Raw genomic sequence first — 57,671 nt, forward strand, 5'->3', positions numbered from 1 at the left:
AATCAACCTAATGCTGGTGATTTTTTTACACATCCTCATCGCTTTACAAGTGAAATAAAAAGGTTGCTTGAAAACTATGAATTGGATCCAATGGACATTATTATAGGGATGCCAGATGATTTATCACATGCTGAACAAGAAAAAATCCTAAAGGCATTAGATAGACTTAATATTGAATCATTAGGTGATGAATTAGAATAATACTTTGAATATCTGGATCGAGGACAAACTATGCAAAGAAAAAATACTGAAACAAAATATGGAAAGATTAATTTTGCTTATCGAAAGGGGAATCCATTGATTGTATTTTTAAATGGATTTGGCAGTTTTGATACAGCTCAATCTTTTTCTAAAGTAATTGAATCCTTACCAAATGAATATGGAATATTCGCTCCAGATTATTTAAATAGTGGTTTTAGTGATGAAGTCTTAGATGCTTACACGATAACAGATGAGGCAAATGAACTAGTTAAAATTATTAATAGTTTAAAAGCAAAAGAGGTTATTATTTTAGCACATAGCATTGGCGGTGTTTACGCTATGCAGATGCAAAATAAAATCAATAATTTAAAGGCTTTTATTGGGATTGAACCAACTACTAGAGAAGTGATTCTAAATCCTCCTAAAGATCCAATTTATGTTGAAAAGAGCAAAAATGCTCAAAATTTAGAGGAGCAAATTAAGAAAGATCTGACTAAAATACTTACTTCAAAAGAGTATGAAGAATTTTGGAATACGACAGAGCAAAATGCACAAAAATTTGATGAGAAAGCTGATAGCAATGCTCAAGCATCCCTTGAAAATGACTCATACTGGAAAAGTAATATTAAATTAGTCGATACTATTCTAGCTGTGCTTATAACTGAAGAATATCGAAAGGCTGAATATAAACGGTCTGAATACTTTTCAAATAACGCTAATTCAAAAGTAATCTTACTTGGAGAATCACATTACATCCATTTTGAATATCCAAAAGAAATTGCGGATATTGTTAAGAAGACTATTGAAATATGTGAATAAAAAATTGCACCATTCTCCAATTTATGAAGAATGGTGCATTTTTTATTGTTTATTTATTCATGATCTTTATTCTCTTCGTTCATTTCTCGAGTTAAATTAAGAAATGCCTCTTCAGGCGTTGAGCCATAATCTTTAATTAACTGATCATAACTACCAGAAAAAATAAATTTATTTGATGATAGATACTTCAGAGTGCAATTAATATTTTTAAAAGGCGCAATTTCATGTGAGGTAATAATAACCGGTACTTTTTGCCCAAGTTCTTCTAACAACTTGATGATTTTAATTCTATTTTCTGGATCAACTCCAGAAAGCGGTTCGTCAAACAAATATAATGTTTTAAAAACCATCGCGGATGCATATGCAAATACTAGTTTTATTTCACCTCCAGATAAATCACCTAAGCGTTTATTTAATAATGGAGCAATATTTTCATCAAAGAATTCTTTGATTTTTGAGATTTTATATTCTTCAAAGCTGGTAGTCTTTCCAAAGCTTTTATACATATCTATCAATTGCTTGACTTTAATATCTGAAATAAATGGAGTCGATTGAAACATATACATTATCTTCTTAGTAGGTGGAATTCCATAAAGAGTGCCTGAATCAATTTTCTTCAATCCACTAATAATATCTAATAAAGTGCTTTTCCCAACACCGTTTTTTCCTATTAAAACAACTAGATTATTACAAGAAATTTTTCCTGAAAAATTGTCAAAGATCTTATTTTCAGAATAACTAGCTGTTACATTTTTTAATTCAACCATTATTTTTTGATACCTCTGTTTTGTAAATCTAAAAATTGAAATCCGACAAATCCAATCAAACTGAATATTATACAATCGAGTATTACATTAAAGCTTACGACGACACTAGGATGTAGTAGTTCACGTAAAATAAGATTTACAAATGCATAAGGATTAATCCCGAATATAATTTTTAAAAAATTAGGTATAGAAGAAAGATTAACAGTAAAGCTAAATAAATATAAAAGCCCTATTATCAAAGCTGTTGCTAAAATGGATAAATCTGATGATCTTATTTTAAATAAAAATAAAGCATTAAATCCTAGAGCAATAAACGGAAATGAAATTAAAGTCATTAACATAAAATTTAATAGCAAATTAACAGAAAAGAATCTATATAGTATCATTAACGACACTATAAAAATCAAGTTTTCTAAAAGAACTATAATTAGTTGAACGAATAAATTTGCTAAATAAATAGCCCATCTACTGCCGCTGGCATAATAATATGCTTTTATATATCCACTGTTTCTAGTTGAAATAATAGACATAGTTACTCCGTTTATGGCTGTAGATACAATGATATATGCAATCATCAGCATACTTGTCTGTATAAAGTCATCGGTATTAGTAATGGTAACTACTTTAAAATTAATTAATTGATAAATTGCTGGAAATAGAAGTGTAAAGATTAGACTGACTTTATTATCAAATGCTAATTCAATATAGAATCTTATAAAGGCTTTGATTTTTAACATAAAACTCATATTATTTATTAAAATAGTTGTTTAATCTGTAAGGCTAACAACTATTTTTCTCCCTTTTTTAAATTAAATTTATAATAAATCTGTCATATAAAATTGTAAAGTACTAAGAATAATTTAATTATTATTCTACAAATGTCAAAACAAGTTATTTTTAAAGCATATTAAAAAAACACCATTCTCCAATTTATGAAGAGTGGTGTATTTTTAGCTATTAGAAAAGTTTTATGTAATAAATACTACTTAGAAGTTAATTTAAACTTGGTCCATGGCTTGATAAAGTCGAGTAAGAATAATTCATCTTTTGCAATACTACCAATCTTATTCTTTCTAGCATCTTTATGTGGCTTCAATGCAATTTGAAGCTCATTCTTGTAAACGCCAAAATCATCATTGCCAATCAAGACATCCCCACGTTGGAACATTTCGTCATTATCATGAGGCTTGTTAGGCACATCCTTATAAGTTACTCGAGGCATAGTTGAACGAATAACGATTTCATTCATATCGCCGCGACGGAAGTGTTGTGGCTTTTCAACGATAGTCTTTTCGATGTCGTTAACATTCTTTACATAATCAACGTGTAGTTGCAATTGGTAGCGATTTACCTGTGATAGAGCCTTTAATTCATCTTCACTAGCATATGCATTACCAATAATTACATCATCAATAAGACCTGAAGAAAATAGGTGCATTGCTTGAACATCGATTGGCAAATTACGGTCTTGTTCAAGAGTAGGTAAACCATCTTCAACATTCCATGGTCCCATTTTACCTACTTGACTGGAAACAAAGGCAGCAGAGTGAATACCAAATTGTTTAAATCTCTTACTGCATTCTACAAAGAAGTCATATGGAAGGGCAGTACCGCGTTGAGGATAGAAGTTATGGCAACCGTAGATAAATGGAGTATTTGCTTGATAGGAGATAATGTTGTTTAAGTAGTCGACATTATTACTCATGTTTAACTCAATGATCAAACCATATGGGTTGTAGGAAAGCATTGCTTCTGTTGCACCATCGAATGATTCATCTAAACGAATACCAGCAGCTCCAGTTTCCGCAAAGAATTTCAAATCAGAGTAGTCAATTCCTAGTTTCTTAAAAAGTTGTGGTGATACATCTAAGAAGGTTTGGTAGCCCAGTTTATTGCCATATTCAATGATCTTTTTATATTTGGCTTGAGTTTCTTCAGGGCTGCCTTGAACTTCAAGCATACTCATGAAAATGCGGGAAAAACCATATTTGTGACCTAAGTCTAAGTATTTAGCGTTGTCTTCAAAATTACTGTGATCAGGGTAAATTGAAAGGCCTAAGGATCTCATTGTCATTTTAAGTACCTCATTTCGTCAATTAATATATGTCTATACCAATTATAGTTGATTATAAGGAAAAGGTCTAGCCCAATATTTTGGATAAAAGAAAAGGATGAATCGCTTGGATCCATCCTTAGAAATGATTTCAGTAATTTTTAGGCGTTAAATAATGCAGTTGAAAGGTAACGATCACCGCCATCTGGGACTACAGTAACAACTGTGTGACCCTTGCCAAGCTTCTTAGCAAGTTCGATAGCACCGTGAATGTTGGCACCTGCAGAAATACCAGGCAAGAAGCCTTCATTTTTAGCAGTTTCACGAGCAGTTGCCATAGCTTCATCAGTTGAAACTTCAACAACTCCGTCGTAAACATCTTTATCCAAGTTCTTAGGAACAAAGCCAGCAGCAATCCCTTGGATACCATGCTTACCAGTTTTACCATCCTTTAATAATGGTGATTCACTTGGCTCGAGTGCATAAACCTTAGTATTAGGATTTTCTTTCTTTAAAGCGCGGCCAATGCCTGAAAGGGTACCACCAGTACCGACACCAGCAACAAATGCGTCAATCGGCTTGCCAATGCCATTCATTGCAGCGATAATTTCAGGACCAGTTGTTAATTCATGAATATTAGGGTTTTCTGGATTATTAAATTGCATTGGCATGAAGTAGCCCTTTTCCTTAACTAATTCTTCAGCCTTAGCAATTGAGCCCTTCATCCCTTCGCTTCCTGGAGTCAGGATTAATTCAGCGCCATAGCCTTTCATAAGCTTGCGACGTTCAACACTCATAGTTTCTGGCATCACAATAATGATGTGATAACCTTTAGCTGCTGCAACCATAGCTAAGCCAATACCAGTGTTGCCTGAAGTTGGTTCAACGATTGTGCCGCCTTTCTTTAAATTGCCGTCTCGTTCAGCTTTTTCGATCATAGCTAAAGCAATACGATCCTTAATTGATCCTGCTGGATTTTCAAATTCTAACTTTACATAAACATCTGCTGCATCTTCTGGTACAACGCGGTTTAACTTTAATAATGGTGTGTTACCAACTAATTCCGTAACTGAATTAAAAACTGTACTCATTTTTTACCTCGATTAATTTAAAACTAATTTACTTTTTTTAACTTGTTTAAGCCAATTATCGAAAAATATTCTTTGAGTATCTTGCCATTGAAATAATGGGGCATTCATTGAATAATTTTCGGGCTTTTTATAGTGGCGATCAGGATGAGCCGATATTTCACGGTTATATTCATCTCTTAGTCCATCTCTGCCATATTCAATGTGTGAAAATATAAAATTGCGTTCAGGATTATCTTTAGCAGATACCATGAAAAGATGACCATTATCATCAACTGCATTAATGGTTAAACGGCTATCTTGCATAATTTGCTTTTTATCCATTTCTGCGTAACGAGCATGAGGAGCAATGAAGCCTTGGCTAAGTCCGTTTAATAAGGGATGCGACTCGGTTATTAAATGGGGAAAGATACCAAAGATTTTTTCTGCTAGAATTCTTTTTTGAATACCGTAAAAGTAATTCATAGCAGCCATGGCACCCCAGCAGAAGTATAATTGCTGAATTTTATGATCACTTAATGTTTGAAGCAAACATCGAATTTCATCTATGTATGTCACATTTTGAAAATCAATTTGATCGATTGGTGCACCTGTAATAATAAAGCCATCAAATTCACCAACGCGGTTAATGTCTAAGGGCTCTGAAGTCTCTGCAACTTCAGTTGGAACAGGTCGATTTAGGTAATGCATGCGGGGATAGAAAAACGTTAAATCTGCATCAGGCAATACTTTTAAAAAGCGTTTTTGCGTATCGAGTTTGTCATGCATTAGATTTAATACACCTATTTTAACTTTATTAGCCAAGTTTTATCCTCCTTACTTTTTAAAAGTTAATATAATTATATAACTTATCAAAAATAAGTAAAGCAAAAAGTGTTGTTCTAATAAAAAATAGTACTAAGCTTTTAATTCTTAGTACCATTTTGGTTATTTAGATTTTCTGATTAAAACTAATAAAATTACTGTGGCGATTGCCATAAAGATGAATGATAGCCAACCTAAGTTTGCTAGACCAGCGAGTTTTAACGTTTGTCCAGCAATTGGTGAACTTACTGCAACTCCGACGTTCCAGAAAATTGCGTTAAGTGTTGAAGCTAACATAATTGCTTGCGGGTATTTTTTTGTCGAAACATCGAGAAAGTAAACTTGAAGTGGCGTACCAAACAAGTACAAGCTAAATCCTAATAAACAAAGCATAGCAAAACCAGTCCATTTATTTTGCATCGATAAACTGAAAAAGGCTAGTAAAACTAAGTTAATCAAATAGATTGGTAATAAATTCTTCATTCCACCGCGAGAAGCAAGCCATCCTGAAAATTGGTTGGCAAAAATTGCACATACACCAAGAAGTAGAAGAATCCAGATTAATTGATTCAAACTGAAGCCTAAAGTTTGGTTAATTATTGGTCTGATATAAGTGTAATAACCATAAATTGCACCGGTAGAGAAGATATCGAGGATGATTCCTAGCCAAATGTTTCTGTCTTTGAATAGAACTAACTGATCATGGTAGTCGCCTTTACCGCCTTGTAAATTTTTCGGCAAAATAGTTAATGTAATAACTGTTGCCAAAACAGTGATAATTGCGACCATAATAAATGCATCTTGCCAGCGCCAGCGATCCGCGATGAAACTTCCTAGTGGTACACCGACAACAGAAGCAATACTAAAGCCGGTATAGATCCAGGCTACGGTCATTGAACGTTGCTTGGGGCTTGATGATAATTGATAAGCGATGACTGACAATAATGATTCAATTAGTCCGGCTACTGAAGCAGTGATTACTCTTGAAATTAATAACCAAGTAAAGGTGGGTGAAAAAGATGAGAGAATTGTCCCGCCTAAGAAGATTAATAGCAGAGTAATTAGTAGATAGTATTTATGAAAGTGATTGGTTACTAATGCCAAAATTGGTGTGGCTATTGCATAGGTCCAAGCAAAAACTGAAACTAACCAAGAAATTTGACTTAAAGATTCATTATAGGACTTCGCGATTAATGATAAGTTTCCGACAACCATAAACTCATTGCATCCCAGCATGAAGGCAATGAGGACAAACATTGCAGTTAAGATATGAAATTTGTGTTTACTTAATGCCATTTTTTTACTCCCCAAATTTTTTCTGATATTCACTAGGTGATATGCCAAATTTTTTCTTAAAAAATCTAAAGAAACTCTGATAACTTAAAAATCCGCAAGATAGTGCCACATATTCGACACTATTTTCACTATTTTTAAGTAATTCGCTTGCTTTATTAAGACGATAATTGATCAAGAACTCTTGCGGACTAGTGGAACTATGCTTTTTGAAAATTCTAAATAAATATGAGCGATCAATATTCAAATAATTGACTAGATCACTGACTGTTATTTGTTCTTCATAATTATTAATAATATAGCGTAATGCTTGATCATATAGATCACTAGTTTGTGGAACCGTATTGTAGTTCTTAGGAAAATGTAGTTCCAAATCATTTAAAATTGCGAACATTTTTGATTGATAGTAAAAATCTTTTGGACCATCATTTTTAGAATATTCGACGATGTTAATTACATTTTGATAAACGGATGGTAGTTCTTTCTCAGTCATAATTGGATTTTTATAAGTAAGGTTAATTCGTTTCATATATCTTGGAACAGAATTTCCGATAAATCTTACCCAATAAAAAGTCCATGGATCATTTTCGTCTGCTTCCATATATGTTGTTTTATGAGGCTCAATATAAAAAATATCACCTTTCTTTAAATGATAAACCTGATTGTTACTTTTAAAAATACCATGACCATCAACTACGCAGTGGATCATATAGCCAGACCGACCCATTGGACCATAGCTGTGCTTAGGTTTTGGCTTTTCAAAGCCGCCTGAAGAAACATAGAATTGACCATTGTATTCTTGATTGTTAAATCCCCAACGATAATATTTCATTTAAATCACCTATGCAACATTTTAACATATTGAAGCAACAATATAATATTGTGAAAGCGCTTATTTAGAATGTAATATATAGACAGTTAAGAAATGAAAAACACTATCATAAAAATGATAGGTAGGGGGAAAATGCAATGACAAAAGAAGAAAACGACTTTAAGCAAATAGCCGATGCAGTTGTTCCTGCTATTGGTGGTAAAGATAATGCTGTTGAAGCTTTCCACTGTGCAACTCGGTTACGCATCAATTTAAAAGATGTTTCAAAAGTAGATACAGATGGATTAGCTGATTTGCCTTTAGTCAAAGGTGTAAATCTTAATACTACTAGTAATCAACTTCAATTGATAATTGGACCAGGGATTGTAGATAGAGCAACAGCATATTTTGTTGAACATACTGGTATTCCTGCTCAATCAAATCAGGATGACACTGGTGATACTACTGAAAAAGATAATAAAAATACCAAGAAAAGAAATTGGTTCCAAGAATTTTTAGATGACTTGACCGGTGTATTTACTGAAGTTTTACCAGCAATCTTAGCAGGTGGTATTTTAATCGGTTTAAACAATGTATTAACTCAAAGAATTTTTGGACCTGAGCCTTTGACTAAGATGTTCCCAGGCATTTCTGGAATTAGTCAAATTATTGGAATAGGTGCCGGTGGAATCTTCGCAATGCTTCCATTGATTATTGCTTATTCTGCTACTAAACGTTATGGTGGTCGCCCAGTTTTAGGTTTAGCAATCGGTACTGTAATGATGTCTCAATCATTACCTTCAATGTCTGATGTTGCTACTCATGCTGCTAAGCCAATGATCGCTAATATCTTTGGTTGGCAAGTATCAATGACCAGCTTTGGCGGTCAAATTATTGTTGCCTTAATCATGGGTTGGCTTGTTGCTAAACTTGATAATTACTTCCAAAAACATTTACCAGGTGTAATTCAATTTGTTTTAGCACCAATGCTTACAATTTTGATTTCATCATTTGCTTTATTCTTAATTGTTGGACCAATTGGTGTAACTCTTTCAAACTGGATTACTAACGGTCTTCTTTGGATTGCAAACACTCTTGGTGTATTTGGTTACGCAGCCTTTTCAGGTGTACAACAATTAATCGTTATTACTGGTTTGCATAACATGTTTGGTGCAGTTGAAACTCAATTGCTTGCAACTACTGGACACGATTTCTTGAACCCACTAATGTCTGTAGCTTTAATGGGTCAAGGTGGTGGCGTTATTGCTTACTTCATTTTGAACCGCAAGAACAAGAAAGCTAAAGAAATTTCAATTTCTGCATTCTTCTCAATTTTATTTGGTATTTCAGAACCAGCTATTTTCGGTATTAACTTAGTTAAGAAGTATCCTTTGATCGGTGGCTGTATCGGTGGTGCAATTGCAGGTGCATATGTTTACATTACTAAATTAACTGCTGTAGCCTTCGGTACTACTGGTGTAACTGGTATTGCAATTGCTGCTCCAGAAAATAATGGATATGTAAATTACTTTATTGCTAATTTAATTGGATTAGTCTTTGGTTGTATCTTCTCATTAGTTATGGCTAAATTCATTAATCCTGATAAGAACAAGTAGGAAAAGAACATGACAAATCGTAGAGCAAATTTTATTAACATGGTTAAACATCTGTCTGATGTACCAGAATCAGTAACTAAAAAAGAAATTCTATTAACTAATCAAAGTCCATATAGACAGAAATATCATATTGAAAGTGAAAGTGGATCGCTTGGTGATCCAAATGGCTTCTCATATTTTAACAATCAATATCATTTGTTCTATCAATGGTCACCAGTTGCTTTTAGCCAAGACCCACATTATACCCAACATGGTTGGAAACACTTAGTATCTGATAATTTAGCAGAGTGGAAAGACTTAGGTGCTGGAATTGAAAATGATACTAACTTAGATAAATATGGAACTTATTCAGGTAGTGCTATGCCAGTAGATGATAAATTATTCATTATGTATACTGGCAATACTTGGACAAATACTGAAAGTGAAGATGACTGGCATCGCGTTCCGTATCAAGTCGGTGCAGTGATGGACAAGAACAATAAAATTAAGAAATGGTCCAAGCCACTTTTAATTGGTCCACTTCCAGGTTATACTGGTCACTTTCGTGATCCCAAGATCTTTAAAAAGGGCGATAGTTATTATGCAGTTCTTGGAATTCAACGGGATAATTTAACCGGCAGTGCTTTACTAGTAAAAAGTTCCGACTTACAAAATTGGCAAATTGTTGGTGAAGTTGATACTGGTCATAATGATTTTGGCTATATGTGGGAATGTCCTGATTACTATGAATTAGATGGTTACGGAGTTCTAGAATTTTGTCCGCAGGGATTAGAAGCAAAAGACAATCGTTTCAAAAATATTTACCAAAATGGCTACTTTATTGGTTCTAAGATGGATGTTACTACTGGAAAATTAGATTGTAGCGAATTTTATGAACTAGATAAGGGATTTGATTTCTATGCGATGCAGACGATGAAGGACCCTAAGGGTCGCCGAATTTTAATGGCTTGGATGGGTCTGCCAGAAATTAAGTATCCGACTGAAAATTATCATTATACTGGTTGCATGATTTTTCCAAGACAATTACAGGTAAAAAATGGTCAAGTGATTCAAAAGCCAGTGGATGAAATTAAAGACTTATACTATGAAGTCTTTGAAAATCAATTAGTAGTTGAAAACGAAACTGCAAAGTTAAAAGCAGGAAGCAATAATACTCGTGATATTCAATTAGAACTAGATTGCTCTAAAGCTAATAGTGCAATTCTTGATTTATTTGCTAGTGAAGACAATTCAGAGCATTTACGCTTGATTTTTAATCATAAAAAACAAGAATTTATTGTTAACCGTGGTCGATGTGGTTTGCCGATTGCTGAAGAATATGGAGTAGAGAGAAGCTGCCATTTAAATTTAAATCAAAAAATTAAAGTGAGAATTTTACAGGATATTTCATCAGCTGAGATTTTCCTCAACGATGGCCATGATGTTTTCTCAATGAGAGTATTTGCTAAAGATACAGATAATCAAATTTTCTTTACTAGTCATAATGGTAAGTCAGAAGTAAATGCTGAGATTAATCAAATTTGAAATAGAGAGTAGAACCAATGATTGATTGTGTTGACCAATACTTCCATCTTCATAATGGAAAAGTAAGTTATTTGTTTTATATCATGCCTAATGACCAGCTAGGTCATTTGTATTATGGTAAAGATTTAGGAAAATTAACTTTAACTGAATTAAATTATTTAGCTAATCATTCTAATCGTGGAGCTGAAATTACTGAATATGATCCGAAAATGAAAGACTTTTCTTTAGGAGATCGGATGCAAGAATATCCAGTTTTTGGGACTTCAGACTTTCGTGAAGGTGCTTTAGATATTAAGCTAGGTCAGGAACAAATCTATTCTGACTTTAAATTTGATCATTATGATGTCACCTCTGGTAAGAAGCGTGAAAATAATTTTCCAGTATCATATGGAAAGAACGCAGAAAATTTAATAATCTATTTAGTCGACAATGAACATGGACTTGAACTAACTTTGACTTATACGATTTTTGATGATGTTAGTGCAATTGTTAGAAAAGTTTCAATTAAAAATGTTAGTGAGCAAACTTACTATATTGAAAATATTCAAAGTGGAGTTCTAGATCTTCCTGAATCAAACTATGACTTCTTACAACTCTCAGGTGCTTGGATTAAAGAAAGACATATTAAATTGCGTCCACTTGATCAAGGTATTACTAAAGTGGAGTCTTTAAGAGGAGCAAGTAGCCATCAAGCTAATCCTTTTGTGGCTTTAGTTGATAAGAATGTTTCCAATAATCATGGCGAAATTTTTGCCAGCAACTTAATTTATTCCGGTAATTTTGTCAGTCAAGTTCAAGTTGATGAGTGGCAAACAAGTAGATTGATGTCAGGAATCAATCCTAAGTATTTCACTTGGCAATTAGATCCTGAAAAAAGCTTTACTGCACCAGAAGCGGTTTTGTTCTACACATCTGATGGCTACAATGGCTTAATGCATGAGACTCATAATTTTGCAAAGCGTCACGTGATTGCAGAAAAATGGCTACATAGTATTCGTCCGATTGTCATTAATAATTGGGAAGCGACATATTTCGACTTTAATGAAGAAAAGTTATTGAGTTTGGCTAAGCAGGCGAAAAATGTAGGTATTGAATGTTTCGTGCTTGATGATGGTTGGTTTGGCAATCGTGATAATGATGCTAATTCTTTAGGAAACTGGACAATTAATAAGAAAAAGTTTCCGCAAGGACTTAGTCACTTCAGTAAGCAAATTCATGATTTGGGTTTACAATTTGGCCTTTGGTTTGAACCTGAGATGGTTTCTCCCGATGCTCCAATTTATCAAAAACATCCTGATTGGGTAGTTCGTCATCCTTATAAGAGAGCATCTATTGGTAGAAATCAATATGTTTTAGATTTTGCTAATCCAGAAGTAGTTGACAATATTTTTGATCAAATGAGTAAAGTTATTGAAGAAAATAAAGTCGACTTTGTTAAATGGGATATGAACCGTCATATTACGGAAGCCTATTCTGCTTATTTGGCAAAAGAAAATAGACCACAGGGTGAATTTTATTATCGCTATATTCAAGGTGTTTATGATCTGTATCAACGTTTGCTTGATAAGTTCCCTGATTTATTGATTGAGGGATGCGCAAGTGGTGGTGGAAGATTTGATTTAGGAATCTTGTATTATAGTCCGCAAATATGGCCAAGTGATGATAGTGATGCAGGTGAGCGATTAGACATTATGTCAGGAACACTACTTGCTTATCCATTGTCTGCATTTAGTAATCACGTTTCAGCTGTTCCAAATCATCAGACTGGTCGCAAAACAAGCTTGAAATTTAGACAAGATTTGAATACTTTTGGACCGCTGGGTTATGAGCTTGATCTGAATACTTTATCTGAAAAAGAATTATCTGCAATTAAGAAACACATTGCTTGGTATAAAAAGTTGCGTGATTTATTAGTTAATGGTGAATTTAATCAATTGCTTCCAATTGGTGATGATAAAAATATTTATGCCTGGAGTGCAGGCAATAAAGCTGAGCAAGTAATTGGTTTTTATCGCAAATTAGCCAAGCCAAATGAAACACTAGATCATTATTTGAAATTGAATAATTTAGATTTGAAAGCAAAATATCACTTTAATGGTGAAGTACTTAGTGGAAAGCTTTTAACTGAAGTAGGTTTACGTTTGCCATATCAGTTAAATGGATGGAACCAAGCGATGGCACAGTTATCTGGAGATTTTCAATCTTTTGTTTATCATGTAAAACAGGAATAATAAATCAAAAAAATGCTGCTTTTAGGGAATAACCTTAAAAGCGGCATTTTTGATATTATTGCGTTAAAAGATAGGTGAAAGAAGTCTTGAGAAGTATTGCTTAAACTTTAGCCATGATGATTGTTTATCAAAGTATTCATTAGTCAAAAGAGTACATTGTTCAAGATCTTTTTCGAAAATCTCTTTAAGTTGTTTAGTTAAGACAGGATTGTAGTTAAAAGAGTTTACTTCAAAGTTCAAAGTGTAACTACGGAAATCTTGGTTAGCAGAACCGACAGAAGATATATTAGAACCACTTACCATAGTTTTAGCATGGATAAAGCCATCATTGTATTTATAAACTTTAACGCCATGTGCAACTAAATATTTAGCATAATATTCTGTAGCACGATAAACAAATGGGTGATCTGGCATACAAGGAATCATGATTCTTACATCGACACCACTGTTTGCGGCAATGATTAATGACTCCAAAATTGAATCTTCAGGAATTAGATATGGCGTTTGAATATAAACGTACTTTTTGGCACCAGCAATAATCCCTTCGTAGCCGCGACGAATACCGTAGCGTTGATTATCAGGACCCGAAGAAACGATTTGCATTGCGACATTGTCGTCTGAATTAAAGTCTTTACGGTCAACTGTGAAGCTTTTAAGTTCACTTAATTCAAATTTAGGTAAGTCAGTTCTTCTAGTTGAAGTATTCCAGTCCATTGCAAAACGAACTTCCATCAAGATTGGTGATTGCCCAACTACACGCAAATGCGTGTCTCTCCAGTGACCGAACTTCTTTGATTGGTTAACATATTGATCGCCAATATTGAAGCCACCGATGTAGCCAATTTTATGATCGATGACCACCAATTTACGGTGAAGGTGGTAGTTAAGGCGGGGTGTAGTGAACCAGTGCTTTTTAGAAGTTGAAATGAATGGTTGTGCTTCACCGCCTAATTCTCTTAAATGATCGAAAAATGAAGGCTTAGTGCCACGTGAGCCTGAAACATCGTATACTACACGAACTTTAGCACCATTTTTAGCAGCTTCTTCAAGAGCGGCTAAAACGCGGTGTCCTAAGTTATCAGCATAAAAAGTATAGAACTCTAAACTGACAGCTTCTTTAGCATTTTTAATGTCTTTAATCATTTGATCAAAAAGTTCAGGTCCATCAATATAGATCTTAACGTGATTGTCAAAAGTCAAAATGGCATCGTCATTATTTAAGTTGAGTTCTGATAGCATTCTGGCACGTGGAACCCGTTCTTTTTCAGGGAGGAGGTCATGCTCTTCTAATAACTTCTTTTGCTGATTTAGATAGTGAATGCGTGTCTTTTGTTGTTCTTCTTGAATGGCAAAAATTTCATCGTGTGATAGTTGTCGTCCAAAAAATAGATAAAGGATGAAACCAATACCTGGTAAAATTGTTAAAACAAGCATCCAGGCCCAAGTAGAAACTACACTTCGGCGACTTCTAAAGACCGTCCATACTGCAAAGATGACGTTAATTATCCATAGGACTTCTAGTGTTCGCCTAATAATATCCCAAGTTAAAATCATAAAAACTCTCCCTTATATTTCATTAATAGTCATTTTAGCAGATGTGAAGAAAAAAAGGACTCAAACTTTGCCAACATTTGCTAAAATAGAAGGGGAAAGAGTAACAGATAAATTTCTTAACGGGGGTAGAGACTATGTTGAAAAGAAAAATAATTTATCTTGCAGGCTTAGCCATGGTTGCAGCTGGTTTAGGAGTTGCTACCAACAATCAAGTAGCAAATGCTGCTGTTACCAATCCAATTAGACAAGGCAATAAGTTGAATTTAACTAGAAGCACTTATGTTTACGATAGAAATGGCATGAGAATTGGCCGTTTAAAGAAGGGAAACAAGTGCAAGATTCACGTAATTAAAGTAATTAATGGTAATACTTACGTTAAAATCGGTAAAAACAAATTTGTGAAGCAAGAAGCTTTTTTACCATATATTAAATCTGCTGTTAGAGTAGAAAATGTCATTAAGAAAACTTCATATCTTTATGATGAAAATGGTGAAAAGATTCCAGGCAAGTTCATTAAGCGTGGCACTAAAGTAGATTACTTGGGTCACAAGGAAATTAATGAAAAGCCATTTATCAAGATTGGTGATGGCGAATATGTTAAGGCGTTCAATGTTTTAACTATTATGATTACTGATTAAGACATATAGAAAGAGACGATGAAATTAATCATCGCCTTTTTTCATTGTCAAAAATGCTAAATAATGGTTATTTTCCCTTTCTGAGCTTAAAGTAGTAACAAGGAAGGTGACAAGATGGATATAAATCAATATTGCTATACTGAAAATAATTTTAAAATTTCGAAGGCACCAACTTTTGTTAAAGATTCTAGTAATGATTTAAAGAAGATTAAAAAGCAGGTCAAACATAATGTTAAGCATATTAGAAATGCACAAGAAAAGATGAATGCTCGTCATAAATATGGTGTTTTAATTGTGCTTCAAGGAATGGATGCAGCTGGTAAAGATAGTTTGGTCAAACATATTCTAGAGGGTGTAAATCCTAGTGGATTCAATGTGGCTAGTTTTAAGACGCCAACAGCTGAAGAACTAAATCATGATTTTCTTTGGAGAGTTAATCAAAAACTCCCGCGTCGTGGACAGATCGGTATTTTCAATCGTTCATACTATGAAGATGTTCTAATCTCACGTGTTCACCCATCGATTGTGTTGAATAATAATCTGCCAGATATCCATTCACTTAATGATGTAAATGATGAATTCTTTGAAAAACGTTATCAAGATATTCGAAACTATGAGCAATATTTGACCAATGCTGGATACTTAATTTTGAAGTTCTTCTTACATATTTCAAAAGATGAACAAAAACGTCGCTTCATGTCTCGAATTGAAACTCCTGAGAAAAATTGGAAGCTATCTGCTGCAGACATTAGAGAAAGACAATATTGGAATAAGTATCAGATGGTTTATGAAAAAGCAATCAATGCCACTGCTACGAAAGAAAATCCATGGTATGTTATTCCAGCTGATGATAAATGGTATTCGCGTTTGATTGTTTCAAATATTTTGACAGAGCAGTTAGAAAAACTTCCGCTTGCTTATCCAACAATGACAGAAAAGCAGGAAAAAGAATTACAGATTGCTAAACAACTTTTGCAAGATGAAGATAAGTACTAAAAATATGACATCAAAAAAGCCAGTAAATCTTAAGCATGATTTACTGGCTTCTTTAATTTAATAGAAATTATCTATTTTTCATTACTGGTTGGTAAACTAAGTCAATCAAGACAGCTGCAATTACTGCAACAACTACTGTGATTAACAAGTTTTGCCAGCTAATTTGTACCATTGCCAAACCACAAAGGGCTAAGATAAATGTTAATGCAACGTCAGCAATTTGAACGATACCAACAAGCTTTGATGGGTAATCTTGCCAGAAGTACTTGCGAGTTCTAGTAATTAATACGATTAACATAGCACTAAGAACTAAGTAAACGTAGACCATCGTTGAAATTGCACCATGACTCCAACCATGAGTGTTTAAGTACCAAACAAAGATGAAGCCGATAACGGTCCAGCCTGCAGCAAGTGAAAAGGCAATCTTAGCTAATTTAGCCATATTCCAATTTTCAGGCTTGTAAGTGATATGAGTTCTATCTGTACCGATCATCATGGTTACCATGTTGTTCATGATAGTGTAGATAACCATTGCGTTCAGTGCCATTGGAATGTAGTTAAAGAATAAGTAGCCAAAGGTTAAAAGCATTGTCAATTCAGCAGTTCTAGCAAGTTTAGTCAATGACCAAGTAGTCATTCTTTGGTAAACTCGGTGACCAGCATCCAAGATCTTAACAATTGATCCTAAGCCGTCATCTAAAAGTACCATCTTACCTGAACGCTTAGCAACGTCGGCAGCGTTTGAAACGGCAATACCAACTTCAGCTTGTTTCAAAGCAGGTGAGTCGTTAACACCATCACCAGTCATACCAACGATGTAGCCTTTTTCTTGGAAGAATTTAACCATGTTAAGCTTATCTTCTGGTAAAACATCTGCAATACCAGCTAAGTCGTCAACATTAGTATCCTTATTAAAGTCATGAATTGAGATAACTTTACCAGTTAAACCAACTTCTTCAGCAACAGCTTCAGCAGTCTTTTGGTTATCACCAGTTAACATAACAGGACGAATGCCACGCTTTTTAAGTTCTGCTAAGGCAGCTTTAGAGTCTTTTCTTACTTTATCTTGCAAGATGAAGACACCAGCTAATTGATCGTCGATTAAAACAGCAACTGAACGACCAGCCTTAAAGTTAATATCCTTAATCTTTTCATCCGCATTTTTATCAATTAAAGATAATTGCTTGAATGAACCTAACTTAACGTTGTGTCCATCAACATTTGACATTGAGTAACCAGTATCAGATGTAAATGGGACGAAGTTTTCTGATGTCATAACAGGAATATTGTTTTCTTTTAAGTATTCATCGATAGCTGTATCAATGATTCCTGCATTTCTCTTATCAGTTGCGCTACCTACTAAAGCTAATACGTCTTTGTCAGGTAAATCGCTTAAATCAGTCCAACTAGCAACAGCAGTCTTGTTTTCTGTAATTGTTCCAGTCTTATCAAGAAGCAATAAGTTCAAGTTAGCGGCATCTTGGATACCAGTTAAATCAGAAGTTAAAACTCCTTCTTTACTTAAGCGAGTTGCTTCAAATGAGTTGGATAAAGCAAATGTTGATGGCATCGCTACTGGAATAGAAGCAATGAACATCATAGCAAGGAATGGCAACATGTTAATAAATGTGTTGAAATTGCCACCCTTAAAGAATGAAGCAATGATGATAACTAAAGTAAGAACACCGTCAAGCAAGCAAAGGTAGTAGATGATCTTAGTCAACAATTGTTGCAAGTGACCTGGTGCAGCAGAATTGTTGATTAAGTTAATAGTCTTACCACTTCTTGAATTCTTACCAGTTGCAGTTACTACTGCTAAGCCATCGCCTTCAACAACAGTAGTACCAGCATAAGCAGTATCGTTAACGTGCTTTTTAACTGGCTTTGATTCACCAGTGATTGAACTTTCATCACATGCGATACTGCCGTCAACTAATTTAACATCGGCAGCAAGAACATCCCCACGTTGTAGAGAAATCAAGTCGCCTTTTACTAATTGCTTAGAATCAATTTTGATCCATTTTCCATCACGTTTAACAGCAACTGTAGGCGTTAATTTGTGTGAAATTGTATTTAAAACACGACGAGATTGCTTTTTCTTAGATGCTCCGTTAAATGCCGCAAATAAAAGCATTAATAAAACAAATAAAGATTGAATCCATTTGCCTAAAATACATTCAAGGATTAATGCACCTTCAAGAATCCAGGCAGAAAGGTTCCATAACTTAGATAGAAATTCCTTAAAGAAATTATATTCTGGTTCAGGAACTTCATTAAGACCATCTTTTTTAAGACGTTTTTCGGCTTCAGCTTGAGTTAAGCCTTCAAATTTCTCAGCCATTTTTTCTCCCTCCAAATCTTCCTTAATTAAATTAGCATATAAATTGCTTAGATTAAAATACTAAAATAAAATATATGGTATAAAATTTTTTAATATCACTGGATGCTAAATTAAAAAGGATAGATTGAATGAATATTAAACAGTTACGCTACTTTCTAGTGGTGGCAGAAGAAAAGCAAATTACTTCGGCGGCTAAAAGATTATATATTGCTCAGCCTCCACTTAGTTATCAGTTAAAACAATTAGAAAAAGAATTAGGTGCGCAATTATTCAAAAGAACTGCGCATGGAATGGAATTAACAGATGCGGGTCAAACTCTGCAAAGTTATGCGAGTGAAATTTTATCACTAGCGCAGAATGCGGAAAATCAAGTGCGTAAAACGATTTCTGGTGAATTAGGAACCATTGCAATTGGCATTGCTTCTTCTTCGACTGGACTTATTCCAATGGATTCGTTTAAGGAACTAACACGTTTTTATCCTGAAATCAGTTTTGATATTTATGAAGCTAATACTTTTGGCATTATTGATAAATTAGAAAAGAAAACGATTGATTTGGGGATAGTACGCACACCGTATAATCGTAATGGCTTGAATGCACGCAATTTGACTACAGAAAGAATGATGGCAGTAACTGTTGATCCAAAATTTAAAGGTAAAAAAGAATTGCGTATCAAGGATTTGGCTAATCAGCCGCTAATTATTTACCGCCGCTTCGAAGCCATTTTTAATCAGACCTTTGCTCATCATGGCATTAAACCTTTTTATGCAGTTAAATGTGATGATTCGCGAACTGCAATTACTTGGGCCAAAAGAAAGATGGGCTTAGCGCTTGTCCCAGAATCGATTGCCACTACTTATGCTAAAGATGAGATGATTCCAATTAACCATGCTAATTGGATAACGCACTTGCAGCTAGTTTGGCGCAAGGATAAGCAAGTTACGCCGTTGATGAAAAAGGTTATAATGAGTTGCGGTGATCAATAATGAATATTTTTAATGAAGGAAAAGAGCAAAATATTGCGCAAGTTTTAGATAGTAAAGATCGACGCGTAGCTTTGCAACAGAAGATTTTTGCTAAATATCCTGATCAAATTTTAGTTGACGTTAATCTGAATATTCCAGGTCCAATTAAAAATAACCATTATTTGGAAAAATTGTTTAATTATGGCATTAAAGGGCTGGAACAAAGCTGGACTGAATTAGGTTATTCCTATAAGTTAGTAGCTTATTTAGATGAAGATACGGGATGCGAAAACTTTTATATTTTAAATTTACCAATTAAAGTAGTTAAGCAAACAACAATTAAGTTTGAAGATCAAACTGAGCTTGGTAGATTATTTGATGCAGATGTTTTGGTTAAGGATAAAAATGCGGCAATCTCTCGGCGAGATTTAGGAGAAGAGCCACGTAAATGCTTTATTTGCAATAGACCGGCTAAAGAATGTGCTCGTTCTAGAAGACACTCTGTTTCAGAAATGCAAAATTATATTTCTAACTTATATACAAAATATGTAAAATGAGGTGGGAAATCCATCTCTTTTTTTACTTTTTAATACGATGAAAAATGATTTAAAATAAATGATGGATAAAATTATAGATATATATGTTTGATAGGGAAGATTAATGAAATTAGAAAAAAATCAAGAGAATTTAAAGCAAATAGCTTCATTAGTTAAATATGCTTTTATAAAGGATAACGATCTGCTTCATGATAATAATTTCATGTCTCGCTACAATCACAGTGATGGATATGGCTATTTTAATAATGATAAATTAACTAGCTATATTATGGTGAATAAATTTAAGAGTGAGATATTTGGTCACCATGTGCTAATGGCAGGAATTGGCTATGTGGTTTCATATCCAGAATATCGTGGACAAGGTCATATCTCTAAGTTGATTTCAGAGATATTGCATGATTTACACGAGCAAAATATTCCTTTTGCTAACTTGGCTCCATTTTCTGAGAGTTTTTATCGTCGCTATGGTTTTAGCAACAGTATTTATCAAAAAGAGTATCGTTTTTCTGGGGATGTTTTAAGATCATTCAAGATGCCACGTGTTGGTCATATTGTTCGTGGCAAGTGGGATGACTTGATGGTTCAAAATGGAGTAATTCAATTATATGAAAGACAGCTTCATACAGATGATGAGCGTAATACGATGATCCGTGAAGCTTGGTGGTGGAACAGACTTGACACATATTACCATAACCGTAATATTGCAGTTTACATTGATGGTGACAGTCGTCCAGTCAGCTATTTAATTTACCGTATTCATGGCGATGAATTTTTAGCTGATGAATTGTATTCCATTACAGCTAAAGGTCTGATCTATTTATTTGGCTTTATGGGTTCTCATGCTGGTGCAATCAAAAAATTTCGGATGATTTTGCCAGAAAATTCATTAAGTGGTGAGCTTTTCCCAGAACAGAATCAATTAAGAATAAGCCTACGTCCATATATGATGAGTCGCATTATTGATTTTGCTGAAATTGCTTCTAAGATGAAGCCACTTCAAGAAGGTACATTTAATATCGAAGTTAATGCGGATGATCAATGTCCATGGAATATTGGTATTTGGCAAATGACTAATAAAGATGGTCAAGTTTCCTGCAAGCAGATAGATGATGCATTGGTAGACTTTTCTGGTTCAATTACTGCTTGGACACAAGTGTTTTTAGGTAGACTAACCATGAAAGAAGCTGTTAAACTAGGTTTGATTATGGATTATCGAATTAAAAAGTTAGAATTCAGAAAAGGCGAAGTCTCGTTTTATGATTATTTCTAAATAAAGAAGGTATTTAAAATGAGTAGAGAAAAGAAAATAGACTTATTAAAGTTCTTAGGAATCATTGTTAGTGGTATTAATGTCGTAATTTCTTTAATGATTATGCTTAACAAGTATCAAATTAGAAGAGATAAAAAGCAATTAGCAGATGAAGGCCATGCACCATTAGGTGAGGATTAGTATGGAGCAATTAAAGGTTGCATATTTTAACCAGTTAGGTCGAAAAGAATTAGATCAGGCTAAAAGTGAATTTGAGCAAGATACCGGCGTTAACGTTAAATTAATTGGTGCAGGTTATGATGAAGCTTTTGAAAAATTGGCAGATCATGAAGTTGATTTAGTTATTGCTGATAAGCGTGATGAAGATCATGATTTTAAGCAAGAAGATCTTGTTCAAGTTGGCGTAATGGCAATTTTGCCTAAAGGCAGCTACCAAAGTGGCATTCAAATGGTTGATAAGTCAAACTTAACTGATTTAACTTGCTTTATTGTAGCTAAGCCAGAAGAAGAAGCGGCAGAGCTGCATTTATATAAGGATCTTTATCAAATTAAGAGTCCATTTATTGCGTCTAATTCTGTTGAAGAAGCAGCTTTACTTGTGGCATCTGGTTCAGGATACTTTTTGATAAATGAAATTGCGGCTAATTTAATTAAGAATGATTCATTGCAAAGATTGTTTTTAATGGATAATGATAAAATGATGCGTCAAACAATTAGCGCATTTTATAATGAAGATAATCCATTTATTGAAAAATTCATCGAAATTTTAAAAAAAGAATATTAATTTTAGCAAGTGGGGATGTACCACTTGTTTTTGTATAGATAAATACTGTAAAATTAATTATGAAAACGGATGCAAACTATTTCTGGAGATGATTTTTTATGCTTAGAAAAAATATATTACCTTTAACATCAATGGTACTTGTTTTAGGGTTGAGCGGATTAAGTACACAGGTTGAACCTGTTAAGGCTTCAACTTATGGTAATGGTGCTGTAGTTACTGTGCCTAAAAAGATGCAAGGAACATGGTATTCATATGACCGTGATGCTCATGATGGTCAAAAAATTACTTTTGGCGCTCACACTGTAAACGGCAAGCTCATTTATGTCCAAGATAAGAACGTAATCAGTGATTACTTCAACGGCAAAATTGAAAATCAAAAGAAGTTTGATCAAGTTACTAAAAATTGGATGTCTGGTAAGACTACCAAAATGAAGAATGACACTTTCTACGAGATTGATCCATGGATTACTTTTGAAAAGTGGAGTCTTTATAGAGTAACGCCACAGACTATTAATGGTAAAAAACATAATATCTTGATTTATACAAGTAGATATGATGGCGGCAATTACTATAGAAGCAAGAAGCTTGCCAAGCAAATGAAAGATTACAAATTTGAAAAGGTAAATTACACAATGTAATGAGCATCCCTGAAGAAGGGATGCTTATTTTTTGACTAAAATAAAATTTTTCTGTACTTTTTTAATAAATTAGTTCATTATGTTGAATAAAAAGACAAGTGAGAGAATGCAATGAGATTAAAACAAGCACCTATTTTACGCCTATATAAATTAGAAACTGATCCTAAAGATCATCAAAAGTATGTTCAAGCTGGTAAAGACAATATGATTACCTCAATTCAAGATGAGTCAGGCACATTGTTTATGCAAACAGGACATGAAGATGAAGGCACAAACTATGTGTTTGAATGCTACCAAGACTTGGATCAATATAATGTTCATGTAAATTCACCACAATACAAGGCTTTTGCTGAAACAGTGGCCAAAATTTTAACTAATCGAGTAAAGGTAGAATTGCAGCCAGAATTTATCGCAACTAGTTCAGAAAAAATTGCTACAGTTGAACCAGCAGATTATGTAGCTTATTTAACAGAAATCGGTGTTGGCTTTGACAAGGGCGACGAATTCGCTCACGGTGTATTAAAAGAAATGGAAGCCGCTGTTAAGCAAGAAGACGATATTTTAACAATGATTGCAGGTACAGTGAATGATCAACCAAACGAATGGTTATCACTAGAAGTATACAAGAGCGAAGAAGCTTACGAAAAGCATACTGAAACTAGCTACTTTAAGAACTACCTTAAAGAAACAAAATACTGTGTTGAAAGTAAAGCTTTGCACAAGATAAAACCAGATGTACTTGCAAGTCAAGGTGAAATTTTATATCGTCCTTAAAATAATGCTGGGCAAAGATGTCTATATCCTGTAAAATATAGGTAGAGTCAAGTCTAATGCATACCAAAAAAGAGTCACTTTTAAAAGTGGCTCTTTTTGTCTTAATCTGTAACTGTAGAATAACTTGCTCTTTTAATGAAATGAATAATTAATCCGATGATTAATCCGCCAAGACTGAAGCATAACCAGCTAAAGCCGATATCAAACATAGGCAAGTAATGTTGTGCGTATGAGAGAATATTTTGGATAACCGGCATTGAATGTAATGGGTCAGGTAAAGCATTAATCATATCAAATAATGCAGGAATTAAAGTTAAGGCAGTAGTTATTTTATAAACAATTGGATCGTTTTTAAATAAAGGTGAGAGAATACCTAAGATAACCAGTGAAATTGCTAATGGGTAAAGAAGCATTAAAACTGGAGTTGACCAGCTGATGATTGTGTCTAAGCCCATGTTGGCAATAATAAATGACAAGAGACAGTTAATTGCTAAAAATGTCTTGTATGAAATCTTAGGGAAACGTTTATGGAAGTCTTGAGCAAAGGCAACAACTAATCCCATAGCAGTGGTGATACAAGTAAGCGTAGTGATTGTAGCAATCAATGCATCCCCAGCAGTACCTAAATAGTGATGTGAAATTTGAGCTAAAGCAGTACCACCGTTTGAGCTTAATTTGAAATCATGCAAGCTTGTTGCACCAAGCCAAATCAAACCGATGTAGAGAATAGCAATGCCTAAGATGCCGAAAAGACCGCTTTTAACAGTAGTGATGGCAACGTCTTTTTCTCTCTTAAAGCCAAGAGCGCGAATAGAAGTAATAACAGTGATTCCGAAGGCTAAGGCTGCTAGACAGTCCATTGTGTTGTATCCTTCTAAGAATCCATTAGTAAATGCGTTATTAGCATATGCGGCAGTGAAGGCTGTATCTTTAGCTGCGCCCATAGGGTTTAAGAAGGCTAAGAAGAAGATTAAGAATAATAAAATTAGGAAAATAGGATTTAGAATTTTTCCAATTAAGTCAGTGATTTTGGCTTCTGTAGCTGAAAGGAAAAATACGATGCCAAAGAAAATAGCAGAAAAGATGAGCAAACCTATTTTGTCCATGTTGCTAGGTAGAAGTGGGGCGATACCGATAGTATAAGGAACGGTAGCCGTTCTAGGTGTAGCAAATAATGGGCCTAAGGTAGCATGAATTAAAATTAGAAAAATTAAGGCGTATTTTTTGCCAATTGGCTTAGCTAGTTCAAAAATTCCGTGTGAATGGGTAATACTGATGGCAATTATTGCCATTAATGGTAATAGGCTACTAGAGATTAAGAAGCCACTACTCGCTGAGAGCCAGTTTTTGCCGGCTAATTGTCCTAGGTGAACAGGGAAAATTAAGTTACCGGCTCCGAATAGCATTCCGAAAATTAGGGATGCAATAATTATAGTTTTACGAAAAGAATTAGATTTATTCATTTTGTTCATCCTCTCTGTGGTTATCACCATGAAAAAAGGCGCCCCTTAAGCAGATTGCTTAAAGGACGCCTTTTTGCGTGTTACCACCTTTTATTTACATTATTATCGCTAATAATGCCTTACGCGTACGTGAAAAAATCAGATACGTTGGTGCGGTAACGGGCACTCCCGTCTAAAACTTCCATTAGGTCGCTTTAGTCACTCATAGATTACTTTCAATTGTCTTGATTTATACCTGCTTTCACTGTCTCAGGCTCGCTGACTAAATTGATGACAATTTACTCTTCTATTCATAGTGTGTAAAAATTCTTGTTGTTAAGTAATATACAGGATAGTTTTGGTTTCGTCAATAAAAATTTTGATAGATTTAGGTCTGATGCTGATAGCTATAATCAAAATTATGTAAAGTAAGCGTAAAAATAAAAATACTTGATCATTTGATCAAGTATCGTCGAGGGAAAATATTAAATTAATTAATAATTGTTTGAACGATTGATATTTTCACGTTTTCTAACTTTAACTGGGGTGGGAGCTTTAATTAAAACAGAGCTGATAGCCATCAGGCCTAAAACAAACATAATAGATAGAAGTATTTTAATCATGAAACTTCATTCCCTTCAATTAATATACCGTAACTATATCAATCAAATGTTAAGAATTTATGTCCTAAACTTAAGGTATTGTTTAAGAAAAATATAAACGAAAAAAGCAGAGAAAACATCTCTACTTTTTTACATGCGCTAAATTATGTAAACTATCTATTCTCTATGAAGTTTTCGTAAATTGTCTTGATAACTGCTTCTTCGTCTTGGCGTTTTGTTCCAATCATAATAGAAATTTGTGAAGCACCCTGATTGATCATTTGAATTGAAATATTCTTTTTACCAAGAGGATAGAGAAGACTGGCACAAAGGGTAAGCTTATCTTTCATCCCTTCGCCCACCACCATAGTAATTGCGTAGTCATCAATCCACTGCATTTGGTCTGGCTCTAAGCTTGTCTGAATCTCGTTACAAATAACGTCAATTAGTTGATCACTAAGTGCATCCTTTTTGAAAATAATGGTTAAATCATCAATACCAGATGGCATGTGTTCATATGACACATGATGACGATCAAAGATCTCCATTAATTTCAAAGTAAATCCAGCACCTTTGTTTAACATGTATTTTCTAAGATAAAGAGCAGCAAAGTTTTTGCCACCAGCAATTCCTGTAATTGTATGCTTAGGAACAAAGCCGTCTTCAGGAACGATCAAAGTGCCAGGCTTTTCCGGATCATTAGTGTTTTTGACGTTAACAGGAATTTCACCCTGAATTGCAGGGATGAGCGCTTCATCATGAAAAACTGAAAATCCAGCATAAGATAATTCTCGCATTTCTCGATAGGTCATTCTTTTAATTGGCTTTGGATGATCTACAATATTAGGATTTGCGGAGAAGATAGCATCAACATCGGTGAAGTTCTCATATAAATCCGCATTTAAGCCTTTAGCTAAAATAGCACCTGTAATGTCGGACCCACCACGTGAAAAGGTGGCAATATGGCCTGAAGGAGTGATTCCGTAGAAACCAGGGAAGATGATTCTTTCATCATCGTTAATCTTTACTCGCTTTAAATTAACGTAAGTTTCAGGATTTACTTCAGCGTTGTTAGGAGTACCGGTAACGATTAAGCCAACGTCCTTTGGTTCAAGAAAACGTGTTTTGATTCCTTGATGTTGCAAAATTTTAGAAATTAAAATTGCATTTAATCGTTCGCCATGAGCCTTAAAGGTAGCCATACGGTAGTCTGCATTAGGATAATCTAATTGTGGCAAGGTTAAAAGCAGACGCTTAATTTCACTTAGTTCTGATTCAGGCAAATCAAAATATTGAGCAATTAGTTCATAACGTTTAAAAATTTTATTAGCAATATCTTGATAATTGTTGCTTCTCAAGCTGGTGTAGGCATAGGTGATTAATAAATCAGTAACTTTAATATCGTCATCAGTTCTTTTGCCAGGCGCAGATACTACGATGACTTTACGCTGAGAATCAGCCTTAATGATATTTAATGCCTTATCGACACTGTTTCCAGAGGCTAAAGAAGAGCCACCAAATTTAACAACTTTCATGTCTATCCCTCTCAAATTACTTTAAATCTAAAATTGAACTAATAGCTGCTTCCATATTGCTTGGATCAATTATTTTTTCCATATGTGGTTCATGATCAAAAAGAGCGCGTACGCCAATGGATAATTGACTGCCCAATTCATCGTGTAATTTCTTAATTGCAGCTACGCCAGTTTGAGGACAAACTCTGCCGGTAATAGCCTCATAAACAGTCTCAGGGAACTTGTATGGACTAGCAGTAGAAACAATAACCATTGGTGTTTGATCATTTGTCTTTTTCTTATATTGTCTTGCAACGTATGAACCAACTGCAGTGTGAGGATCAATTACGTAGCGATCATAATTATAAACGCGGTGAATTTCTTCTTTTACTTGATCTTCGGTAGCAAAGTCAGCCGCAAAAATATTTTGCAACTTATTGAATACATCCTTATCAATTTGATAATGACCTCGTTGGGTTAATTGATTCATCAAGCTGGCAATCTTTTGATTATCTTCACCATATAGATCAAATAATAATCTCTCTAGATTGCTGGAGACTAAAATGTCCATTGCTGGTGCGTTGGTTAAATGGAATTTACGACGCTTGTCGTATTCGCCATTGTCAAAGAAGTCAGTAAGAACGTTGTTTTCGTTTGAAGCACAGATTAGTTTATTGATTGGCAGGCCTAATTTTTCAGCGTAATAACCAGCTAAAATATCACCAAAATTACCTGTAGGTACAGCAAAGTTGACCTTGTCGCCTAATTTTATTTCTTGGCGGCGAACCAATTGACCGTATGTGTAAAGGTAATAAGAAATTTGAGGAACAAGGCGGCCGATATTCATTGAATTAGCTGATGAGAATTGGAAGCCGTTTTGATTTAATTTGTTTCTAAAGTGCTCATCGTTAAAGATCTTCTTGACTTCAGTTTGAGCATCATCAAAGTTACCTTTAATAGCAATGGCTTCTAAGTTGTCGCCGTGCTGACTAAGCATTTGCTTAAGTTGGACAGGACTGACGCCGCCTTCAGGATAGAAGACAATTACACGAGTACCTTTTTGATTTGCAAAGCCGCGCATAGAAGCTGTCCCAGTATCGCCAGAAGTAGCAGTTAAGATGATAATGTCGCGGTCAATCTTTTCAATTTTGACTGCACGAGTCATTAATTGAGGCAACATTTGCAAGGCGATATCTTTAAAGGCCAGAGTAGGACCATGAAAGAGTTCCATATAAAAATTATCGTTGTGTTTTTCAATCGGCACAATGCTGCGGTCATCCCATTGTTCACTGTAAGCATTGATTATCGCAGATTTGATCTGATCTTTAGAAAAATCATCAAAAAACAAGCTAATAATCATTGCAGCGATTTGCTTGTAAGATAATTTAGGCAAATCTTCTAGCTTAAAATTAGCTTTTGGAAAATCAACTGGTACATAAAGTCCACCGTCTTGAGCTAATCCTTGAATGATTGCTGCAGGTGAGTTTAAAGCATTGTCTTTAGCGCCTCGAGTACTACGATATTTCATAAAAATCTTCCTCTTTTTAGTAAGTATTAAATATTAATATATTTTACATTGTAACTTGTTTTACCCATGTGTTACAATCATAAAAATAAGAAAATCATTAAAAAAGAAGGCAAAGGACAATGGCAATCAAAATCGCGTTACTTGGGCTGGGAACTGTCGGTTCCGGTGTTTTGAAAATTATTAAAAATAATCAAAAGAAGATTAAGCAAACAAGTGGGGAAGAGATTGTTATTAAAAGAGCCCTTGTTCGCAATCTTCAAAAACATCAAAATATGGCTAAAGAAGTTGAGTTAACGACAAACTATGATGATATTTTAAATGATTCTGAAATTAAAATCGTAGTTGAATTAATGGGTGGTTTGCATCCTGCAAAAGAATACATTTCTAAAGCATTAGAAGCAGGAAAAAATGTGGTAACTGCCAATAAAGACTTGATGGCTACCTTTGGCTCTGAATTGATTGCTTTAGCTGCCAAAAACAAGTGCGATTTGATGTACGATGCCAGTGTTGCAGGTGGTATTCCTATTTTGCGTACAATTAGAAAATCATATGCTGGTGACATAATCTTAGAAATTCAAGGTATCATCAATGGTACAACAAACTATATTTTGTCCCAGATGAATGAGAATGGCTTAAGCTATGATGATGCCTTAAAGAAAGCACAAGAGTTAGGCTTTGCGGAAGCTGATCCTACCAATGATGTTACAGGCAAAGATGCAGCATATAAGATGGTCATTTTAAGCAAGTTTGCTTTTGGTACCAAAATTAGCATCAATGATTTTACTATTGAAGGAATTAACAACTTACAAGCCTTCGATATTGAGCAAGCTAAGAAAATGGGATACACCATTAAGTTGATTGGAATTGCTAAGAATATTAACGGCAAACTTTTTGTAGAAGTAGCGCCATGCTTATTACCAGAAAATAAGATTATGGCTCACATTAAAAATGAAATTAATGCATTGAAAATTAAGAGTCAAAGTCTGGGTACAGCAATTTTTACAGGCCCTGGTGCCGGTAGTTCGGCTACTGCAAGTTCTGTAATGAGTGACGTGATTGCGGAAACTAGCAACTATGTTAAAAAGACGAGTGGTCAGCCATTTAGTAATTTCTCTAGAATAATGAAGTTAACTAGTTCAAAAGATGTGAAGTACCCATATTATCTATCTTTTGAAGCAGAAGAGACTTTACTTGTCTTGAGTAAACGTCTATCTGATCTAGAAATTCCAATTAAAGAAATTAAACGTGTTGATAAGAAGACTGTAGTTGTAACTGAAGAAATTAGTCGTCAGCAATTGCAAGATTTAGCAATTCAAGATTCATATTTGAGAGCAAGCTACAAGATTTTATAGTTATCGTGAGGGGGAGTTAGATGATTATTAAAGTACCAGCTTCAACAGCAAATTTAGGCCCAGGATTTGACTCAATAGGGATGGCTGTTTCGCTTTATTTGGAAGTGGAAGTCTTAAGTGTTTCAGATCGCTTTCAAGTTGATCATGTGATGCCTAAGATTCCTCATGATGAGAATAATTTGATTGTGAAGACTGCATTGTCGGTTTATCCGGGGATGCCAGCACTGCATTTGCGTGTAAAAAGCGATATTCCGCTTGCTCATGGCTTAGGTAGTAGCTCTAGTGCAATAGCTGCCGGGATTGAATTAGCCGACCATTTTGGCAAATTGGGTTTGTCTGATAAAGAAAAAGTACAAATTGGTGCTCGAATTGAAGGACACCCTGACAATATTGCACCTACGATTTTAGGTGGTTTAGTTGTAGGAACTGAAGTAGATCATCATTTTGATGCAGTTAAGTTACCACTGCCACCATATAGCCTGGTTGCTTATGTACCAAACTATAATTTATCTACCAAAAAGGCACGTACTGTTCTACCTAAGAGCTTAGACTTTAAGACAGCCACTCACGGTTCTGCAATTGCCAACACATTGGTAGCTAGCTTGTTTGCCCAAAACTATCAGATAGCTGGGGAATTGATGGAAAAAGATGCTTTCCATGAACCTTATCGAGAAAAATTAGTGCCTGAACTTTTGAAAGTTAGAGAAGTAGCTCATCAAAAAGATGCAATAGCCACTTACCTTAGCGGTGCAGGATCAACCATTATGACGTGGATTGAAGATAAGCATGTGAAGGGCTTTTTATCAGGTCTTAGAAAAAATGACTTGAAAGATAAAACATTGATTTTGCATCCCGATGAGCACGGCGTTCAAATTATTGAATAATATTAAAGAGGTTAATTCTGATTGAATTAGCCTCTTTTTTGTGTGCAAATATGAAAGAAGTAGTGTGTTTTATTTATTCCGTAATTAAAATATGCATAGAAATTGTAGATAGAAAGGCAATATTATGAAGAAAAATAAATATATTAATTTAATTGCAGCAGCATTAATAGCAGTTGCTCCAGCTGTTGGTACTATAACTAGTAATTCAGTAGTTAGTGCAGCAACCAAAAAGCCTAAGACAGCTAAGAAAAATACCAAAAAATCTAAGAAGACTACTAAAAAGGCCACTAAGAAGAATAAGAAGTCACCTATAAGTAAGATTATTGCTTCCTATGATCCTAAAGATACTAGAGCTGCTAAGCTTTACCGTAAGGCTTACAAAAATAGATATAAAAAAGGTAAGAAGTGGTACGTAGATCTTCGTGCAAATAAGAGCAACATCCCTACTTATGATGATGATCATATTGCTACCAAAGAAACATTGAAGAATAAAGCAGGTGATGTTTATACTATCCCACTTGAAGACCTTGATCTTAGTTCAGAAAAACTTGATAATGGTAGCTACAAGGCATTCTTATATACATCTAATTTAGGTGACGATGGATCAGCAATGTATGATCCTAATGATTTTACATTTATTTCTAAATATAATGGTAAGAAAGTAAATCTCATGGACGTTACATTTAATGATTAATGTTGCAAAAATAGAATGAGATTTAAAAATTATTATACAAGTAAAAAAGTGTCACAGATTACGTGACACTTTTTGTTTACTATAAATTAATCATCAAAAGTTGCGGCGAAAGTATCACCGTCAACTAGCATTCTTTTGGCGTTTACCGCATACCAATAAGGGATGATTTCAACGCCGTTTTCTAACTCTGGTTCATAATCGGCCATTTCTAGTACACGATCAAGGTCTTGTTTCTTTACTTGAGGGTAAATGCTCAAAAATCCTTCCTTGGTTAGGCCATTTTCGGTAAAACCACTAGCTTGATAGTTTTCTGCAAATATATCTTTAAAATCGTTTAAATCATAACGTGGTTTGAAATCTTCATCAAAGTATTTAACTTCTACATTTTCAATTTCCATGAATGCACCTAATTGATTAGCCATGTATGGTAACTTGTTAGCTAATTGTTCTGCAGTTAAGCCATCTTGAGCTGGAGCACTTGATTGGTTGTGCTGCCTTAACCAAATTTTGCGTACATCATGTGCATCGCTGCGTTTAGTAATTATATCTTTTACTTTTTTGATTGTGGCATTGTAGTGATTAACTGCTTTTTGCCATTCTAGACGGTTAGGGTACATTTTACGGTAGCGCACAGGTAAGGGATGGTTGATTGTGTTAAAAATAAAATTAAGTTTGTCAGTTGAATAAGAATCAAGCTCGTCTTCGCGCCAGATTAATTCGTAATAAGAACTCATTAGATCCACCTTTCTTTTGTATTTATTATAATTGATAAAAGAAAAAAGTACGTCTTTTAACGTACTTTCTTAATTAAACAATTTCTTGTTCCTTGAAACGTCCATATACCTTTTCGACTTCACTTACACTCATAAATGCATATGGGTCAGCCTTAGCTACGATCTGACGAATATCGTACATATCATAGCGGTCGATAATAGTAATTAAAACAGTCTTTTCAATGTGACTGTAGGCACCTTCCGCATCATGCAAGATAGTAATACCACGGTGCATTCTGTTTTGAATACCGTCAATAATATGTTGGGGATGCTGAGTTACAATCATAACTTGCATCTTCTGGTGTTGAGTATAAACGGCATCAATTACACGACCATTGATAAAAATGGTTAATGCGGAGTAAAGGGCACGTGTCCATCCAAACATAAAACCAGCAGCGGCAATAATGATTAGGTTAACGAAGATGTTAAATTTTCCGTAACTAATTCCAGTTTTTTGCCGGATTACGATACCGATAATATCTAACCCACCGGTTGAAATACCATTTTTAAGGGCTAATCCCGTACCAATACCGTTAATAGAAGCACCAAAAATCGCACATACTAAAGGATCTAAATTCATTTTCCATGGTTGAACCCAGTGCATCATGACTGATCCCAGAACAACGGCAACAATTGTAAAGAATGTAAATTTATGTCCAATCTTAAACCAAGCTAGGATAAATAGCGGAACGTTTAAGGCAAAGTACATAAATGATGTAGACAGTGTAAACGGTAAGTAACGTTCACTGACAGTGTTCACTAACTGCGCAAAACCTGTGATTCCGGACGAGTACATGTGTCCTGGTGTCCAGAAGAAGTTCAACGCAATCGCTACGGCAATTGAGTAAAAGAAGGCTGCAGATAACTTAGAAATAAAGTTATAGCGCCTGTTAAATTTATCTAATTGATCCATATCATGTCAATCCTTAGTTCAAATAAAACTAACTATTTTAAGCAATACTAAGTTTAACAAAAATCCCAGCTGGGACCAACATAAAAACTACTTATTCCAATGCTTTTTAATAAAATCAGCACGACCACCTGCTTCTTCTAGTGCATATCTTTCAGGATCCTTTTTGTAAAAGTCTTGATGATATTCTTCTGCAGGATAGAAAGGCTGGGCTTTTTCGACTTGTGTAACGATTGGCTCATCAAATTTTCCACTATCAGCAAGTGCTTGTTTTGACTTTTCGGCTGCCTCTTTTTGGGCTTCAGAGTTGTAGAAAATTACAGGACGATAATTATCCCCGCGATCTTGAAATTGTCCCATCGCATCAGTAGGATCCGTCACTTGCCAATAGTAATCTAGCAATTTTTCATAGCTTATTTTGCTTGGGTCATATGTAATTTCAACTGCTTCTGTATGACCAGTTTTGCCGCTGCAAACTTCTTCATAGGTTGGATTAGCAACATGACCACCAGTGTAGCCTGAAACAACCTTCTCTACGCCTTCTACAGTGTCAAAAGGCTCAACCATGCACCAAAAGCAGCCGCCAGCAAAGATTGCTGTGTCTAAAGCTTTATTCATAACTATTCCTTTCCAATTTAAAAACTGCTTAATATTTTTAATTGTTTTTAATTATAAGGCAAAAAATAAAGAATCATCAAACTTTTTGACGATTCTTTTGAATAATTATTTTTGTTTAGCAAGGTACTTCTTAATAGTACTAATTGGGTTTAACCATGTACCATTGTTAACGTTCCAATTGTTACATGGGAAGCCTGCTTTATTGATGTAGTTCTTGGTAGTCTTAGTTAAACCTAAGTGAAGGTGAGAACCAGTTAATTTACCGATCTTTTGACCAGCTTTGATCTTTTGACCAGTCTTTACGTAAATGTCGCTCTTCTTAGTAAAACCTTCTTGGTAGACTTCTACGTACTTGTCTGGACTAATAACCCAGATGAACCAACCTAAGCCACTGCCATAAGCTACTTTCTTAACAGTACCTTCATGGATGGCATAAACTGGTGAATAACCAACTTCAGAGTGACCAAAGTCCCAACCATCATGGAAGTATGAAGGTGGGTTAATGGAACGCATGTAGTCAGTTATACCGAAAGTTTGTGACTTGTACATTGGACGTACTCCATACTTATCGCACGCTTTGAATGGGTAGGTCCATTTATATGTCTTTTTAGCTGGAGCTGGATCAGTAGTGGTAGTTGTGGTTGTTGTGTCAGCACTACTATCAACCGTGTCAGCTGAAACTACAGAAGTACTTAAACTTGAACCTATTAACACTGCGCCTAATAAAGTAATTAATTGCTTTTTAAATTTCATCTATATGTATATCAGGATAATACCTGAGTATCTCCTTTCTTTATGTGACCTAGATCATTGTAGCGCAGTAGTTTTACGTAACCATTACAAAAGTGTTTCTACTAATAAAAAGATAGAGAAAAAAGCAGGGCTGAATTAATCTCAGTCCTGCTTTTTGAAAAATTATTACTTAGCGTAGTCGTCAATACCCAAGTGTTCAAGAATTAAAGCAGCAGTTTCTTCAATAGAGCGGTGAGCTACATTGATTACGTAGCAGCCTAACTTCTTGTATAAAGCTTGAGCTGATTCAAGTTCCTTGTTGATTGAATCCATGTTTGAGTAGGTTGTATCTGGGTTTAAACCATATGCAATCATTCTTTGACGTCTGATTTCATTTAATACAGATGGATCATTGGTTAAACCGATAATCTTCTTAGGATCAATCTCATAAATTTCCTTTGGAATGTGAGTTTCTGGAACAAGTGGCAAGTTAGCAACCTTCAAATTCTTGTTAGCTAAGAACAATGAAAGTGGAGTCTTAGAAGTTCTAGAAACACCTAATAAGACTACGTCAGCTTCCAAGAAGCCCTTAGGATCCTTACCATCGTCATACATTACAGCGAATTCCATTGCGGAGATTCTGTCGAAATACTTTTGGTTTAAGCTGTGTTGAGCACCGATCTTTTGATCAGGAGTCATATGAGTAGTTTGTTGAATAGCTTCAACTACAGGTGAGAAGATGTCTACACATTGAATATTGTGTTCACGTGCAAATTTGATAACTGGCATTTGCATCTCATCTTTAACCAAACTATAGATAATTACAAGATTTGGATATTTCTCGATTTCTTGTAAAACTTCATCCAACTTCTTTTGGTTAGTAATGAATGGGTAACGACGATAATTGATTTTAGCTTTTGGAAATTCAGCAGCAGCCGCAGTAGCGTTGCTAAATGCGGTGTCACCAGCAGCGTCTGAAATAATGATAATGTTTAATTCATTTTGGTCTTTTGTATCTGCCATATTAGCACCTCTTTCTGTTCATAATTATACTATTAATGAAAGCGGATTAACAACCGAATTATTAGAGATAAACTTTTTCAAAAAATATTTAAATATTGTATTGACCCTTAAGATTAGTTTGGTATAATTTAAGTAAATGTATGGCGTAACGCCAAGAAATGGAAGGAGGGATCACACATGGCTAAGACAATCGTTCACGAAAACGAGTCTATTGATGATGCTCTTCGTCGTTTCAAGCGTTCCGTTTCAAGAAGTGGTACCTTACAAGAATACCGCAAGCGCGAATTCTACGAAAAACCAAGTGTTCGTAGAAAATTGAAGTCAGAAGCTGCACGCAAGCGTAGACATTATTAATATTTTGAAAAGCTCACCCGGGAATGGGTGGGTTTTTTGTTACTTCTTTTTATTTTATCATAATCAAAATTATGTTAAGTAAATAAACTATAGATTTATTTTCGTTGGTCTTATAGTTTGCTATAATATTATTGGGTTTTTAATAGAAAGAAGGAATTATAAATTGAGTTTGTCAGATAAGATCATGACTGATATGAAAACAGCCATGAAGAATCACGATAAGACTACTCTTAATACAGTTCGTATGATCAAATCTGCTTTGATGAATGAAAAAATCAAGTTGGGACATGATTTGAATCCAGACGAAGAATTAACTGTTCTTAATCGCGAAAAGAAACAAAGAGAAGAATCAATTGAAGAGTTTGCTAAAGCTAAACGTGATGATTTAGTGGAAGAAACTAAAAAAGAATTAGCAGTAGTTGAAAAGTACATGCCTAAGCAAATGAGCAAGGATGAATTGGAAACTGCTGTTAAGGAAACAATTGATGAAGTTGGTGCCAAAGGTAAGTCTGATTTTGGTAAAGTTATGAAAGCTTTAATGCCAAAGATTAAAGGCCGTGCCGATGGCAAGGCTGCATCTCAAGCAGTTCGTGATCAACTAAACTAAAGTTTAGTAGTAACAAGAAGGAGCGGGTTTTTTTGGCTCAAACAACTTTTATACCTCAAAAACAAGAGAATATTCAAAAATTAGTTGGAGTTAATGATGGAAATCTAAAGCTTCTTTCTGAAGGCTATGATTTGTCTGTCACTGATACTGGTAATGAAATTGTCATTTCAGGTGATGATGAGGCAAACGTAAAGAAAGCCGTCGCTGTTTTAAAGGCATTAGACAGTGTTGTGAATACCGGCGTTAACGTTGGCGCGCCCGATACGGTTAGTGCGATGAAAATGGCCGACAAAGGTACTACAGAGTACTTTGCGGACTTATATAAGAAGGTCTTGATTCGGGATGCTAAAGGTAGACCGATCAGAGTGAAAAATATGGGTCAAAAGCGTTATGTCGAAGCTATTAATAAATCCGATGTTGTCTTTGGAATAGGGCCAGCTGGGACTGGTAAGACTTTCTTGGCAGTTGTTTGTGCAATTGCTGCATTCAAAAAGGGCGAAGTTTCTAGAATAATTTTGACTAGACCAGCTGTTGAAGCTGGTGAATCACTTGGATTTTTGCCTGGCGATTTGAAGGAAAAAGTTGATCCATATTTGAGACCAATTTATGATTCTTTATACGCTATTCTTGGTACTAATACTACTGACCGCTTAATGGAACGTGGCGTAATCGAAGTGGCTCCACTTGCATATATGCGTGGACGTACACTTGATGACGCGTTTGTAATTCTTGATGAAGCCCAAAACACTACTGATGCACAAATGAAGATGTTTTTAACACGTCTTGGTTTTAACTCCAAGATGGTCGTAAACGGAGATATGACTCAAGTCGATTTGCCGGGTCGACAGCGTAGCGGTTTAATCGATGCAAGACGTATTCTGAAGGGAATTGACCAAATTAAATTCATCAACTTTTCTGCACAGGATGTTGTTCGTCACCCTGTAGTTGCCAAAATTATTACTGCTTATGAAAAAGAGGATGCTAAACACTAAAAATGAATCCAATTGATATTACTTATAATGATGAAGTTGGCTTTTTAGATGATGAAAAGCGCGACTGGCAAGACTGGATTATGAAGCTTTTACTTTTAGCTAAAAAAGAAATTGGCAAAGATAATAACTTAGAAATGAGTATTAACTTTGTTGATGAGGATCGGAGTCATGAGATTAATTTAAAGTATCGTGACAAAGATCGTCCAACAGATGTCATTTCTTTTGCAATTGAAGATGGTGAGGATTCAATTGACTTAGCTGCTTTTGCGGATGATCCTGATTTCCAAGAAGATATCGGCGATTTATTTATGTGTCCAAGCGTCATCAAGCGTCATAGCAAGGAATATGGCACTGGGTTTGACCGAGAATTTGGTTATACTGTAGTTCATGGCTTCTTGCACTTGAATGGCTATGATCATATCAAGCCTGATGAAGCCAAAGAAATGTTTGGCATTCAAGGTAAGGTGCTTGAAGACTACGGCTTACCACTATATCCTGATCAATTAGATGAAGGCAGAGGTAAATAATGGAAGAAAAAGAATTTAAGTCTGGCTTTGTTGCCTTAGTTGGTCGACCAAATGTTGGTAAGTCAACTTTAATGAATTACTTAGTTGGCCAAAAAGTGGCGATTACCTCAAATAAGCCTCAGACAACGAGAAATCGTATCTCAGGCATTTATACTTCCGATAAAATGCAAGTCGTTTTTGTTGATACACCAGGTATCTTTAAGCCTCATTCAAAACTTGACGACTATATGGATAAAGCTAGTCTTTCTAGTTTAAATGATGTAGATTTAGTTTTATTCATGGTTGAACCTGAGGAAATTGGTAAAGGTGATCAATATATTGCTGATTTGCTTAAGGAAGTAAAGGTTCCAGTATTTTTAGTAATCAATAAGGTTGATCAAATTCATCCTAATAAATTGTTGCCAATTATGGATTCATACCATAAGTTACAGGGCTTTAAAGAAATACTACCGATTTCTGCTACCCAAGGTATTGGTATTGAAGATTTATTAGCTACAATTTATAAATATTTGCCAGAAGGACCACAATATTACAGTGCTGATCAGATCACAGATCGCCCAGAATACTTTGTAGTCGCTGAACTTATTCGTGAACAGATCTTACGACTTACTTCACAAGAAGTACCGCACGCTACCGCGGTTGCCGTTGATCAAATGAATAAGCACCAAAATGGCAAGTTAGTAATTGATGCAACCATTTATGTTGAAAGAGATGGACAAAAGGGCATTATCATAGGTAAAGGTGGTAAGATGCTCAAGCAAATTGGCATTAACTCTCGTAAAGAAATCGAAGCTTTATTGGGAGAGAAAGTCAATTTGCATCTCTGGGTTAAGGTCCAACACAACTGGCGCTCAGATCCAAGCTTTTTGAAACAAATTGGTTACGATAAGAAGGAACTTGGTTAATGGTACGTGAACTTAAAGAAGTTCAGGGTATTATTTTCAAAAGACAAAAATATAAAGAAGCAGATTTATTAGCTAAAATCATGACTAAGCAGGATGGGATAATTACCTTGATTGTGAAAGGAGCATTGCGGCCGAAGTCACGTTTAAGTGCTGCGACGCTTAATTTCTCAACGGGTACTTATGTCATTTACACTAGCGGTCATGGTTTAAGCAATCTACGCACGTATAAAGAAGTAAGGCAATTCGATGGTTTATATCAAGACCTAACGAAGAATGCTTATGCTTCTTTTATTTTTGACTTAATTGATCATGCTTTTGTCGAATATCAGCCTATTGGCAAGTATTACGATTTAGCTCTTTTTGCCCTGAAAAAAATAAATGATGGCGTTGATAGTGAAATGATCACGCAAATTGTGCAAATGAAGATGCTTAGTGCTTATGGTGTTGAGCCTGAATTAAAACATTGTGTAATTTGTGGCAGAGAAAAAGGTGTCTTTGATTATTCAATTAAATTAGGAGGCATTGTCTGCAGTGATCATTTTGCTACTGTTAATAGCCGCATGCATTTAAAGCCTAAAGAGACAGCTGTCTTGAGAACAATTGGATTATTGCCAATTGAGCGTCTTGGAACAATTAAAATAAATGAAGAAACTAAAAAAGCTACTCGAAAAGCGATTGATCGTATCTATCGTGAAACGATTGATTTGAATTTAAAAACGAAAAAGTTTTTAGATGAAATTAAACTTTTTTAGTGAGTAAATATCTGGTTAAAACCTAATTCATATGTTAAAATAAACACGTATTTGGCGATGATGAGGATCAGAAAAGTACTAGTTAAGCGAGTACCGTTTGGTGTGAGGGTACCTAGGAAAAGGCACCTCTAGTCAGTATTCAATTAAGTGCAGGAAGAAGACTTCCTGAATTAGGGTGGAACCGCGATATATTTCGTCCCTATGCAAAATTTTGCATAGGCTTTTTTTATGGCCTAGCGCAGGAGGAGAATTAAGGAAAATGGCAGATAAGAAATTAAACATTCAAAATATGATCTTTAAGCTGGAACAATTCTGGTCCTCCAAAGGTTGTATGATTATGCCTTCTTACGATGTTGAAAAAGGTGCAGGTACGATGAGTCCTTACACTTTTCTTCGTGCAGTTGGTCCTGAACCATGGGCAGCTTGCTATGTTGAGCCTTCAAGAAGACCTGCAGATGGTCGTTATGGTGAAAACCCTAACCGGTTATTCCAACACCACCAATTCCAAGTTGTTATTAAGCCAGCTCCAAAGGATATTCAACAATACTATTTAGATAGTTTGAAGGTTTTAGGTATCGATCCTTTGGAACACGATATTCGTTTCGTAGAAGACAACTGGGCTAACCCATCAATGGGTTGTGCCGGTGTTGGTTGGGAAGTATGGCTTGACGGTATGGAAGTTAGTCAATTTACATACTTCCAAGTAGTTGGTGAATTAGATGTTAAGCCAACTATGAGTGAAATTACTTACGGTGTTGAAAGACTTGCTTCTTACATCCAAGATGTAAACTCAGTATTTGACCTTGAATGGGGCAACGGTGTTCTTTACCGTGATATCTTCAAGCAACCAGAATATGAACATTCAAAATATGCATTTGAAGAATCAAATCAAGAACAACTTCTTAAATTCTTTGATATTTATGAATCAACTGCTAAGCGTCTTCTTAGTCAAAACCTTGTACACCCAGCATATGATTACATTTTGAAATGTTCACATACTTTCAACTTGCTTGATGCTCGTGGTGCTGTTTCAGTAACTGAACGTGCTGGATACTTGTCAAGAATTAGAAACTTGGCTCATGAAGTAGCTGTTAAGTTTGTAGAAGAACGTGAAAAGCGTGGCTTCCCATTGCTTAAGAGTGCAGAAGACAAGAAAGCTGGGGTAGAAAATGGCTAAAGATTATTTATTTGAAATCGGTACTGAAGAAATGCCAGCCCATGTTGTACCACGCAGCGTAAAGCAATTGGCTGACAGAACTAGAAAGTTTTTGAAAGAAAACGGATTAAAGTTTAAAGACATCAAGACTTTTGCTACACCACGTCGTTTAACTATCTTGGTTGAAGACTTAGCTGAAAAGCAAGATGATATCGATGAAGTAAAAAAGGGTCCTGCTAAAAAGATTGCTCAAGATGCAGATGGCAATTGGACTAAGGCTGCACAAGGTTTTGCTCGCGGTCAAGGCATGACTACTGATGACATTTACTTCGAAGAACTTAAGGGTACTGAATACGCTTATGTTCACGTTCAAAAAGAAGGTAAGAAGGCTAGCGATATCTTACTTGGCATGAGCGATATCATTAAGGCTATGACTTTCCCAACTAAGATGAGATGGGACTCAAATGACTTTGAATTCGTTCGTCCAATTCACTGGCTTGTATCATTATTTGGTAGCGATGTAGTTCCAGTTAAGATCTTAGATATTACTGCTGGTCGTAAGACTCAAGGTCACCGTTTCTTAGGTGATTCAGTAGTATTGGCTAATGCAGATGACTACGAGGATGCATTAAAGGATCAATACGTTATTGCTAACGCTGAAGAACGTAAAGATATGATCGTTAACCAAATGAATGAATTGGTTAAGGAAAATCATTGGCAAGTAAAACCAGATCGTGATTTGCTTGAAGAAGTAACTTACTTAGTTGAATATCCAACTGTTTTTGCTGGTTCATTTGATGAAAAGTACTTGAACATCCCTGATGAAGTATTAATTACTTCAATGAAGGATAACCAAAGATACTTCGAAGTTTACGATGAAAATGGTAAGTTAATTAACCACTTTATCGCTGTTAGAAACGGTAACAAGGACTACTTAGATAACGTTATTTCAGGTAACGAAAAGGTATTGGTAGCTCGTTTGGACGATGCTCAATTCTTCTACGATGAAGACCGTAAATACCCACTTAGCCACTTTGTTGACCGTCTTAAGAATGTTTCATTCCACGATAAGATTGGTTCAATGGCTGAAAAGATGCAACGTGTACGCATGATTGGTGATTACCTTGCAAAGCGTTGGGACTTACCTGAAAATGTTGTAAAGGACTTCGACCGTGCTAGCGAACTTTACAAGTTTGACTTAGTTACTCAAATGGTAGGAGAATTCGCTGAACTTCAAGGTGTTATGGGTATGCACTATGCTCGTCTTGCTGGCGAAGATGAAGAAGTTTCAGTAGCTATTAAGGAACACTACATGCCAGCAACTGCGGAAGGCCCACTTCCAGAAACTACTGTAGGTTCACTTTTGTCTATTGCAGATAAGATTGATACCATCGTAACTTTCTTTGGTGCAGGCATGATCCCAACTTCATCTAATGACCCATACGCACTTCGTCGTTATGCATATGGTATTGTTAGAATTTTGCTTAACCAAAAGTGGTCACTTCCATTTAACGAAGTATTGCCTGAAATCATTAGCATGCTTAATGGTGTAACTCCAGCTAAGCTTCCTAAGGGCGATGCTGACCAAGAAATTGCTGACTTTATTCGTGATCGTGTAAAGCAATACTTACAAAAGAACAACTTCAAGTATGATATTGTTGATGCTGTTCTTGCATCAAGTCAACAAGATCCAAGTCAAATTTTGGCAGCTGCAAATGTTTTGCAACTTCACCATGATGATGAAGAATTCAAGCCAGTAGTTGAAAGTTTGACTAGAATTGACAACATTTTAGACAAGGCTAAGTTCAAGGGCAATGTTGAAATCGATGAAAGCTTATTTGATGACAACAGTGAAAAAGAACTTTATGCTGGTGTTGAAAACTTACAAAAGGTTGAAAGCTTGGCTGACCTTTACCAAGGATTCGTTCAACTTCAACCAGTTATTGACCAATACTTTGACACTAATATGATCATGGCTAAGGACGAAAAGGTTAAGAACAACCGTTTAGCACAATTATTCGCTGTTAGTGAATTAGCTGATCGTTTAGGTGACTTAAGCAAGTTAGTAATTAAATAAAAAATAGATAGAAAAGGTGATTCATATGGCTGGACGGATTCCAGAAGAATTCATCAATGAGGTCCGCAGTAACGTTAATATTGTAGATATCATCAGCCAATACGTGTCACTTGAAAAGAAAGGCAAAGACTATATTGGTCTTTGCCCTTTTCATCAAGAAAAAACACCTTCTTTTACGGTTAATGAGGAAAAGCAATTTTTCAAGTGCTTTGGCTGTGGTAAAGGCGGAAACGTTTTTAAATTCTTAATGTATAAGGATAATCTTACTTTTCCAGAGAGCGTAGAACGTGTTGCGGAGTTCGCTCATATTGCGATGCCTCAAGGGTATGGCAATAATACTGGAAGTAAGATGAGTCCGCTTATGCGAATGCATAAGGATGCAACGGAGTTTTATCACAGAGTATTGTTAACAACTAAAGCTGGCGAAAGAGGGATGCAGTATGCCCAAAAGCGGCAACTGGATCAAAAGGTGCTGGACCATTTTAAAATTGGATATGCTCCTAAAGAAGATAATGTTCTGATTACTTATTTGCGCGGCAAGGGCTACCAAGATGATGATTTAGCTAAAAGTGGCTTGTTTGTGCAAAGCAAAGACGGCCGTTTGTTTGATCGCTTTCGTGATAGATTAATGTTCCCACTGGACAATGAAGCAGGGCACACTATTGGCTTTTCAGGTAGAAGAATTTCTGACGACAAGACTGAAGCTAAATATATGAATAGTCCAGAAACAGAGATTTTTACCAAGTCTAAAGTTCTGTTTCACTTTGCTGAAGCAAAAAAAGCCGCTCGAAGCGAGCAGCATCTTATTCTTTATGAAGGATATATGGACGTAATAGCTGCTTATAAGGCGGGGATTAGTTCAGGCATTGCTTCAATGGGTACTAGTTTGACGGATGATCAGATCTACATGCTACGGCGAGTAACCTCTAACATTATTATCAATTATGATGGGGATCCACCTGGTATTCATGCTGAAGAACGTGCCGCAAGGATGTTTAACCAAGCTGGCAATTTTAATTTAGGAATTGTTGTTTTACCGGATAATTTAGATCCGGATGAATATGTTAGAAAATATGGCGCTGAAAAATACCAAAAAGAGGTAAACGGTGCTAAAACTCCAACAGAATTTTTCCTAGAAAGACTGGCTAAGAAATATAATTTAAATAATGATCGTGAAAAGATTACTTATTTGGATGAAGCAGTCAAAGAAATTGCTCAGGTTAAAAATCCAGTTGAACGGGACATGTATATTGAGCAACTTGCCCGTAATGCTCAAGTTTCTATTGATTCTTTGAAGGCTAATTTAGCTAGAGAATTACGAAGAAATAATCGCGCCAAAAGTCATATGCGGCGCCAATCCAATTATTCCGCTCCCTCTAGTGATGCAGAGCAACCTTCTTCTTTTGAATCGGCAGAAGTTGCTACAATTCAGCAAACAGAAGGGCAAAAACATCCAAGACAAGTTAGATTGTTATATTTGTTTATTCATTCAGCACAAGCACAAAAGTATCTTCAAGAAGGTAATTTTCATTTTCCAGATAGAGATTTTGAAGAATTATCAAAGTTATGGATAAAATATAAAGAAACACATGATAATCCGCAAATTGATGGTTTTTTAGATTTTATTCCTGAGCAACTTCAAGGTATAATAGTAGATGCTGAAATGGCAAACATGCCAAAAGATTTTACAATTCAAGAGATTAATGAGTATGTCCAATCATTCCAAAAGCGCAACATTTATTCTCGGCTGAATGAGCTTAACTATCAATTACAGGATGCAATGCGCAAAAAAGATAGGGAAGAATCTTTGAGACTTACTCAAAAAATTATTGAATTGAAAAGGGTCTTAGGTTAATTAAGGAGGCTTTTTAGTGGCAGAAAGAGAAACTACACAAAAACCATCTTTGGATAAGGTGGTAAAGCAAGTCGTTAAGGACGTAAAAAAGGAAAAGACAATTACTGAAAAGGACTTCACTGCTCGCCTGATTAAGCCTTATAATTTGCAAGGTAAGGCTGTTGATCAACTTGTACAAGAGTTTGAAGATAACGGTATCAGTATTGTTGATGAAAACGGTGATCCTTCAAAATTAGCCTTAAAGAAACAAAAAGATGTTGAAAAGGCTGAATTAAAGGATATGTCTGCACCTTCAAGTGTTCGAATGAACGATCCAGTGCGGATGTATTTAAAGGAAATCGGTCGTGTGCCACTTCTTACAGCAGATCAAGAAATTGCTCTTGCTAAGAGAATTGAAGCCGGTGATGAAGAAGCTAAACAAGAATTAGCTGAAGCTAACCTTCGTTTGGTTGTTTCTATTGCTAAGCGTTATGTTGGTCGTGGCATGTCATTCCTTGACTTAATTCAGGAAGGTAACATGGGATTAATGAAGGCCGTTGACAAGTTTGATTATCGTCTTGGCTTTAAATTCTCTACTTACGCAACTTGGTGGATTAGACAGGCTATTACCCGTGCTATTGCTGACCAAGCTCGTACTATTAGAATTCCTGTCCACATGGTTGAAACTATCAACAAATTGATTAGAATTCAACGTCAATTGTTGCAAGACTTAGGTCGTGAACCAACTCCAGAAGAAATTGGTGCCGAAATGAATATGCCAACTAACAAGGTTCGTGATATTCTTAAAATCGCTCAGGAACCAGTTTCTCTTGAAACTCCTATTGGTGAAGAGGATGATTCACACTTAGGTGACTTCATTGAAGACAAGGATGCAACTAGTCCAGAACAACATGCTTCATACGAAATGTTGAAGGAACAACTTGAACAAGTACTTGAGACTTTGACTGACCGTGAAGAAAATGTTTTGCGTTTACGTTTTGGTCTTGATGATGGCCGTACCCGTACTTTGGAAGAAGTAGGTAAAGTATTTGGCGTAACTCGTGAACGTATTCGTCAGATTGAAGCTAAAGCTTTAAGAAAGCTTCGTCATCCAAGTCGTTCAAATCAATTGCGTGACTTTATGGACTAATTTATAAAATAAAGCAGTGAAATCTGCGATTATCTTTTTAGAACTCACATCAAAATGATGTGGGTTCTTTTTTTGGCTTCTATTAACACTTATTTGCTTAAAAATAAAATATGTTCGTAATATCTATTTACTTTTAGCGAATAATTGCGTATTCTAATACTAAATAAAGTATAAACAGATCATTTAGAACAATACTACTCTAAATTGTTCGTATTTGTGTTGAAAGGAACGACGAATGCCAACTGATATTGAAATTGCTGATGCTGCTAAATTGGAACCAATTACTAAAATCGCTGCTAAGTTGAATCTTGGTGAAGAAGATATTGAGCAATATGGTCACTATAAAGCAAAAATTAATCTTCCCGTTAAAGAAGTAAAAGGCAAGAAGCATAAACTGATTTTGGTAACAGGAATTAATCCAACCTCTGCTGGTGAAGGTAAATCAACCATTTTGGTTGGTTTAGGGGATGCTTTAAACCAATTGGGGCATCAAACAACTATTGCGATGCGTGAGCCATCCATGGGACCTGTCTTTGGAATTAAAGGTGGAGCTACTGGTGGTGGCTACAGTCAAGTAGTCCCAATGGAGGATATTAATCTTCATTTTACTGGCGATATGCATGCTTTATCATCTGCTAATAATACTTTAGCCGCTTTAATTGATAATTATATTATGCGTGATAACAAGCTAGGCCTTGATCCTCGTAGAATTATTTGGCGGCGTGTTGAAGATGTAAATGATCGTGCTTTACGTAATATCGTTACTGGATTGGGTGGCTTAAGCCAAGGCGTTCCTAGAGAAACCGGTTTTGATATTACCGCCGCTTCAGAAATGATGGCCATTCTTTGCTTGGCAGAAAACCTTCATGATTTAAAGAAGAGAATTGGTCGAATTGTAGTTGGTTATACTTATGACCGCAAGCCTGTAACTGTCGATGAGCTAGGTTTTACTGGTGCAATTACACTTCTGCTTAAAGATGCGATTAAACCTAATCTGGTTCAAACTTTGGATCATACACCAGCAATTATTCATGGTGGACCATTTGCCAATATCGCTCATGGCTGTAATTCGGTTTTAGCTACTCAAGCTGCAATGGCTACTTCAGATTACACTGTTACAGAATGTGGCTTTGGTGCAGACCTTGGTGCTGAAAAATTCTTAGATATTAAGCGTCCTGTTTTAGGTAAAACACCTGATGCTGTAGTGATAGTTGCTACAGCTCGTGCCTTAAAGCTCAATGGTGGTGTTGATAAGAATGATTTAACTGAAGAGAACTTGCCAGCCCTTAAGAAGGGATCTGCTAATTTAGTACGTCATATTCATAATATGCAAAGATACGGCTTGCCATTAGTTGTTGCAATTAACCACTTTACTAGCGATACTCAAGCTGAAATTGATGCTATTAAAGAAATTTGTGAAAAAGAGGGAATTCAAGGAATTGAAGCTGATGCCTGGGCTAAAGGTGGTCAAGGTACCCAAGATTTAGCTAAAGAAATTGTTAAATTGGCTGATCAACCCGCTGATTTTCATCCACTATATGACAATAGCGATTCAATTGAAGATAAATTAACGGCAGTTGCTACAAAAATTTATGGTGCTAAACGCGTCGTTCTTTCTAAAAAAGCTAAACGTCAAGCTAAAAAATTCCAAGAACTTGGCTGGGGCAATTTACCAGTATGTATTGCAAAGACGCAATATTCATTTACTGATGATCAAACTAAGCTGGGTGCCCCAACTGATTTTGATTTTCATATTCGTGACTTGGTACCAAAATTAGGAGCTGGATTTATTGTCGCTTTATCTGGAACTATGATGACGATGCCTGGTCTTGCTAAGCATCCAGCTGCTGAAAACATGGATATTGACGATAATGGTCAAATTACTGGTTTATTTTAAGGAGAAAAAATGGCTGAAGTTAGCGTAATTATGGGAAGTAAGTCGGATTGGTCAACAATGAAGCATGCTTGTCAGATTTTAGATCAATTTGGCGTTGAATATGATAAGCATGTTATTTCGGCTCACCGTATGCCCGATGAGATGTTTGATTTTGCTAAAAAAGCTGAAAAGCAAGGCGTTAAAGTAATTATTGCTGGTGCTGGTATGGCTGCTCATCTTCCAGGGATGACTGCCGCAAATACTGTTTTGCCAGTTATTGGAGTGCCAGGTCAAACTAAGGCTTTAGGCGGAATGGATTCACTTTTGTCTATTGTTCAAATGCCAACAGGAATTCCGGTTGCTACAACAGCGATTGGCAATGCTGGTGCAAGTAACGCAGCACTTTTAGCTTTGGAAATTTTGGGCGTAAGTAACGAAAAAATTAAAGAACAACTTAAAGACTATCGCAAAAAAATGCATGATGAAGCAAAGGAAAGCAGTGCAGATCTTGACTGATTCTAATTTTATTGAGCAAGGAAAAACTGTTGGCATTATTGGTGGTGGTCAATTAGGCCAAATGATGGCTTTGGCTGCTAAATATGGCGGTATGAAGGTTATTACTCTAGATCCTACTCCAAATTGCCCTTGTGGTCAGGTGGCTGATGATCAAATTGTTGCTGAATATTCAGATGTTAAAGCAATCGAAGAATTGGCTCGTCGTAGTGATGTCTTGACTTATGAATTTGAGAATGTGGATCTGAATGCCTTGAAAGCTGTTGCCGATAAAGTAAAAATCCCTCAAGGTACTAACTTGCTGTATGTTACTGATCACCGTATTCGTGAGAAAAACTTTTTACGAAGTGCAGGCTGTAAGACTGCACCTTATGAAGCTGTTAAAAATATGGCTGATTTAAAAAAGGCGATTAAAGACATTGGCTTTAATTGTGTTTTAAAGACATGTGAAGGTGGATACGATGGTCATGGTCAAGAAGTTTTAAAGTCCGAAGAAGACCTTAACAATAAACATGTTCAAGAAATATTGGCTACAGGTGATTGTATTCTTGAAGGCTGGGTACCATTTAAAGTGGAAGCATCTGTAATGGTTGCTCGAAATGCTAGAGGAGAAGTGTCTGTTTTCCCAGTTAGCGAAAACTATAATACTGATGAAATTTTGCATATCAGTATTGTTCCTGCTCGAATTCCTAAAGAAACATATGAAAAAGCACAGAAGATTGCTATTCAGATCGCTGAAGCGATTCATTTGCGCGGCATCTTGGGTGTAGAAATGTTTATTTTAGATAATGGCGATATTTATATTAATGAATTAGCTCCACGTCCACATAATTCAGGCCACTATTCAATTGAAGCATGCAATTTTAGTCAATTTGACATTCATGATCGTGCTATCTGTAATTGGCCTTTACCTAAGATTAAACTGCTTTCTAAAGTAGTTATGGTTAATGTTTTGGGACAACATGTTAAGGGTGTAAGAGAACAAATCCCTAAAAAGCCTAACTGGCATTTCCATTATTACGGTAAAGCCGAAATTCGTCACAATCGTAAGATGGGGCATGTGACTATCTTGACTAACAACATTGAAAAAACTTTAGCAGAAATTAATGATACTCATATCTGGGAGGATACTGTAAAATGATCGACCGTTACACCCGTCCAAAGATGGCTGAGATCTGGACTTTAGAAAATCAATACCAAAGCTGGCTCGAAGTGGAAATTGCTGCTGACGAAGCCTGGTCTGAACTGGGACAAATTCCTAAGGAAGATGTTGAAAAGATTCGTAAAAATGCCAAATTTGATGTTGATGAAATAGCCAAAATTGAAGCTATTACTCACCATGATATTATTGCATTTACTCGCTGCGTTTCCGAAAGTCTGGGCGATGAAAAGAAATGGGTTCACTATGGTCTGACTTCAACGGATGTGGTTGATACTGCTCAAGGTTATCGTTTAAAGCAGGCAAATAAGATTTTGCTTGAAGATATTGATAACTTTATGCAAATCATTGCTGATAAGGCGCGAAAGTATAAATACACTGTTGAAATGGGGCGTACTCATGGTATTCATGCGGAACCCACTACTTTTGGCTTAAAGCTTGCTCGTTGGTATTCAGAAATGAAGCGTAATCGTGAACGCTTTATTCATGCTGCTAAGGGTGTTGAAGCAGGCAAAATTTCTGGTGCTGTTGGTACTTTCGCTGAAGTAGATCCAAGAGTCGAAGAACTTGTCTGCAAAAAATTAGGTCTTCGCCCACAAGAAGTTTCTAGTCAAGTATTGCCAAGGGATCTTCATGCAGAATATATTGCAACTTTAGCTTTGATTGCTACTAGTCTGGAAAACTTTGCTACTGAAATTAGAAGCTTGCAAAGAACGGAAATTCATGAAGTAGAAGAGCACTTTGCTAAAGGTCAAAAAGGATCTTCTGCAATGCCGCACAAACGTAATCCAATTGGCTCCGAAAACATTTGCGGTTTAGCTAGGGTATGTCGTGGTCATATTCAAACAGCTTATGAAAATGTTTCTTTATGGCATGAAAGAGATATTTCGCACTCTAGTGCTGAAAGAGTCATTTTGCCTGATACTACTGAACTGCTGGACTATATGCTGCACCGTTTTGGTAACATTGTTAAGAATTTGGATGTTTTCCCAGAACGAATGATTCAAAATATGGATGAGACTCATGGCCTAATTTACTCAGGTCGAGTTTTATTAAAGCTCGTTCAAAGCGGATTGAGCAGAGAAAAAGCTTATGATACAATTCAGCCTTTAACTGCTAAGTGTTGGGCTGAGCATGTTCCATTTAGACCGCTTTTAGAAGCTGATCCAGTTGTTAAGGAACGTTTGACAAAAGCAGATTTAGATGATGCCTTTGATTATCATTGGCACTTACGCAATGTTGATTATATTTTTCATCGTGTTGGTTTAGATTAATAAAATAGGCTTACTTGTGTAGGCCTATTTTTTATATTTGTATAGAACACGAACAATTAAATATATATTACATAAAAATGTACGAATAAAGTGTTGACACTAACTACTGTAATTGGTATTATTACGATAAATCTACGAATGAAGTAGAAATAGCTAATAATTATTGTTCGTGTTTTGTCTAAAAGGGAGAAAATGAGAAATGGCAAAGCTTTTATACACCGGTAAAGTAAAACAAATGTGGTCAACTGAAGATCCTGAAGTTTTGAGAGTTGTTTATACGGATCAAGCTACTGCAGGCAATGGTGAAAAGAAAGATGACTTCCAAGATAAGGCTTATTTGAATAATGAAATTTCAAGTCTTATTTTCCAATATCTTGATAAAAATGGTGTTCCAACTCACTTTATTAAAAAGCTTTCTGATACAGAAGAATTAGTTAAAAAGTGTGAAATGTTTCCACTTGAAGTCGTTACTAGAAACATTGCTGCCGGCCATTTTTCAAGTCGTTATGGCATGGGAGAAGGTATGAAATTTGATACTCCTGTTGAAGAATTATTCTACAAGAGTGATGAATTAGATGACCCAATAATGAATGAATCCGATGCAATAGCTTTGCATATTGCTACTCCAGAAGAACAAGCCAAGATTTGGGAGCTTTCACGTAAAGTCAACAAATTATTAATTGAATTATTCGATGAAGCTGGCATGGACTTAGTTGACTTCAAACTTGAATTTGGTAAAGACAAGGATGGCAATATCATCTTAGCTGATGAGTTCTCACCAGATAATTGCCGCCTTTGGGATAAAAAGACTAAGGCTCACATGGATAAAGATGTTTACCGCCGTGATATTGGTGATTTAACTACTGTTTACAAGCAAGTTTTAGCTAGAGTAGAAGAAGCATTAAAGGAGGACTAAATGACCACTGTTCGCATCTACGTAACCTATAAGCCTTCAGTTTTTGACCCACAAGGTGCCGCAATAACTGATTCTGTTAATTCTTTAGGTCATAAAGAAGTTGAAAAAATCGTCGTTGGGAAATTCTTCGATGTAACTTTAGATGAAGATGACGAAGAAAGAATCGAAGCTGATATTAAAGATATCGCTGAATCTTTACTTGTTAACTTCAATATGGAAACCTACAAATTTGAAATTTTGGAGGATGAAGCATGAGAATTGCTGTCATTGTTTTTCCAGGTTCTAACTGTGATATCGACATGTACGAAGCTTTACACAGTGTTTGCCACACGGATGTCGAATATGTTTCTTATAAAGCTACAAGTTTAGATGGCTTTGATGCAGTAATTTTGCCTGGTGGTTTTTCATACGGCGATTATTTAAGAGCTGGCGCAATTGCTCGTTTTGCTCCAGTTATTCCTTCAGTTAAAAAGATGGCTGAAGAAGGAAAATTAGTTTTAGGTGTCTGCAATGGTTTCCAAATTTTAACTGAAATGGGACTTTTGCCAGGTGCTTTAAAGCAAAACAATAGTCTTCAATTTGTATGTGAAACCGTTGAATTAGAAGTTGAAAATAATAAAACGCCATTTACGACTGATTATCAATTAAAAGAGCATATTCATATTCCAATTGCTCATGGTGAAGGTAGTTATTATGCAGATGAGAAAGTTTTAGACGAATTGGAAACTAATCATCAAGTAGTTTTCCGTTATGTTGGAGAAAATCCTAACGGCAGCTTACGTGATATTGCTGGTATTTGTAATAAGCGTGGCAATGTTTTAGGAATGATGCCTCACCCTGAAAGAGCAGTAGAACAAATCTTAGGTGGAGTAGACGGATTACCACTCTTCAAGTCACTTTTGAAAGCAGGAGAAAAAGCATGAAACAAGTGATGACACCAGAAAAAATTAAAGAAAAAAAGCCCTATCTCGACTGGAGTTTATCTGAACGTGAATACAACTATATTTGTGATCACTTGTTAAAGAGATTGCCAAATTATACTGAAATTGGTCTTTTCTCTGCTATGTGGAGTGAACATTGCTCTTATAAGAAATCTAAGCCAGTTTTAAGACTTTTTCCTACTGAAGGCAAACGTGTTGTTCAAGGACCAGGTGAAGGTGCTGGTGTAGTTGATATCGATGATGGTCAAGCAGTTGTTTTTAAAGCTGAAAGTCACAACCACCCAACTACAGTAGAACCTTATCAAGGTGCAGCTACCGGTGTAGGCGGAATTTTACGTGATGTATTCAGTATGGGTGCTCGTCCTGTAGCAATTCTTGATTCACTTCATTTTGGCGAACTTAAGAATAATCCAACAATGCGCTACAAAATGGAAGAAACTGTTAAAGGCGTAGGCGACTATGGCAACTGCATGGGAATTCCTAATCTTGGCGGTGAAACTACCTTTGATCCTTGTTATAATGGCAACATTTTGTTAAATGCAATGAATGTTGGTTTGATGAATATCAAGGATATGGAACATGGTGATGCAACTGGTGTTGGAAATGCTGTCATGTATGTCGGTGCCAAAACTGGTCGTGACGGTATTCATGGTGCTACTTTTGCCTCAGCTGATTTTTCTAAAGAACATGAGACTCAACGATCAGCTGTTCAAGTAGGAGATCCTTTTATGGAGAAGCTTTTGATGGAAGCTTGTCTTGAAGTGATTTTAAAGCATCGCGATTGGCTAGTGGGTATTCAAGATATGGGTGCAGCTGGAATTGTTTCTTCAAGTGCTGAAATGGCAACTGAAGGTCATTCTGGAATGGATCTTAACCTTAATTTAGTACCTCAACGTGAACCTAATATGTCAGCATATGAGATTATGTTGAGTGAATCTCAAGAAAGAATGCTTCTTTGTGTAAAGAAGGGCCATGAAGAAGACGTAATTAAAGTCTTTAAAGATTATGATCTTGATGCTGTTACTATCGGAAGAATCACAGATGATGGCCAATATGTTTTGCACCATGACGGTCAAGTAGTTTGTGACATTCCAGTTGTTACTTTGACAGATGAGGTATTGGAAGAGCCTAGTGAAGAAAAGAAGCCAGAACGAATTACTAAGGCTGAAAATACAGAAGCTTGGAAGCCAAATGTTGAAAATGCTGGTGCTACTTTAAAGCAATTACTCAATCAACCAACTATTGCTTCAGATAAATTTATTACTCGTCAATATGACTCACAAGTTAGAACCGATACAATTGTTGGACCTGGTTCAGACAGTGGTGTTTTACGAGTTCGTCATACTAAAAAAGCAATTGCTATGTGTACTGACTGTAATGGTCGTTTCGTTTATTTGAATCCTCAAGTTGGCGGCCAAAGAACTGTTCTTGAAAGTGCCTGCAATATTGTAGCTAGTGGTGCTATTCCTTTAGCAATTACTGACTGTTTAAACTATGGTGATCCAAATGATCCAGAAATATTCTGGGAATTACATCATTCATGTCAAGGAATTGCTGATGCATGTAAAGTTTTGGAAACACCAGTCGTTTCAGGAAATGTCTCTCTTTATAACGAAAATGATGGTAAAGCAATTTATCCTTCACCAATGATTGGAATGGTTGGTTTAATTAAAAATTACGATCATGTTATTCCAATGAGAGTACAAAATGCCGGTGATGTAGTTTACCTAATTGGTGAAACTGATGATGATTTTGCTGGCTCAGAATTACAAAAAATGCAAACTGGTAAGATTTTTGGCTTACCACATGCTCCAAATTTGGAGAAAATCCATGAATATTTAGTTAACTTACAAGATGCAATGGCTTCTGGTTATGTATCTAGTGCTCACGATTTAAGTGAAGGCGGCTTAGGGGTATCTTTAGCTGAAACTTTATTTAAGACTAAGCTAGGTTTGAAACTTGAGTTACCTAAAATTGATAAAAACTTATTCTTTAGTGAGACTCCAGGACGCTTTGTAGTGACTGTTCCAGCCGATAAAGTTGCTGAATTTGAAGCAAAAATGGGCGAAGTTGCTACTAAAGTAGGTGAAGTTACTGCTGAACATACTTTGCAAGTGGCTTTACAAGACGGAGAAGTTAATGAAGCTGTCCAAGATTTGGAAAAGATCTGGGAGGAGTGTATCCCTTGTTTAATGAAATCAAAAGCTTAAATGAAGAATGCGGCGTTTTTGGCGTCTTTGGTTCTCCAGATGCTGCACAATTGACTTACTTGGGATTGCATAATTTACAACATCGTGGTCAAGAAGGCGCAGGAATCGTGTCTAGTGATGGTAAGCAACTTTATCAACACCGTGACCGTGGCCTTTTAGCCGAAGCATTTAGAGATCCAGCAGATTTGAAAAAGCTAATTGGGGATGCCGCAATTGGTCATGTTCGTTATTCTACGACCGGTCGTAATTCTATTCAGAACGTTCAACCTTTTCTATTCCATTTTTTAGATGGTGACATTGCTTTAGCTCATAATGGCAATTTAGTTAATGCTCAAACTTTAAGAAATAAACTAGAAAAACAAGGAGCAATTTTTCAATCTAGCTCAGATACCGAGATTTTAATTCATCTTATTCGTAACCATTTGAAAGATGGATTTATTCCGGCTTTAAAAGAAAGTTTAAATGAGGTTCATGGTGGTTTTGCCTTTTTGCTTTTACAAAAAGACCGCATGATTGCCGCTCTTGATCCTAACGGAATTAGACCTTTATGTATTGGTCAACTGCCTAATAAAGCCTATGTGATTGCTAGTGAAACTTGTGCCTTGGATATTGTAGGAGCAAAGTTTGTTCGTGATGTTCAACCGGGTGAATTGATTATTGTAGATCGTGATGGCCTTCATATTGATCACTTTACTACTAAAACTCAACTAGCCATTTGTTCAATGGAATATATTTATTTTGCTAGACCTGATTCAATTATTCACGGTGTAACAGTTCATAATGCTAGAAAGAGAATGGGACGACTTTTAGCTAAACAAGAACCAGCAGATGTTGATATGGTGATTGGTGTACCGAATTCTTCTTTATCTGCAGCAACTGGTTACGCTGAAGAATTAGGCTTGCCTTATGAAATGGGGCTGGTTAAAAATCAGTATGTTGCGCGAACATTTATTGAACCAACACAAGCATTGCGTGAACGCAGCGTTAAATTAAAGCTTTCAGCTGTGCGTGGTGTAGTTGCAGGCAAAAAAATAGCAGTTATTGATGATTCAATTGTGCGTGGAACTACCTCTAAGCAAATTTGTCAAATGCTTAAAGATGCAGGTGCTAAAGAAGTCCATTTGCGAATTGCCAGTCCTCCATTTAGATTTCCATGTTTTTATGGGATTGATATCTCAACACGGGCAGAATTAATGGCCGCTCATTATTCAATCGATGAAATGTGCAAGCTTATTAATGCTGACAGTTTAGGCTTTTTAAGCACTGAAAACTTAATCAAGGCTATTTCAGTAACTGATTGTAATGATGCACCATTCGGTGGTTTAACAGTTGCTTACTTTAATGGCAAATATCCAACGCCTTTAGAGGATTACGAAGCAGGTTATTTAGCTTCATTAAACGAGCAAGAACTGCGTGAAAGAAAGGGAAAATAATATGAATCGTTACAAAGAAGCTGGCGTTGATGTTAATGCTGGCTACGATTTAGTTCATCGAATTAAACCTTTAGTTGCTGCTACTAATCGTCCAGGAGTTATGGGTGGAATTGGTAGCTTTGGAGGCATGTTTGATCTTGAAAATTTAGGTTATAAACATCCAGTTCTTGTTTCCGGAACAGACGGCGTCGGTACTAAATTGATGATCGCACAAAAAATGCACAAAAATGATACGGTTGGAATTGACTGTGTTGCCATGTGTGTCAATGATGTTCTAGCCCAAGGAGCTGAGCCACTCTTTTTCTTAGATTATATTGCATGTGGTCATAATGATCCGGCAAAATTAGCCGAAGTTGTTAAAGGAGTAGCTGAAGGTTGCAAACAAGCTGATTCAGCATTAATCGGTGGTGAAACCGCTGAAATGCCTGACATGTATGAACCACATGAATATGATTTAGCCGGTTTTTCTGTAGGAATCGCAGAGAAAGAAAATCTTCTTTCGAGTAAATTAGCTAAAGCAGGCGATCATTTAATTGCCTTACCATCGACTGGAGTTCATTCAAACGGCTTTAGTTTAATTAGAAAGATTTTGTTTAAAGATCATGATGTAAAGTTAAGCGATAAGCCAGCTGAATTAGAAGGTCAAAGTGTTGGTGAAAGCTTAATTACACCAACTAGAATTTACGTTAAACCAATTTTACCTTTGGTTAAAAAGCAATTGCTTCATGGTATTGCTCATATTACCGGTGGTGGCTTTATCGAAAACTTACCACGAATTTTCGGTGATGATTTACAAGCGGTAGTTGAAAAGGGCAGCTGGCCTGTTTTACCAATCTTCAATTACTTAAAAAACCTTGGTAATTTAAGCGAAGAAGATTGCTGGGGCACTTTTAATATGGGAATCGGCTTAGTTTTAGCTGTTGCACCAGAAAAAGTAGATGAGGTTAAGAGTGCTTTAACTAACGAAGATGAAAAGTTTTATGAAATTGGTCATTTAATTAAAAGACCAAGCGATCAAGCAAAAATTATTATCAAATAGGAGTTAAAAATGAGAGTTGCAATTTTAGCTTCTGGAAATGGAACCAATTTTGAAGCTTTAACTAAACAATTCCAAGCAGGAAATATTCCTGGAGAAGAGGCATTGCTTTTTTGTAATCATCCTAAGGCTCCAGTAATTAAACGAGCTGAAAGATTACGTG

The 57,671-nt window shown here is 35.7% G+C and carries 54 protein-coding genes, 1 pseudogene and 1 other annotated feature (2 of these 56 cut by a window edge); of the genes and pseudogenes, 38 read left to right on the forward strand and 17 right to left on the reverse strand.

Annotation, left to right across the window (positions count from 1 at the left end):
• Together RDN22_RS00265 and RDN22_RS00270 are read left to right on the forward strand one after the other, a co-directional pair.
• Positions 1–201, forward strand: partial view of a hypothetical protein gene (locus RDN22_RS00265; protein ID WP_308554744.1) — the final stretch only. 1,158 nt of this gene lie to the left of the window's left edge; only the last 201 of its 1,359 coding nucleotides appear in the window; the start codon falls outside the window, past its left edge; the stop codon is at positions 199–201.
• A 30-nt stretch (positions 202–231) separates the two neighbouring features.
• On the forward strand, positions 232–1,020 hold the full coding sequence (locus tag RDN22_RS00270; RefSeq protein WP_308554746.1) for an alpha/beta hydrolase: 789 nt from the start codon (positions 232–234) through the stop codon (positions 1,018–1,020).
• Positions 1,021–1,073: 53 nt separating this feature from the next.
• Here RDN22_RS00270 and RDN22_RS00275 read toward each other — a convergent pair whose 3' ends face one another.
• From RDN22_RS00275 to RDN22_RS00305, 7 genes are all read right to left on the reverse strand, one after another.
• Positions 1,074–1,787: an ATP-binding cassette domain-containing protein gene (locus RDN22_RS00275; RefSeq protein WP_308554748.1), complete on the reverse strand. Its 714-nt coding sequence runs from the start codon at positions 1,785–1,787 to the stop codon at positions 1,074–1,076.
• On the reverse strand, positions 1,787–2,524 hold the full coding sequence (locus tag RDN22_RS00280; protein WP_308554750.1) for an ABC transporter permease: 738 nt from the start codon (positions 2,522–2,524) through the stop codon (positions 1,787–1,789). Before RDN22_RS00280 ends, RDN22_RS00275 begins: the two co-directional genes overlap by 1 nt.
• A 245-nt stretch (positions 2,525–2,769) precedes the next feature.
• Positions 2,770–3,861 (reverse strand): MupG family TIM beta-alpha barrel fold protein, encoded by a 1,092-nt coding sequence (locus tag RDN22_RS00285; protein WP_308554752.1) that lies wholly within the window; start codon positions 3,859–3,861, stop codon positions 2,770–2,772.
• A 140-nt stretch (positions 3,862–4,001) separates the two neighbouring features.
• Entirely contained in the window at positions 4,002–4,931 is a 930-nt protein-coding gene (gene cysK / locus RDN22_RS00290) for a cysteine synthase A (protein ID WP_308554754.1), read from the reverse strand.
• A gap of 12 nt (positions 4,932–4,943) precedes the next feature.
• Entirely contained in the window at positions 4,944–5,732 is a 789-nt protein-coding gene (locus RDN22_RS00295) for a homoserine O-succinyltransferase (protein WP_308554756.1), read from the reverse strand.
• 123 nt (positions 5,733–5,855) lie between these two features.
• Positions 5,856–7,028: an MFS transporter gene (locus tag RDN22_RS00300; protein WP_308554758.1), complete on the reverse strand. Its 1,173-nt coding sequence runs from the start codon at positions 7,026–7,028 to the stop codon at positions 5,856–5,858.
• Between the two features lie 4 nt (positions 7,029–7,032).
• Complete coding sequence (locus RDN22_RS00305; RefSeq protein WP_308554760.1) at positions 7,033–7,857, reverse strand: AraC family transcriptional regulator; 825 nt, start codon at positions 7,855–7,857, stop codon at positions 7,033–7,035.
• A gap of 137 nt (positions 7,858–7,994) precedes the next feature.
• On the opposite strand from RDN22_RS00305, the gene RDN22_RS00310 reads away from it, so the two are divergent.
• The 3 genes from RDN22_RS00310 to RDN22_RS00320 are packed head-to-tail and all read left to right on the forward strand — an operon-like array spanning position 7,995 to position 13,207.
• Entirely contained in the window at positions 7,995–9,452 is a 1,458-nt protein-coding gene (locus RDN22_RS00310) for a PTS transporter subunit EIIC (RefSeq protein ID WP_308554762.1), read from the forward strand.
• 9 nt (positions 9,453–9,461) lie between these two features.
• Positions 9,462–10,976 (forward strand): sucrose-6-phosphate hydrolase, encoded by a 1,515-nt coding sequence (locus RDN22_RS00315; protein ID WP_308554764.1) that lies wholly within the window; start codon positions 9,462–9,464, stop codon positions 10,974–10,976.
• A 17-nt stretch (positions 10,977–10,993) separates the two neighbouring features.
• A complete protein-coding gene (locus tag RDN22_RS00320; RefSeq protein WP_308554766.1) occupies positions 10,994–13,207 on the forward strand; it encodes an alpha-galactosidase in 2,214 nt (737 codons plus the stop codon).
• 63 nt (positions 13,208–13,270) lie between these two features.
• On the opposite strand, the gene cls is transcribed toward RDN22_RS00320, so the two are convergent.
• Entirely contained in the window at positions 13,271–14,761 is a 1,491-nt protein-coding gene (cls, locus tag RDN22_RS00325) for a cardiolipin synthase (protein ID WP_308554768.1), read from the reverse strand.
• 134 nt (positions 14,762–14,895) lie between these two features.
• Here cls and RDN22_RS00330 point away from each other — a divergent pair, with 134 nt between their 5' ends.
• Positions 14,896–15,399 carry an SLAP domain-containing protein gene (locus RDN22_RS00330; RefSeq protein ID WP_308554770.1) on the forward strand — a complete coding sequence of 168 codons (504 nt, stop codon included), beginning with the start codon at positions 14,896–14,898 and terminating at the stop codon, positions 15,397–15,399.
• A gap of 114 nt (positions 15,400–15,513) precedes the next feature.
• Entirely contained in the window at positions 15,514–16,395 is an 882-nt protein-coding gene (locus RDN22_RS00335; protein WP_308554772.1) for a PPK2 family polyphosphate kinase, read from the forward strand.
• A gap of 67 nt (positions 16,396–16,462) precedes the next feature.
• Here RDN22_RS00335 and RDN22_RS00340 read toward each other — a convergent pair whose 3' ends face one another.
• The gene (locus RDN22_RS00340) at positions 16,463–18,736 is read right to left on the reverse strand and encodes an HAD-IC family P-type ATPase (protein WP_308554774.1); all 2,274 of its coding nucleotides are present in this window, start codon (positions 18,734–18,736) and stop codon (positions 16,463–16,465) included.
• A gap of 128 nt (positions 18,737–18,864) precedes the next feature.
• Between RDN22_RS00340 and RDN22_RS00345 the strand changes: the two genes are divergently transcribed.
• The 7 genes from RDN22_RS00345 to RDN22_RS00375 all read left to right on the forward strand — a co-directional run bounded on the left by RDN22_RS00345 (position 18,865) and on the right by RDN22_RS00375 (position 23,724).
• Positions 18,865–19,722: a LysR family transcriptional regulator gene (locus tag RDN22_RS00345; protein WP_308554776.1), complete on the forward strand. Its 858-nt coding sequence runs from the start codon at positions 18,865–18,867 to the stop codon at positions 19,720–19,722.
• Positions 19,722–20,258: a citrate lyase holo-[acyl-carrier protein] synthase gene (gene citX, locus RDN22_RS00350; RefSeq protein ID WP_308554778.1), complete on the forward strand. Its 537-nt coding sequence runs from the start codon at positions 19,722–19,724 to the stop codon at positions 20,256–20,258. The genes RDN22_RS00345 and citX overlap by 1 nt, the downstream gene beginning before the upstream one ends.
• Positions 20,259–20,361: 103 nt before the next feature.
• A complete protein-coding gene (gene eis, locus RDN22_RS00355; RefSeq protein ID WP_308554780.1) occupies positions 20,362–21,528 on the forward strand; it encodes a GNAT family N-acetyltransferase in 1,167 nt (388 codons plus the stop codon).
• A gap of 18 nt (positions 21,529–21,546) precedes the next feature.
• Positions 21,547–21,708: a hypothetical protein gene (locus tag RDN22_RS00360; RefSeq protein ID WP_308554782.1), complete on the forward strand. Its 162-nt coding sequence runs from the start codon at positions 21,547–21,549 to the stop codon at positions 21,706–21,708.
• A 1-nt stretch (position 21,709) separates the two neighbouring features.
• Positions 21,710–22,312, forward strand: a complete 603-nt coding sequence (locus RDN22_RS00365; RefSeq protein ID WP_308554784.1) for a LysR family transcriptional regulator substrate-binding protein — start codon at positions 21,710–21,712, stop codon at positions 22,310–22,312.
• A gap of 98 nt (positions 22,313–22,410) precedes the next feature.
• On the forward strand, positions 22,411–22,950 hold the full coding sequence (locus RDN22_RS00370) for a hypothetical protein (RefSeq protein ID WP_308554786.1): 540 nt from the start codon (positions 22,411–22,413) through the stop codon (positions 22,948–22,950).
• Between the two features lie 111 nt (positions 22,951–23,061).
• Complete coding sequence (locus RDN22_RS00375; RefSeq protein WP_308554788.1) at positions 23,062–23,724, forward strand: antibiotic biosynthesis monooxygenase; 663 nt, start codon at positions 23,062–23,064, stop codon at positions 23,722–23,724.
• Positions 23,725–23,825: 101 nt separating this feature from the next.
• Here the strand turns inward: RDN22_RS00375 and brnQ are convergent, their stop codons facing one another.
• The 3 genes from brnQ to thrC all read right to left on the reverse strand — a co-directional run bounded on the left by brnQ (position 23,826) and on the right by thrC (position 28,810).
• Positions 23,826–25,187, reverse strand: a complete 1,362-nt coding sequence (gene brnQ, locus RDN22_RS00380; RefSeq protein ID WP_308554790.1) for a branched-chain amino acid transport system II carrier protein — start codon at positions 25,185–25,187, stop codon at positions 23,826–23,828.
• Between the two features lie 58 nt (positions 25,188–25,245).
• Positions 25,246–25,490, reverse strand: a binding site (T-box leader).
• A 451-nt stretch (positions 25,491–25,941) separates the two neighbouring features.
• Positions 25,942–27,303 (reverse strand): aspartate kinase, encoded by a 1,362-nt coding sequence (locus RDN22_RS00385; RefSeq protein WP_308554792.1) that lies wholly within the window; start codon positions 27,301–27,303, stop codon positions 25,942–25,944.
• A 16-nt stretch (positions 27,304–27,319) separates the two neighbouring features.
• Positions 27,320–28,810 (reverse strand): threonine synthase, encoded by a 1,491-nt coding sequence (thrC, locus tag RDN22_RS00390; RefSeq protein ID WP_308554794.1) that lies wholly within the window; start codon positions 28,808–28,810, stop codon positions 27,320–27,322.
• 119 nt (positions 28,811–28,929) lie between these two features.
• Here thrC and RDN22_RS00395 point away from each other — a divergent pair, with 119 nt between their 5' ends.
• From RDN22_RS00395 to RDN22_RS00405, 3 genes are all read left to right on the forward strand, one after another.
• A complete protein-coding gene (locus RDN22_RS00395; RefSeq protein ID WP_308554796.1) occupies positions 28,930–30,162 on the forward strand; it encodes a homoserine dehydrogenase in 1,233 nt (410 codons plus the stop codon).
• 20 nt (positions 30,163–30,182) lie between these two features.
• The gene (gene thrB, locus RDN22_RS00400; RefSeq protein WP_308554798.1) at positions 30,183–31,046 is read left to right on the forward strand and encodes a homoserine kinase; all 864 of its coding nucleotides are present in this window, start codon (positions 30,183–30,185) and stop codon (positions 31,044–31,046) included.
• 124 nt (positions 31,047–31,170) lie between these two features.
• Positions 31,171–31,740 (forward strand): hypothetical protein, encoded by a 570-nt coding sequence (locus RDN22_RS00405; RefSeq protein WP_308554800.1) that lies wholly within the window; start codon positions 31,171–31,173, stop codon positions 31,738–31,740.
• A gap of 86 nt (positions 31,741–31,826) precedes the next feature.
• Here RDN22_RS00405 and RDN22_RS00410 read toward each other — a convergent pair whose 3' ends face one another.
• From RDN22_RS00410 to RDN22_RS00430, 5 genes are all read right to left on the reverse strand, one after another.
• A complete protein-coding gene (locus RDN22_RS00410; protein WP_308554802.1) occupies positions 31,827–32,474 on the reverse strand; it encodes a temperature-sensitive replication protein in 648 nt (215 codons plus the stop codon).
• Positions 32,475–32,547: 73 nt separating this feature from the next.
• Positions 32,548–33,426 carry a YitT family protein gene (locus tag RDN22_RS00415; protein ID WP_308554804.1) on the reverse strand — a complete coding sequence of 293 codons (879 nt, stop codon included), beginning with the start codon at positions 33,424–33,426 and terminating at the stop codon, positions 32,548–32,550.
• Between the two features lie 87 nt (positions 33,427–33,513).
• A complete protein-coding gene (gene msrA / locus RDN22_RS00420; RefSeq protein ID WP_308554806.1) occupies positions 33,514–34,041 on the reverse strand; it encodes a peptide-methionine (S)-S-oxide reductase MsrA in 528 nt (175 codons plus the stop codon).
• A gap of 105 nt (positions 34,042–34,146) precedes the next feature.
• A complete protein-coding gene (locus RDN22_RS00425; protein ID WP_308554808.1) occupies positions 34,147–34,794 on the reverse strand; it encodes a M23 family metallopeptidase in 648 nt (215 codons plus the stop codon).
• Between the two features lie 165 nt (positions 34,795–34,959).
• Positions 34,960–35,796, reverse strand: a complete 837-nt coding sequence (locus RDN22_RS00430) for a pyruvate, water dikinase regulatory protein (RefSeq protein ID WP_308554810.1) — start codon at positions 35,794–35,796, stop codon at positions 34,960–34,962.
• A gap of 177 nt (positions 35,797–35,973) precedes the next feature.
• Here RDN22_RS00430 and rpsU point away from each other — a divergent pair, with 177 nt between their 5' ends.
• The 21 genes and pseudogenes from rpsU to purN form a co-directional block, all read left to right on the forward strand.
• The gene (rpsU, locus tag RDN22_RS00435) at positions 35,974–36,150 is read left to right on the forward strand and encodes a 30S ribosomal protein S21 (protein ID WP_002880182.1); all 177 of its coding nucleotides are present in this window, start codon (positions 35,974–35,976) and stop codon (positions 36,148–36,150) included.
• Between the two features lie 163 nt (positions 36,151–36,313).
• Positions 36,314–36,757 carry a GatB/YqeY domain-containing protein gene (locus RDN22_RS00440; RefSeq protein WP_308554823.1) on the forward strand — a complete coding sequence of 148 codons (444 nt, stop codon included), beginning with the start codon at positions 36,314–36,316 and terminating at the stop codon, positions 36,755–36,757.
• Positions 36,758–36,789: 32 nt separating this feature from the next.
• Positions 36,790–37,749 (forward strand): PhoH family protein, encoded by a 960-nt coding sequence (locus RDN22_RS00445; protein WP_308554825.1) that lies wholly within the window; start codon positions 36,790–36,792, stop codon positions 37,747–37,749.
• 2 nt (positions 37,750–37,751) lie between these two features.
• Positions 37,752–38,276, forward strand: coding sequence for an rRNA maturation RNase YbeY (gene ybeY / locus RDN22_RS00450; RefSeq protein WP_308554827.1), 525 nt, complete (start codon positions 37,752–37,754; stop codon positions 38,274–38,276).
• Positions 38,276–39,181, forward strand: coding sequence for a GTPase Era (gene era / locus RDN22_RS00455; RefSeq protein WP_308554829.1), 906 nt, complete (start codon positions 38,276–38,278; stop codon positions 39,179–39,181). Before ybeY ends, era begins: the two co-directional genes overlap by 1 nt.
• Positions 39,181–39,933: a DNA repair protein RecO gene (gene recO / locus RDN22_RS00460; protein WP_308554831.1), complete on the forward strand. Its 753-nt coding sequence runs from the start codon at positions 39,181–39,183 to the stop codon at positions 39,931–39,933. Before era ends, recO begins: the two co-directional genes overlap by 1 nt.
• Before the next feature lie 259 nt (positions 39,934–40,192).
• A complete protein-coding gene (gene glyQ, locus RDN22_RS00465; protein WP_308554833.1) occupies positions 40,193–41,110 on the forward strand; it encodes a glycine--tRNA ligase subunit alpha in 918 nt (305 codons plus the stop codon).
• A complete protein-coding gene (gene glyS, locus RDN22_RS00470; RefSeq protein ID WP_308554834.1) occupies positions 41,103–43,166 on the forward strand; it encodes a glycine--tRNA ligase subunit beta in 2,064 nt (687 codons plus the stop codon). The genes glyQ and glyS overlap by 8 nt, the downstream gene beginning before the upstream one ends.
• 25 nt (positions 43,167–43,191) lie before the next feature.
• A complete protein-coding gene (gene dnaG / locus RDN22_RS00475; RefSeq protein WP_308554836.1) occupies positions 43,192–45,021 on the forward strand; it encodes a DNA primase in 1,830 nt (609 codons plus the stop codon).
• A 16-nt stretch (positions 45,022–45,037) separates the two neighbouring features.
• The gene (gene rpoD, locus RDN22_RS00480) at positions 45,038–46,150 is read left to right on the forward strand and encodes an RNA polymerase sigma factor RpoD (RefSeq protein ID WP_013438073.1); all 1,113 of its coding nucleotides are present in this window, start codon (positions 45,038–45,040) and stop codon (positions 46,148–46,150) included.
• 235 nt (positions 46,151–46,385) lie between these two features.
• Positions 46,386–48,047, forward strand: coding sequence for a formate--tetrahydrofolate ligase (locus RDN22_RS00485; RefSeq protein WP_308554838.1), 1,662 nt, complete (start codon positions 46,386–46,388; stop codon positions 48,045–48,047).
• A gap of 9 nt (positions 48,048–48,056) precedes the next feature.
• A complete protein-coding gene (purE, locus tag RDN22_RS00490) occupies positions 48,057–48,542 on the forward strand; it encodes a 5-(carboxyamino)imidazole ribonucleotide mutase (RefSeq protein WP_308554840.1) in 486 nt (161 codons plus the stop codon).
• Complete coding sequence (gene purK, locus RDN22_RS00495; protein WP_308554842.1) at positions 48,505–49,680, forward strand: 5-(carboxyamino)imidazole ribonucleotide synthase; 1,176 nt, start codon at positions 48,505–48,507, stop codon at positions 49,678–49,680. Before purE ends, purK begins: the two co-directional genes overlap by 38 nt.
• Positions 49,677–50,972, forward strand: coding sequence for an adenylosuccinate lyase (gene purB / locus RDN22_RS00500; RefSeq protein ID WP_308554844.1), 1,296 nt, complete (start codon positions 49,677–49,679; stop codon positions 50,970–50,972). Before purK ends, purB begins: the two co-directional genes overlap by 4 nt.
• 199 nt (positions 50,973–51,171) lie before the next feature.
• Positions 51,172–51,888 carry a phosphoribosylaminoimidazolesuccinocarboxamide synthase gene (gene purC, locus RDN22_RS00505; protein ID WP_308554846.1) on the forward strand — a complete coding sequence of 239 codons (717 nt, stop codon included), beginning with the start codon at positions 51,172–51,174 and terminating at the stop codon, positions 51,886–51,888.
• Positions 51,889–52,143: a phosphoribosylformylglycinamidine synthase subunit PurS gene (gene purS, locus RDN22_RS00510; protein ID WP_308554848.1), complete on the forward strand. Its 255-nt coding sequence runs from the start codon at positions 51,889–51,891 to the stop codon at positions 52,141–52,143.
• A complete protein-coding gene (gene purQ, locus RDN22_RS00515) occupies positions 52,140–52,811 on the forward strand; it encodes a phosphoribosylformylglycinamidine synthase subunit PurQ (RefSeq protein WP_308554850.1) in 672 nt (223 codons plus the stop codon). The genes purS and purQ overlap by 4 nt, the downstream gene beginning before the upstream one ends.
• Positions 52,808–55,039: a phosphoribosylformylglycinamidine synthase subunit PurL gene (gene purL, locus RDN22_RS00520; protein WP_308554852.1), complete on the forward strand. Its 2,232-nt coding sequence runs from the start codon at positions 52,808–52,810 to the stop codon at positions 55,037–55,039. Before purQ ends, purL begins: the two co-directional genes overlap by 4 nt.
• Entirely contained in the window at positions 55,015–56,472 is a 1,458-nt protein-coding gene (gene purF / locus RDN22_RS00525) for an amidophosphoribosyltransferase (RefSeq protein ID WP_308554854.1), read from the forward strand. The genes purL and purF overlap by 25 nt, the downstream gene beginning before the upstream one ends.
• Before the next feature lies 1 nt (position 56,473).
• Complete coding sequence (purM, locus tag RDN22_RS00530) at positions 56,474–57,511, forward strand: phosphoribosylformylglycinamidine cyclo-ligase (RefSeq protein WP_308554856.1); 1,038 nt, start codon at positions 56,474–56,476, stop codon at positions 57,509–57,511.
• 9 nt (positions 57,512–57,520) lie between these two features.
• Positions 57,521–57,671: pseudogene (purN, locus tag RDN22_RS00535) on the forward strand (phosphoribosylglycinamide formyltransferase) (its annotated part continues 419 nt past the right edge of the window); the annotation flags it as partial.

Source organism: uncultured Lactobacillus sp. (genome assembly GCF_902491705.1).
Classification (GTDB): domain Bacteria; phylum Bacillota; class Bacilli; order Lactobacillales; family Lactobacillaceae; genus Lactobacillus.

Bases quoted from the DNA above. Each gene is read 5' to 3' on its own strand.
- RDN22_RS00365 (WP_308554784.1), top strand. From the start codon at position 21,710: ATGGAGCAATTAAAGGTTGCATATTTTAACCAGTTAGGTCGAAAAGAA.
- era (WP_308554829.1), top strand. From the start codon at position 38,276: ATGGAAGAAAAAGAATTTAAGTCTGGCTTTGTTGCCTTAGTTGGTCGA.
- RDN22_RS00310 (WP_308554762.1), top strand. From the start codon at position 7,995: ATGACAAAAGAAGAAAACGACTTTAAGCAAATAGCCGATGCAGTTGTT.
- RDN22_RS00360 (WP_308554782.1), top strand. From the start codon at position 21,547: ATGAGTAGAGAAAAGAAAATAGACTTATTAAAGTTCTTAGGAATCATT.
- RDN22_RS00395 (WP_308554796.1), top strand. From the start codon at position 28,930: ATGGCAATCAAAATCGCGTTACTTGGGCTGGGAACTGTCGGTTCCGGT.
- msrA (WP_308554806.1), bottom strand. From the start codon at position 34,041: ATGAATAAAGCTTTAGACACAGCAATCTTTGCTGGCGGCTGCTTTTGG.
- purE (WP_308554840.1), top strand. From the start codon at position 48,057: ATGGCTGAAGTTAGCGTAATTATGGGAAGTAAGTCGGATTGGTCAACA.
- RDN22_RS00270 (WP_308554746.1), top strand. From the start codon at position 232: ATGCAAAGAAAAAATACTGAAACAAAATATGGAAAGATTAATTTTGCT.
- glyS (WP_308554834.1), top strand. From the start codon at position 41,103: ATGGCTAAAGATTATTTATTTGAAATCGGTACTGAAGAAATGCCAGCC.
- RDN22_RS00330 (WP_308554770.1), top strand. From the start codon at position 14,896: ATGTTGAAAAGAAAAATAATTTATCTTGCAGGCTTAGCCATGGTTGCA.
- rpsU (WP_002880182.1), top strand. From the start codon at position 35,974: ATGGCTAAGACAATCGTTCACGAAAACGAGTCTATTGATGATGCTCTT.
- purC (WP_308554846.1), top strand. From the start codon at position 51,172: ATGGCAAAGCTTTTATACACCGGTAAAGTAAAACAAATGTGGTCAACT.
- RDN22_RS00370 (WP_308554786.1), top strand. From the start codon at position 22,411: ATGCTTAGAAAAAATATATTACCTTTAACATCAATGGTACTTGTTTTA.
- purM (WP_308554856.1), top strand. From the start codon at position 56,474: ATGAATCGTTACAAAGAAGCTGGCGTTGATGTTAATGCTGGCTACGAT.
- RDN22_RS00375 (WP_308554788.1), top strand. From the start codon at position 23,062: ATGAGATTAAAACAAGCACCTATTTTACGCCTATATAAATTAGAAACT.
- RDN22_RS00300 (WP_308554758.1), bottom strand. From the start codon at position 7,028: ATGGCATTAAGTAAACACAAATTTCATATCTTAACTGCAATGTTTGTC.
- purK (WP_308554842.1), top strand. From the start codon at position 48,505: ATGATGAAGCAAAGGAAAGCAGTGCAGATCTTGACTGATTCTAATTTT.
- RDN22_RS00305 (WP_308554760.1), bottom strand. From the start codon at position 7,857: ATGAAATATTATCGTTGGGGATTTAACAATCAAGAATACAATGGTCAA.
- dnaG (WP_308554836.1), top strand. From the start codon at position 43,192: ATGGCTGGACGGATTCCAGAAGAATTCATCAATGAGGTCCGCAGTAAC.
- thrC (WP_308554794.1), bottom strand. From the start codon at position 28,810: ATGAAATATCGTAGTACTCGAGGCGCTAAAGACAATGCTTTAAACTCA.
- eis (WP_308554780.1), top strand. From the start codon at position 20,362: ATGAAATTAGAAAAAAATCAAGAGAATTTAAAGCAAATAGCTTCATTA.
- RDN22_RS00410 (WP_308554802.1), bottom strand. From the start codon at position 32,474: ATGAGTTCTTATTACGAATTAATCTGGCGCGAAGACGAGCTTGATTCT.
- RDN22_RS00285 (WP_308554752.1), bottom strand. From the start codon at position 3,861: ATGACAATGAGATCCTTAGGCCTTTCAATTTACCCTGATCACAGTAAT.
- cls (WP_308554768.1), bottom strand. From the start codon at position 14,761: ATGATTTTAACTTGGGATATTATTAGGCGAACACTAGAAGTCCTATGG.
- RDN22_RS00280 (WP_308554750.1), bottom strand. From the start codon at position 2,524: ATGTTAAAAATCAAAGCCTTTATAAGATTCTATATTGAATTAGCATTT.
- RDN22_RS00385 (WP_308554792.1), bottom strand. From the start codon at position 27,303: ATGAAAGTTGTTAAATTTGGTGGCTCTTCTTTAGCCTCTGGAAACAGT.
- cysK (WP_308554754.1), bottom strand. From the start codon at position 4,931: ATGAGTACAGTTTTTAATTCAGTTACGGAATTAGTTGGTAACACACCA.
- recO (WP_308554831.1), top strand. From the start codon at position 39,181: ATGGTACGTGAACTTAAAGAAGTTCAGGGTATTATTTTCAAAAGACAA.
- RDN22_RS00415 (WP_308554804.1), bottom strand. From the start codon at position 33,426: ATGGATCAATTAGATAAATTTAACAGGCGCTATAACTTTATTTCTAAG.
- RDN22_RS00345 (WP_308554776.1), top strand. From the start codon at position 18,865: ATGAATATTAAACAGTTACGCTACTTTCTAGTGGTGGCAGAAGAAAAG.
- RDN22_RS00320 (WP_308554766.1), top strand. From the start codon at position 10,994: ATGATTGATTGTGTTGACCAATACTTCCATCTTCATAATGGAAAAGTA.
- RDN22_RS00405 (WP_308554800.1), top strand. From the start codon at position 31,171: ATGAAGAAAAATAAATATATTAATTTAATTGCAGCAGCATTAATAGCA.
- purQ (WP_308554850.1), top strand. From the start codon at position 52,140: ATGAGAATTGCTGTCATTGTTTTTCCAGGTTCTAACTGTGATATCGAC.
- citX (WP_308554778.1), top strand. From the start codon at position 19,722: ATGAATATTTTTAATGAAGGAAAAGAGCAAAATATTGCGCAAGTTTTA.
- RDN22_RS00430 (WP_308554810.1), bottom strand. From the start codon at position 35,796: ATGGCAGATACAAAAGACCAAAATGAATTAAACATTATCATTATTTCA.
- RDN22_RS00425 (WP_308554808.1), bottom strand. From the start codon at position 34,794: ATGAAATTTAAAAAGCAATTAATTACTTTATTAGGCGCAGTGTTAATA.
- brnQ (WP_308554790.1), bottom strand. From the start codon at position 25,187: ATGAATAAATCTAATTCTTTTCGTAAAACTATAATTATTGCATCCCTA.
- RDN22_RS00340 (WP_308554774.1), bottom strand. From the start codon at position 18,736: ATGGCTGAGAAATTTGAAGGCTTAACTCAAGCTGAAGCCGAAAAACGT.
- purS (WP_308554848.1), top strand. From the start codon at position 51,889: ATGACCACTGTTCGCATCTACGTAACCTATAAGCCTTCAGTTTTTGAC.
- RDN22_RS00335 (WP_308554772.1), top strand. From the start codon at position 15,514: ATGGATATAAATCAATATTGCTATACTGAAAATAATTTTAAAATTTCG.
- glyQ (WP_308554833.1), top strand. From the start codon at position 40,193: ATGGCAGATAAGAAATTAAACATTCAAAATATGATCTTTAAGCTGGAA.
- purB (WP_308554844.1), top strand. From the start codon at position 49,677: ATGATCGACCGTTACACCCGTCCAAAGATGGCTGAGATCTGGACTTTA.
- ybeY (WP_308554827.1), top strand. From the start codon at position 37,752: ATGAATCCAATTGATATTACTTATAATGATGAAGTTGGCTTTTTAGAT.
- thrB (WP_308554798.1), top strand. From the start codon at position 30,183: ATGATTATTAAAGTACCAGCTTCAACAGCAAATTTAGGCCCAGGATTT.
- purL (WP_308554852.1), top strand. From the start codon at position 52,808: ATGAAACAAGTGATGACACCAGAAAAAATTAAAGAAAAAAAGCCCTAT.
- RDN22_RS00485 (WP_308554838.1), top strand. From the start codon at position 46,386: ATGCCAACTGATATTGAAATTGCTGATGCTGCTAAATTGGAACCAATT.
- RDN22_RS00275 (WP_308554748.1), bottom strand. From the start codon at position 1,787: ATGGTTGAATTAAAAAATGTAACAGCTAGTTATTCTGAAAATAAGATC.
- RDN22_RS00315 (WP_308554764.1), top strand. From the start codon at position 9,462: ATGACAAATCGTAGAGCAAATTTTATTAACATGGTTAAACATCTGTCT.